A 57,671-nucleotide genomic window follows, 5' to 3' on the forward strand; every position below is an offset into this window, starting at 1 on the left:
TATTTTGGAAGAGTAGCGAAGAGGCTAAACGCGGCGGACTGTAAATCCGCTCCTTCGGGTTCGGTGGTTCGAATCCACTCTCTTCCATTTTTTACAGGGGTATAGTTTAAAGGTAGAACTACGGTCTCCAAAACCGTCAGTGTGGGTTCAATTCCTACTACCCCTGCCATTTTTTGTTTTGGCGATATTGGCGAAGTGGTTAACGCACCGGATTGTGGCTCCGGCACGCGTGGGTTCGATTCCCACATGTCGCCCTTTATTAGGGTTATATCAAGTAATAATTGATTTCATAAGTTATTACAATTATATGGCGGTATAGCCAAGTGGTAAGGCAGAGGTCTGCAAAACCTTCATCACCGGTTCAAATCCGGTTACCGCCTTACACGAATTATGCCGGTGTGGCGGAATTGGCAGACGCGCTGGACTCAAAATCCAGTTCCAGCAATGGAGTATCGGTTCGACCCCGATCACCGGTATTATTAAGCATTATAGAGAATATTATAAAACTTAAAAGCCTATTATGTAGGCTTTTTTTGTGCCCTAAATTATAGAGATTGTTAGAGAATTATAGGTTGTTGAACTTTTGTTGTCCTTTTTAGGTTCGTAAATATCATGATTTACGGATATATGTTATAGGGATAACGGTTAAATATCAGTATGTTGGTTTTATTTACGTCATTTATTCTTTTTAATTTTGTTAAGAATATCTTTGAGTATTATAGAGATTGATAAGCCATTTTTTGGAATATCTATGTAGATCAGATATGATTTTTTTAAGTTTATAATATATCTGTCTGAAAAATGGTATTGAATTGTATGGCTTAACATCAACGGTAGCAGGTATCATGTAATCCGACATATAGACTTATAAATATTGTTGCACACTATATATTGTTGTTTTGTAAAGGATAATCAAGTAATATAGATTTATTCGAAAAAAGAAAAGGAAGTCCATTTATGAAAAATGATAATTTAATATTAAAAATAAAAGGGCCCATTATATTTGTAAAACGCGATGGTCGTAAAGTTAAATTTTTAATGCGAAAGGTTATGGGAAGTACGTTAGAGAGGTTGCATTCTTCTAAAGAACGGGAACAATTCAAAACGTTAATGTTAGCAAAATTGACTGACCGGGATAGTGTAGATGCATCAACGATGTTTAATTTAGTGTTAGATGTATATGGAGAATTAGGATACAGCGACGCATTACATAATTATCAAGAATACAGATTGCAAGATGAGCTACGTTGGAGAGAGCAAACTGATCCTGCCGATCGGTTAGAGAAATTGTTACATAAGGATTCAACAATTATTCATGAAAATGCTAATAAAGATAGCAATGTTTTCAATACGCAACGAGATTTGACGGCTGGGACTGTTGGTAAGACTCTAGGTCTAAAATTAATGCCGGAATCAATTGCTAAAGCACATCTACGTGGTTCAATCCATTATCATGATTTGGATTACACACCATGGAGTCCCATGACTAACTGTTGTTTAATCGATTTTAAAGAAATGTTGACTCATGGATTTAAAATTGGAAATGCAGAAGTTGAAAGTCCACATTCGATCCAGACGGCCACTGCTCAAATGGCACAAATTATTGCTAACGTTGCTTCAAGTCAGTATGGTGGTTGTTCTGCAGATAGAGTTGATGAGTTATTGGCGCCATTTGCACAGTTAAATTATGAAAAACATTTAATTGATGCAAAAGAATGGATTCCTGATTCAAATAAGCAAATGGCATTTGCTAAACTTAAAACTAGTAAAGACATATACGATGCAATGCAGGGATTAGAGTATGAGATTAATACACTATTTTCATCGCAGGGTCAAACGCCGTTTACCACGTTAGGATTTGGATTAGGTGAAAGTTGGATAGAACGCGAAATCCAAATTGCAATTCTAAAAATTAGAATTAAAGGATTAGGTCGAGAACATCGAACAGCAATTTTTCCAAAGTTAGTGTTCACAATAAAAAAAGATTTAAATCTAAAACCTGGTGATCCAAACTATGACATTAAGGCACTTGCTGTCGATTGTGCAACGAAACGAATGTATCCTGATATCTTAATGTACGATAAGATAAAAGAGCTTACAGGTAGTTTTAAGGTACCTATGGGTTGCCGCAGCTTTCTACAAGGATGGGAAGATGAAAACGGTCATGAAGTTAATTCAGGTCGTATGAATTTAGGCGTTGTCACCGTGAATTTACCACGAATTGCTTTGGAATCTCATGGTAATATCGATTTATTCTGGGATATATTCAAGGAGAAAATCCAACTCTGCAAAGAGGCACTTGTGTTTAAGGCGAATCGTGTTAAGGAAGCTGTACCTGAAAATGCACCCATTTTGTATCAACATGGGGCTTTCGGAAAGAGATTGAAGCCGGACGGCAATGTTGATGATTTGTTTCTGCATCGACGCGCAACAATTTCCTTGGGTTATATTGGATTATATGAAGTAGGAACTGTCTTTTTTGGTCCCGATTGGGAAAAAAATGAAGAGGCACATAAATTTACGGTTGATATTTTAAAACGTCTTAAGGATTATTGCTCAGATTGGTCCGAAGAATATGATTATCATTTTAGCGTTTATTCTACACCGAGCGAATCATTAACTGATCGTTTTTGTACCTTGGATACTGAAAAATTTGGTGAAATTAAAGATATTACGGCGAAAGAATATTATACAAATAGTTTTCATTATGATGTTAGAAAAAATCCAACACCATTTGAAAAATTATCATTCGAAATGGCATATCCTAAATATGCATCTGGTGGATTTATTCATTATTGTGAATATCCTAATTTACGTCAAAATCCTAAAGCCTTGGAGGCCGTTTGGGATTGGGCTTACGACAAAATTGGTTATTTAGGAACTAATACGCCTATTGATCACTGTTACCAATGTGGTTTTGATGGAGAATTTAATCCTACTGAACGTGGATTTGAATGTCCTAAATGTCAAAATCACGATCCTAAAACGTGTGATGTTGTTAAGCGAACGTGTGGGTATTTAGGTAACCCACAACAACGTCCAATGGTTCACGGTCGTCACAAAGAGATTGCCTCTCGTGTTAAAAATATGAGTTTAGGAATGGTTGATGATGGAACGACAAAAGAGAATTAGAACGCCCAGAAATCCGCAACCTAAAGAATGGATGGCAAGCGAGTTAAGTCAACAATATGTGGCATCGTACAAACCTTTTAATTTTGTCGACGGTGAGGGTGTTCGTTGTAGTTTATACGTTAGTGGTTGCTTGTTTGCTTGTCCTGGTTGCTATAATAAAGCGGCTCAAAATTTTAGATACGGCACGCCTTATACCAGAGAACTCGAAGATCAGATTATAACGGATTTGAGTGAGGATTATTGTCAGGGATTGACATTACTAGGTGGGGAGCCTTTTGTTAATACACAGGTCTGTTTAAGTCTAGTTGATCGTATTCGTGACACCTACGCTTGGACAAAAGATATTTGGTCTTGGACAGGGTACACCTGGGATGAGTTAATGCTTGAATCTGATGATAAACTTGAATTACTTTCAAAAATTGATATTCTGGTTGATGGTCGATTTGAGTTACCAAAAAAAGATTTAACTTTGCAGTTCAGGGGTAGTTCAAATCAAAGAATTATTGATGTTCAAAAATCGTTATCCACTGGTGAAGTTGTTTTATGGGATAAATTATTGAAATAATCTGCCTGTATGTGTTCTACCTAAATTAAAAAATGCCTTACTCCAGAATTATTGTTGGAGTAAGGCATTTTTTAATAGTCATTTGGATTTGCAGCGAGGGGCGTATAAGCATCCATATCGGAATCTCTGTAATCCCACCATTCTTCGGAATATCCGATGAATCCTGCCATTATCATTGCATTATTTAGCACGTCGTAGTTACGTTGTTGTTGGGTCGTTCGTTCGTAATTCCTTCCTGCCCGTTCCGAAAAATCGTCGAATTTACTTTGCATTTCGAGTTCTTTTCCGTTTAAATCACAGATTGTTAAATCAAATGTAACGCCTTTTTGGTGGCTAAAATTAGGATTTGGTTTCGCAACAAAATTAGGATCAGGATACACGTCAAATAATTTTTCTTGAGCTGAAACAGGTCTATAGGCATCCCAAATTTTTAATCGATATCCTTGTACCCTAAGTAATTTACTAGCGATACCAAGCTTTTTTACGGTTCCTGTTCTTGCAATGGCTGTTGAAAAATCATAGATAATTTGGTTAGTAAAGTTATCTTTTGTAGCATATCTTAAATCCACGATAATATCTGGGTCAATAGTTTTTACATTTGTAAAACCGAGCTCAGTTTCTGACAACATAGTAATGCCTCCTATCGAAGAATATTGCCCATTTCATCATTATAATAGGCGAGTTTTGGGAAAGTAATGGTTACCGTGGTGCCTTTGTTCACTGAAGAATCAATTGATAATTTGTGACCTAATTTTTGACTCAGCTGATTTGCCAAGTAGAGACCTAAGCCAGTAGCATTTTGGTTGAATTGTCGGCCGTTATTCCCGGTAAAGCCTTTTTCAAAAACGCGGGCTAAATCAACTTTTGGAATTCCTATTCCGGTATCTTTAATTGATAGCGTGGTTTCTTTCCTGGTGTCAGTTAAAGAAATAGAAATTTCACCGTTCTCTGGCGTATATTTTAGCGAGTTGGTAATGATCTGATTTAAAATAAAGCGTAACCACTTGGAGTCAGTTAAAACGGAGATATCTTCATTTTTGAAAGTGAAGCGAATATGTTTCGAGAAAAATAAGTTCATATTATCTCGAATAACAAGGTTAACGATTTTTTTAAGCGAGTAGTCTTGAATTAAATAATCATTTGAAAAACTATCCAAGCGAGAATAATAGATAACTTGCTCAACGAAATTCTCAATTTTCTTTAACTCGATTTCAGTTTGCATAACTTGCTTTTCAGACAGTTTACCATCCGATGTTTCAATCAGCAATTGAATTGCAGTTAAAGGGACTTTAATATCATGAATCCATGCATTCAGAAAGTCTTCTTGTTCTTGTTGTTTTGATAAAACGTTATTTAATTGTGTTTGGTGACCATTCAATAATGAATTAATATACACTTGATACATTTGTTGTTCATTGGAATGCGCACCTGTAATTGGTAATGACAAATTTGTTGCTGATGCATCAATTGGCGTACTGAATTTTTGATACCATCGACGACTAGACCAGTAGCGCGTCGTGATAAAAGCGGTCGAGATTAACATAATTAAGACGTCAATATAGGTTAAAGTGGATAAAACAATCTCGTGAAATGGATCTAGCCACAGGATAAGATTGACTAGTAAAATACCAAATATGAAGAAAAGAATTGAAAATATTTTATCAGAAAGGTACTTAAAAAATGTCATGGATGCCTCCTAAGGGATGATATAGCCTTGGCCGACCTTTGTTTCAATAAAATTAGGTAGTCCAGCATGTGCAATTTTTTTACGTACGCGATTAATGTTAACGGTTAACGTATTATCATCTACAAAATGTTCATCTTCCCAAAGTTCACGAAGTAATTTTTCACGACTGACAATCTTACCTGTCTGACGCATTAAATATTGAAGTAATTGATACTCGTTTTTTGATAAATCGATAATTTCATCATTGAATTTAGCAGTTCCATTTTGTAGATTTAAGAAGAGGCCATTATGTTCAAGTGTCTCAGGGCCCATTTCTACATAATTGTACGTACGACGTAATAGAGCAGAAATTTTGGCGACTAAAACCTCCATTGAATAGGGTTTGCTGACAAAGTCATCGCCACCCATATTCATTGCCATCACCATATCCATATTGGTATTACGACTTGATATAAATATGATTGGGACATTAGATGTTTCGCGGATTTTTTTACACCAGTAAAAACCATCAAAATCTGGCAAATTAATGTCCAATAAGACTAAATGTGGTTTCTTTTCAATAAATTCTAAATCAATCTTACTAAAATCATTAGTTAAAATGGGATTGAATCGCCATTTTGCTAAGCTATCTGCGGTAATATTAGCAATTGTTTTATCGTCTTCTACAATCATTATGTTAAACATATTGTCACCTCTTTAAGTTAGAAACGTATTTACCTTACAATACCGGTTTTTAGCGATAAATTCAAATGACCAAGCAGTATAAATAAATATTAGGTTAAGCGTCCCGTTGTTAGGTATAATATTGAGTAACGGAGGGATGAAATTATGGCATTCATTGAAGTAGATCACGTAAAAAAAATTTATGGTATGAAGTTTAATCGTTCAACTGCAATTGACAATATTTCATTTGTCATTGATCCGGGGGAATTTGTCGGTATTATGGGACCTTCTGGTGCTGGTAAAACGACATTACTAAATATTATGTCAACAATCGATAAACCTACTTTTGGACACATTAAGATTGATAATCGGGACGTCACACAATACGATGAAAAAAAATTATCAGAATTTAGACGTCAGAAATTAGGATTCGTTTTTCAAGATTTTAATTTACTGAATTCTTTAACAATTCGAGAAAATATTATTTTACCACTGGCTTTGGATAAATTGAATGTGGAAACAATTGAGGAAAAACTTGCTAATATTGCAAACGTCTTAAATTTAAATACCATTTTGGAACGGTTCCCGAATGAAGTTTCAATAGGGCAACAACAAAGGGCGGCAGTCGGTCGAGCCATCATAACGGAGCCTAAGATGTTATTTGCGGATGAACCAACTGGTAGCTTAGATTCCAAAGCTGCTACAGAGTTATTACAGTATTTAACGGACGTAAATGAAAAACAAAAAATGACACTCATGATGGTCACGCACGATGCGTTTACGGCTAGTTATTGTAAAAGAATCATTTTTATTAAGGACGGACACGTGTTTGCCGAAATTAGGCGAGACGGACAAAGAAAAGATTTTTTCCAAAAAATAATTGATATGCAAGCCGCTATTGGTGGAGGAGAACAATGAAACCATTGGCAAATATCGTTTTAAAAAGTGTTCGACGAAGCTTTTGGGATTATTTAATTTATGTGATAGCAAGCTCAATTGCGGTTACAGTATATTTTTCCTTTTTATCAATGTCTTTTAATAAAGAATTAACGCAAAATTCACGCGTAGAATTACCAATATCTGTGACGCTACAAATTAGTAGTCTCTTAATTTTAATTTTCATTGCTTGTTTTATGATGTACACCAATCTTTTTGTGGCTAAACGACGAGAAAAAGAAATTGCCGTTTATCATCTTCTAGGAGTTAAGAAGAGCCAGATTGCCGCGATGTTATTCGTTGAAAATTTAATTCTGGGTAATATCGCATTGATGATAGGTTTAGCCGTTGGTGCACTTTTCTCTAAATTATTTGCAATGATTTTACTGAGGGCTATGGTGATTACGGCGGATACAAATATTATCGTATCTTGGCGGAGTTTAATTAGTACAGTACTAATCTTTAATGTCATTTTTTTGATGATGTCGGTTATTAATTCGAGTATTATTTACCGCAAACAGTTAATTTCATTATTTACACACAATGATGGCGTTAATAATGAGCATTTTGGATCAGTTAAACGTCTTTTAGCCATTATTAGCCTCTTTCTAATCGGGATTCCTTTATATTTGGCAGTTAATTTTGAAGAGCTCGGACCTATTTTTAATATTTGGCTACGTAGAAATGATTATTTGTTGGTTATTGTTATGATTGCGGCAATGATCATTTTAGGAACCCTTTTGTTTTTCTACTGTTTGATACCTATTCTGTTAAGATTGATGCAAAAGTGGCACCATTTTATGTATCGAGGGGGAAGATTACTCGCTTTTTCTAATTTAAAAGGTAATCTGAGACAAAATGCGGTGATGTTGAGCTTGATGACCTTGTTAATTATGTTTTCATTGTCTGCGTTTATTGGGATGGCTACATTATATTCATATGCGCAAAAGACGATTGATCAGGTTGCACCGGCTCACTTCATAACGGATGATTATCATTTGGCAACCGTTAAAAAAGTGTTAAAAGAAAATCAGTTAGAGATAAAGCAGCAGGTTACCGGACATTTTAAAATTATACCAATGCGGACGAGCGTTCAATTAAATCAAAAAAATAGCAGTAAACCAAAAATTACCCCGATAACAATTATGTCAGAATCTGATTACAATCGTGCTCGTAGGATTCAAGATGGATTAGAACCCATTAAAATTAAGTCAAATGAGTCAATAATGATTTTACATAAGCTAGCGAGATATCAAATTGACGGCGAAAAACAGTTAATTCATTTTGATCAAGAATCATTGAATCAGTTAAAAATACAAAAATATCAGAGTATCTTTCCATATGGTGAAACCCATTATGTTAAAAATTTGATGATTGTTGATGACAAGGTATATAACGGCGTCAAAAGCGATGCGCGATATAATCTAATAGCTATTGATATTAAAAAGTATCAAGCATTTGCACAAAGCGAAAATGATTTTGGACATAAGCTGGATGATCAGGCAAAAGAACAAACCTATTTGCAGTTAACTGGAACTACTCTGGAAAATACACGTTATAATTTTTCGGCTCAATCCAAGTCTCGTTACCATTACCAGAATGTTGGCGTTAGGAAACAAGTTGCGAAAAATGTCACTCAATTAACGGGCTTCTTTATGTATGTAACTTGTTTTATCAGTATTATCTTGGTAGTCGCAACTTGCAGTATTATGATGTTACAACAAATGGTAGACCTTAGACAAAATCAAAAAACTTATTCGTTGATGCAGAGTTTAGGCGTAACTAATAAGGAGATTCGACGTATCGTTTACCAACAGACAGCAGTATTATTTTTAATTCCAGTTATTTTAGGGTCAATTGAAGCGTTGTTCACTTTTAATATTTATGTTGCTTTGTTTGATTTACCAAATATCAATGTCATTATGTTTTTCTGGGGAACCTTCTATGCGATGTACTATGGGTTATTTTTGATTACTGCGCATGTTTTGAACCGAATTATTAATAATAGGAACTAAAAAAGGTTAAGCACTTAAAAAAGTCACTTAACCTTTAATATTTGTGAATTCATTAACTGTGTACAATGCGTCCACAGGGGTAACTTGAAATTCACTTTCGTAATACTTCAGTTGTTCGTAATCTGAACTTTTACGCCAATTGGCAAAGTCAGATTGTTGTTTCCAGATGGTTAAAAAAACGTAATTGTAACCTTTAGACAACGATTGTAAGGTATAATAAGCAACCATTCCGTTAGGATTCTTTTGTTTACCGATGAAGCTTTGGACCTGAGCCAAGTATACCTTGCTCTCTTCGTCGCTTAATGTAATATACTTAAAATGGTAGAATCCTTGCCAGGAATCTGCACCTACATGATACCTAACACGGAAGTCTAATCCAGAATAGAAAATAGAATTATCATCGGATATGTCCAGCAGGTATGAATTATTATACTTAACAATGGGACTTAGCATAATAAAAGATCGTGATGAGTTATTTCTGACAATAGATTTCAAAAAATATTCTGCGCCTAGCGCTGTATTTATACGATTTAACAAAGATACATCTCCAATTTTCTTTAATTCATCATTAAGTATAGTCCAAAAAAATGGCATACGAGACGCAAAAGCAAAGGGAAGGATAATTAAAAATGAAGTTGACAATTTTAGGATTTTATGGCGGGTACCCAGCACATGAGATTGGAACTAGTTCTTATTTGATTCAAAGTAACGGATTTAATTTATTATTGGATTGTGGGAGTGGTGCTATGCTTAGTTTAGAGCAGAAATTAAACCCATTGAACTTAGACGCAGTTGTGTTATCGCATTATCACCAAGATCATATTGCAGATGTTGGTGTTCTACAGTATGATTGGCAGATTAACGGGGATGAAGTCTCAGAGGCCTTGCCTATTTATGGACCTAAGATCGATCAAGAGGCATTTGGTAAGCTAACTTGGGCAGATGCTACGGTGGGAATCGGTTATACAAATGGAGAAGTTGTTGAGGTAGGTCCGTTTATTTTTGAATTTATAGAAACCATTCATCCAGTACCCGCTTATGCTATGAAAATCACGGAGCGTGCAACAGGTAAGATATTCGTTTTTACGGCAGATACCGCCTACGATGAGAAATTAAACACAATTAGCCAGAATGCAGATTTATTGATGACTGATACAAATTTCTTTAATGATAAAGTTGGAAAAAAATGGCATATGACGGCTGGAGAATCCGGGAAATTTGCACGGGTTAATCATGTTAAAAGGTTGCTATTGACCCATTTACCGGCAAAAGGGTCACATGAATTATTAAAGCAGCAAGCGGAGCTAGAGGCCGGCGAGGATGTTACCGTTTTACTCGCAAAAAAATATTTAAATGTAATTTTGTAATCGAATACATATTGTTAAAATAATTTAACAATATGTATTTTTTTTTTTATATTAATAAAAAAAGTGAATTGGCAGGAATGTACGTTTTAAGCCGACTTTACGTACTTTTAGTAAGCTTAAATGAATCATAACACGTGATTAATTATTTAAAAAAATGTATATTATATTTTCTTAAATAATAATAACTATAAAATATTTATGATAACGACATAAAAACATAAAAAACATAAAATTTGTTAATGTAAAATATAAACAAGAAAATGAACATAATTTTAAAATAAGTATTATTATGAATTGAATTAATTAGTAAATTTTTTTAATAAAATGATAGTAATTCACCGGATAATAAGTTACAATATGTTTATGGTAATTGATAATTTTTTTTATTAAAAGGAGAGAGAGCATATGGTAACCTTATACACTTCACCAAGTTGTACATCATGTCGAAAAGCACGTGCATGGCTTAAGGAAAATAATATCCCATTCCAAGAACGTAACATTTTTTCTGAGCCTCTCAACATTGATGAAATTAAAACAATTTTGCAAATGACTGAAAATGGAACAGAAGAAGTTATTTCAAAACGATCAAAAGTCTACCAAGAATTAGATATGGACTTAGACGATCTACCACTTCAACAATTATTTTCATTAATTCAAGAGAATCCCGGCTTATTACGTCGTCCAATTATTTTGGATGAAAAACGTCTACAAGTTGGCTACAATGAAGATGAAATTCGTCGTTTCTTGCCAAGAGATGTGCGAGCTTTAGAATTACAAAAAGCACAATTACTTGCTGGATTTTAATTAAGTTAAAATAAAAAAACGTTAGAATATTAGCCTTTACTAGGGCAGCATGTTAAAATTCAGGGGTAAGTATTCCTGAATTTTTTTATTTAGGCTGAATTCCTTTACAAATAATGAATATTAGCTAAAATTAAGATGGTTGTCAGAAAGATGGGTGATAAGCAATGAAAATGGAAAAAATAAATGAAAATACGATTCGAGTCTTAGTAGAAGATGAAGATTTGTCTAAAAGAGGCATTACCGTTTTAGATTTATTGGGAAATAGAACTCAAATTGAAGATTTCTTTTATAGTATTTTACGCGAAGTAGATACAGAACATGAATTTGAAAATAATGAAGCAGTGACGTTCCAAGTTTTACCTAATCGAGACGGGTTGGAGTTGTTTATTAGTCGTGGTAAGCCAGAAGATGTTCAAAACCCTAAAGAAATAAATATCTCTGACTTGTCAGAGGAAGATGATTTAGGTAGTTTCATAAAGGATAGACTATCTGAGCTAGAAGACGCTGATGGCGAATTGCAGAACTCAATCAAAGGAACGGGCTATCAAAAAGCGGCTCAGACAAGAATGTTTGAATTTGGAGACTTTGAAGATTTCATTCAACTTGCCAAAATTTTTAGACCAACGAGTACGCAAAGTAACTTATTTAAGCTTCAAGATAAATATTTTTTAGAATTAATTTTTGATAAAGATAACACAACAAAAGAGACAATCGAAAACGATATTGCTGTCGCGTTGGAGTATGCACAGGTTGTGCCTTCAACTGGGTCTTTTATGGAAGAACGTGGAAAAAAGATCATGTCAGATGATGCACTTTCTGAAGCAAGAAAATACTTCAAATAAACAAATTAACCTTTTATGGTTAGTTTGTTTATTTTTTTGCGTATTTTAATTGTGATAAGGAGCAGTTAAATGATATATGCAAAAATGGAACACCATGAAGAGCTAGTTTGCGCGACGGACTTCAAGCGAGGGTATAACTATTTTTGTCCTGGATGCAAAGAGCGCGTTACTTTCAAAAATGGGCCTCACAAGCAAGCCCATTTTGCGCACTACAAAAAAACATGTCATTATTTTTCAGAAGGTGAGACTGACGCACACGTAATAGGTAAAAAATTAATAAAATTATGGGCGGAGAAAAGGCATAAGCAGGCTAAAATTGAAGAATACCTACCGGAGATAAAGCAAAGACCGGACGTTTTAATTAATTTAAGGAATAGCCAATTAGTTGTAGAGTATCAATGTAGTCCTTTATCGCTCGACTCTTTTTGTAAAAGAACCAAAGGGTATAAAGAACACGGGTATAGAATTTTTTGGATAATAGGTAAACGACATATGCTGGGTCAAAGATTAACGCAGCAGCAAGCTATGTTTATAAACTTTCATAAAAATATTGGTTATTTCTTGGTTTATCTTGATGCGGAAACTCAATGTCTAATATTAAAGTACGAGATTTGTTTTGAAAATTTGTATGGATTAAGATATCGAACGAGGATATTTGCTGATGCAACGGCCGTAATGTTATTTGTTAAGATGAATTCTAGGAATGAAGTTTTAGCTTTAACACGGGTTGAACTTGCGGGGCAGCTAACAAAATTAGAGAAAAATTGTCATTATTTCAATCGGTATTTAAAAAATCAAATAGATTATTGTTATGAACGACGCCAGCTTTTTATGGGATTTCCGTTATGCTGTTTGAGCGAGGTGCGGTTACCACCTATTTATCAACATGAAGATATTTTTTGGAGAATTCGGGTCATTCTGGAATTACAAAAAATGACAGCGAATAGCATAACTAGAAGTGAGATTGAAGTAATGTTTATGAAACACCAAAAAATAACTAAAAATTTTTTTGAATTACCATTTGTTAATCGATTGGGTCGGAAACAAGTTAATGATGCTTGCATAAAAAGTTTGATTAAATATCGAGTTTTAATACCAATTGATACGACAGAAAATTATCAGATATGTCATAAAATTGAATGGGCCAACGACGCAGCGTTAAAAAAAGAAAAGTTACGTTAATCTTGTGCATTTACTGAATAGTTTGATTAAAAATATGTTATCTTATAGGAGTAAATAAATGATATTTGGAGGGATTTTATGACAACGGCTAAACAATTACCAAAACGTGAAGAAGTACCAGAAAAATTAACGTGGGATGTCAAAAAAGTATATCAGTCAGACGCATTATTCGAAGAAGATTTTAAAAAAATCGAAAAATCTGTGTTGACGATCTCGAACCTCCAAGGAACATTAAGTCAAGATGATTCAGCGCTCTTGACTGGACTGAAATCTATTTTTGACCTTGAACGAATGCTCGAAAAGGTTTATGTATATGCTAATTTAAAAAATGATCAAGATACCGAGAATCCAACATATCAGGCTTTGAATGCCAGGGCTGGATCATTGGCGGCCAAAGTTTCGGCGGCTATTTCTTGGTTGGAACCTGAAATTATTGCGATGCCAAAGGCGACTTTGGATCAATTTATTGCTAATAATCAAGAGTTAAAAAGTTATCAACATTTTTTTGATAGTTTGTTAATGGAAAAGGCACATGTTCTTTCTCATGCAGAAGAGACATTGTTGGCCGGAGCAAGCGATATCTTTGGCGCGTCATCTAAAACATTTGAAATTTTAAATAATGCGGATTTAAAATTTCCGGTAGTCCAAGATGAACACGGGGATGATGTCCAATTATCGCAAGGTATCTACGGTATTCTTTTGGAGTCAACAGACAGAAGCGTGAGGGAGCAAGCCTTTAAAAAACTTTATGAGGTCTACGGACAATTCCAGAATACATTAGCTTCTACGCTGTCAAGTCATGTAAAAGTGCATAATTATAGTGCGCAAATTAGACATTACGAGAATGCTCGGGATGCTTCATTATCAAATAATCAAATTCCGGAAATTGTTTATAATACGTTGGTGGAGCAAGTAAATAAACATTTACCTTTGTTACATCGTTATGTTACCTTACGAAAGAAAATATTAAATGTTGAAAAACTACATTCATATGATCTGTATACACCAATGACCGGCGAACCGGCATTAAGTTACACTTATGATGAAGCAAAAGACGAAGCTCTAAAAGCGTTGCACGAGATGGGTCCTGATTACTTGGGTCATGTTCAAGAAGCGTTTGATGAACGTTGGATTGACGTTGTTGAAAACCAAGGGAAACGAAGTGGCGCTTATTCATCTGGCATGTATGACACGGCCCCTTATATGTTATTAAATTGGCAGAATAACGTGAATAATTTGTACACACTTGTGCATGAAATGGGTCACAGTGTTCACAGCTACTATACACATCATAATCAACCTTATTTATATGGTGATTACCCAATCTTTTTGGCAGAGATTGCTTCAACAACTAATGAAAACACGTTAACTCATTATTTATTAAAAACGCAAACGGATCCTAAAGTAAGAGCGTTCTTACTTAATTATTATTTAGATGGTTTTAAGGGAACGGTTTTCCGTCAAACGCAATTTGCTGAATTTGAACATTGGATTCACGAGGAAGATGCTGCTGGAAATCCGTTAACGGCTGATAAATTATCTAGTTACTACGCCGATTTAAATCAGAAATATTATGGTGATAGTTTAGAACGTGATCCAGAGATTGCTATGGAATGGTCAAGGATTCCGCATTTCTACTATAATTATTACGTTTATCAATACGCAACAGGGTTTGCTGCGGCAACAACGTTATCTGAAGGGATAACGAGTGGTAAAAAAGATGCGCTAGATCATTATTTAACTTATCTAAAAGCGGGGAGCTCAGATTTTCCAATTGATGTCATGAAAAAAGCAGGCGTTGATATGACAAAATCGGAATATTTAGATAATGCTTTTTCTGTTTTTGAAATAAGATTGAATGAATTAGAAGCATTATTACCTGAAATACTGGCAAAATAAAAAATACGCTCGTAATCTTAATAATAAGGTTACGAGCGTATCTTTTATTTTATAAAACGTATAATTGATTTTGTGGGTTGTTGGCAGTAGTAAAATCAGTTTGTTGTAAGACTTCTTGACAATTAAAATCGCCGGCGCAAATCTTTGATAGATTAAGAAGATCAACATCTGGAAATGATATACCACAGTCAAGACCATCAATGTTATTGATCACAATCGTGGGATGTTCCGTAACATTCATGTCGTTAGCAATTTTTTGATCATTTTTAAATGATTTTTTTGCTAAATCAGAACGTCTGTCTTCAGTAAACATTTCAAAGTTAAGGCCGACATCCTTAACAACACGTTGAATGAGCGCTTCTGAATAACAGGCATCGTCTTTAACTAGAGACTCCTGAATGGCCATTAAAAATGCACGACCGAGCTTCTTACCTTGAAAAAGGGCTGCTTTGTAATCTAAGGTAGCCTGATAAAGAGATGTAACTAATTCATTTCGAAGCGTTAGATTATGCGTATCAAGATTTTTTTCAACCATAATATCGCTAATCATTTGCATATTTAGGATGGGGACAAATTGACAAGAGACCTTTTCCGATGAATTATCAATATAATTTAAAACTTTTTGTTCAGATTTGAAACACTTAGTGCCTAATGGGTTGACAAATAAATAGATTTCTAGCAAGAGTATTCCTCCAATTAATTGATTAGATTTAAAATCATATATTGAGCGTGTGGGGTTTGATTTCATTTCTGTTTTAATAACTATTCTTACTTTACCAAATTTTATTTTTTTTTCAATCATTAACGCTTATTAATTGTCAGGATTTCTAAAAATGAGCTCATTATTCTCTAATTTTATGGATATTGAGAGACTAAATCGGATGTAATCGCTTGAGTTATGCTAAAATGAAATGAGTAAATTGATTAAAAGAATAGAGTGATGACATGGTAGAAGACTGGAAATATTTCTTTAGACCTTATGAACAGGCAGTTTCAGAAATGAAAATTAAAATGCGTGGATTACGAAAGCAGTTTACGGGTATTGGTCAACATTCACCAATTGAATTTGTAACGAGTCGTGTGAAGACAGTTGATAGTATTTTAGAGAAAATTGAACGACGTCAAATTTCAGAGGAACGACTGGAAACTGATATGCAAGATATTGCTGGCATTCGCATTATGTGCCAGTTTGTCGATGATATTTATCAAGTCGTTGATTTATTGCGCTCTCGAAATGACATGACCGTGGTAGAAGAACGTGATTATATTACGAATAAAAAAGCTAGCGGATATCGATCATATCATATTGTACTTAAATATCCGGTACAAATGATAAACGGTGAAAAAAATGTACTTGTCGAAATTCAAATTCGAACATTAGCCATGAATTTTTGGGCAACTATCGAACATTCTTTGAACTACAAGTACCAAGGCGAATTTCCTAGTCAGTTGAATGCACGATTAGAGCGGGCAGCAGAGGCCGCTTTTAAATTAGATACCGAAATGTCTGAAATTAGAGAAGAAATTCAAGAAGCTCAACACTTATTTTATGGTAAAGGCTTGAATAAAAATCAGCCTAAAGATGATAAGTAAGTAGCAAGAGATATTTGGAAAAGAGGGTACATATGAGAGTTGCTATTTTTGAAAACGATGGAAAAAAATCACAAAAAGTTAGTAAGGAACTATATCAAAAATTAGTGGACGCGCATATCCCAATTGATAATGATGATCCCGAAATTGTCATTACAGTTGGTGGTGATGGAACATTACTTGCCGCATTTAGAAACTATCAAGATAATCTTCAAAATATCAGGTTTGTTGGGGTCCATACGGGGCACTTAGGATTTTATACGGATTGGCGAGATGATGAAATTGATGATTTAGTCATTAGTTTACAATCAGACAATAAACAATCAATTAACTACCCATTATTGGATGTTAAAGTTGAATATTATGACGCGGAACCCGAAAAATTTCTTGCACTAAATGAATCAACATTGAAACGAATTAATAATACAATGGTAACTGATGTCTATATTGGTGATCAATTATTTGAAAAGTTTCGTGGGGATGGGTTATGTATTTCAACGCCAACAGGGTCAACGGCATACAATAAATCCGTTGGTGGTGCAGTTATCCACCCTGGCCTTGAGTCATTGCAAATGGCAGAAATTGCGTCTATTAATAATCGAGTGTTTCGAACGTTGAGTTCACCCGTGATTGTGGCTTCAAATGATTGGATAACACTTAAACCAACGCAAAGTGGTGATTTTATTTTTAGCGTTGACCAGGAGATTTATCATAATAAGCAAATTAAGATGATTAAATACCGGGTAGCAAAGGAACGAATCTGTTTTGCAAAATACCGACATAATGATTTTTGGAAACGCGTGAATGAAGCATTTATTGGCAGTGATTATGAAGATTGATTGGCAATATACGGGGACATCACCTCAAAAAGTGAAAACTTTTTTGAAGAGCGAGGGGGTATCTAGGCGACTTTTAGCAACCCTTAAATATCGCGGTGGACGGCTCCTAGTTAATGACAATGAGCAATGGGCAATAGATTTTATTCAACAAAATGATAAGGTAAGTATCGTACTGCCAGCTGAAAAAAATAAAAATGAGTTAAAAAAATCATTTGTTCCGATTGATATTGCGTTCGAGGATCGTGATTTTTTAATTCTTAATAAACCCGCACATGTTGCATCAATCCCTTCGTTCCTGCATCCAGAAGATACCCTGATTAATCGTGTCGCAGGTTATTATAATAATCGACATTTGAACGAATTTGTTCCGCATATTGCGACGCGCCTTGATCGTGATACAAGCGGACTCGTTTTGTTTGCTAAGCATCGGTTTGCCCATGCGCTACTGGATCAGCAATTACAAAATCATCAAATTAATAAGTTCTACACAGCCTTTGTTGAAGGTCAGCTTACAGACAGTCATGGACTCATTGACGCGCCTATTCAACGTGATCCTGAATCGTTTATTAAGCGACAAGTAGGGCATGGAGAAGGTAGTCAAGCAGCCTCAACGGAATACTGGTTGGAGCGGTCCGTACAGAATATTAGCCAGTATAGAATTCAATTACATACGGGTAGAACACACCAAATTCGGGTTCATTTCGCATCTACGGGACATCCCTTGGTTGGGGATACATTGTATGGCGGCCACGTCGATATGCCAATGGAACGGCAGGCACTACATTGCAGCGAGATTGAATTTTACCAACCGTTTACCCACAGAATGGTAAATGTCCAAAGTCCCATCGCAACAGATATGCAGAAATTCATAAATAAAAATAAATGAGGCACTTCGCATGGCAGATACAGAAAAATATAACCAAATAAAAACTGAAGAAATTATCGACTCGTTGGATAAAAAGCAACGATATAATTTCCATAATGAATTTACAGATTTACATGTTTATGAACAAGCTGAAATATTTACAACGCTTGATAAAGAGCAAAGACAAAGAGTCTATCAATACTTAACACCTAAGGAATTGAGTGATACATTCGATGCCATTGAAGATGATCCTGAAGAGGTCGTTAAATATTTTGATGAAATGTCGCTAAAATATGTTGCCGAATTATTGGACAATATGTATACCGATAATGAAGTTGATTTGTTAGGACAACTTGATAAGCATAAATTAGCTAAGTACCTAGGGCTGATAGATAAAGATAAAGCCAATGAAATAAAATCATTGCTTCATTACGAAGATAAAACGGCTGGTGCTATTATGTCGACTGATTTTGCTTCAATTGTTTCTAGCCAAACAGTTAGGTCTGCCATGCAGGTTTTAAGAGAAGAAGCAGAAAATGCAGAAACAATCTATTATGATTATGTTGTTAATAATGATAAACGGTTACTCGGAATTGTGACGTTACGAAACTTATTGATGAGTGATGAAGATGCATTAATTGGCGATATCATGACTACGCCGGTTATGTCTGTAAAAGCGGATGATGACCAAGAAGATGTTGCTAAAATGATTCGTGATTATAATTTTTTGGCGATGCCAGTTACAAATTACGATGAACAATTAATTGGCGTAATCACAGTTGATGATATTATTGATGTTATTGATGAAGAATCGGCTGAAGATTACTCTGGTTTGGCCGGTGTTGATACCGAAGAACAAACCGAGAATCCATTTAAAGCGGCGTCAAAACGGTTACCTTGGTTGATCACGCTACTATTTTTGGGGATGTCGACGGCAAGTTTGGTTAGTCATTTTGAAGGACTACTAAGTGAAGCAAGTATTTTGGCCGTCTTTATTTCTTTGATTACCGGGACAGCTGGTAATGCCGGAACACAAAGTTTGGCCGTTGCCGTTCGACGGTTAGCTGTTAAAGATGATACAGAACAAAGCGTCGTTAGACTAATTATTAGTGAAGTGTTTACGGGGTTAGTTATTGGTGTTGTAACGGGAATTGCAGTTACTCTTATTGTTGGTATTTGGAAAGATAACTTTGTATTAGGAATGGTTATCGGACTCGCAATGATGAGTGCAATAACTGTAGCCAATTTGGCGGGGAGTTTTATTCCTATTTTGATGGATAAAATAGGTGTTGATCCGGCAGTTGCATCAGGTCCTTTCATTTCAACGTTAAGTGATTTAACATCTGTACTCATTTATTTCAGTATTGCACAAGTATTTTTAAAGTTTTTTATTACAAGTTAATACAATACAAAAGGCTCTAATCACTCAGTGGTTAGAGCCTTTTGTATTGTATTTAAGAGTGAAAAATAGTTTGGCGTGAGATTTTTTAGAAATAGCCATTAAAAAAAAGACACCCTGCTCCAATACCAAAGAAAATAACGGCAAACAATAGACTATTTGATAAGGCTAACATGATAAAGGATGATGTATCTTTGGTACCTCCCTTTTTAAGTTTCGTGAAAGTTTGCCAGGTCATAAATAGTTGCCAGATAGCGATTAATATGAAAATAAAGCCAATTATATAAAGCATATCAAGACCTCCTTTGCAATCAATATAACACATTAAGAAAGCGCTATCAATGATAAATTTATAAAAATAAATTATATTACTATAACTTATTTTGAATAAAAACTGTGTTATTTATGACTTTTTAAATTTTTTAGAAGTTAATAAATAGGTCGTTAAATAAAAAAATAAATATACTAAAAAGGCCTGAACACTTCTGTCTTGGAAGTGTTCAGGCCTTTTTAGCAAGTTACTTTAAAACGATTTTTGTACCATGAAGTTCTTTAACATTTAATTTAGCCGCAATTGTATCAACATTGTCAGCGGTGATACCACCGCCGGGAACAATTTTAATGAGTCCATTTGACCAATCAATAATTTCTTGAAGATGCGGTAGTGTTTCCTCAATTGGTTTATCAAGTGATCCACCGTGTGTTAGAACACGATCGATATCGTGTTCTGCCAACCAAGCCAATGCATCAAGTTGTGCATCGCTTGGAATTTCGTCAAAGGCCATATGGAAAGTGATTTGCATGCCACCACTTGCGGCAATTAAAAATTCCATAGCATCTGTATCTAATAGATTGTCGGTGTCTAAAGCGCCGAAGACAACACCATCAACCCCAAGTTGTTGAGCCTGAAATAAATCAGCTTCCATAATTTTTAATTCGGTATCATTATAAACAAAATTTCCACCGCGAGGTCGAATCATTGCCATAACAGGAACCTGATTGTCTTGAGCGTAACGCATCGTTTCCGACATAACACCTTTGCTGACGGTTGTTCCGCCAACGGCAAGATTATCGCAAAGCTCGAAGCGATTAGCCCCGGCCGCAAATTGTTTCGGAATATCGGTAAAATTTTCGACTGCAACTTCTTTAATTAACAAATTTAATTTCTCCTAGTTTTCAAAATAAACGCAAACAGACTCTGGAACAGAAATATCTTTTTGAAGCAAGGTTAGCTTACCAGACGTTGAATCACGTTCAAATAAGCTGGCGTTATCAGTGTTTTGATTAGCAACAACCAAGAATTCTTCCGATTTATTCAAGCTGAAGTCACGTGGAAAATCACCTTCGGTTGGAATCAATTGGATAAGCGCCATTTTACCATCATCGGCTAAAGCGTAACAAGCGATTGAGTTGTGACCACGATTGGACACATACAAGAAACGACTATCTTTTGAAATGCGAATAGCAGCAATGCCATTGTGTGCATCCCAATCTGATGGAATTGATGACAATGTTTGGATTTCTTTAAACGAGCCATCTGTCTGATTATAACTTAGTAGGGTTACTTCACTAGAAAGTTCTCCGGCCAAGTAAGCTAGCTTTCCATTTTTATGGAAAACGATGTGTCGAGAGCCAAATCCGGGTGCTGAACGATATTCGGCAACCTGTTTAATGGCACCGTCATCTGAAACGTCAAAAGTTAATAGTTGATCGGTACCAAGATCACAGACGACTAAACGATTATCTGGTGTTAAATCAGTGAAGTGAATATGAGAGCTAGTTTGTTCAGGTTTTGGACCATGGCCTTCATTTGCAGTTTCACTGATGAGAGATAATGAACCGTCGGCTTGGATTTTTGAAATTGAGATAAGGCCCTTATGATAATTTGAGCTGTAGACTAATTGTCGCGCGTTATCAACTGCCACATAGGCAGGTGGTGCACCTTCGGCAGAAACGTCATTTAAAAATAAAGGGTTATCCGTTGTGACATCAAATGCGGAAAGACCGCCAAGTTCTGATCTTTTTGAAACCGTGTATAAGATATTTTTATCAGATTTAGTCAAATATGTTGGGTTTTCAACTTTAATGTAAGGTATAGCGTCCGAAACCTTTTTTTCGATAGTGTCTAGTTGAGCACGGTGAATACCGGTACTTGTTTTTTTTGTATATGTACCAAATAAAATTGATTCTTTCATAGTTGTAATTGCCTCCTTTTGATATTGCCAATATTATATCATATTTCATTGTAAACGTTATTATTTATACCGTACGTTATGCTATAATTATAGGTAACTAAAAAGAGATAAGGGGACGAAAAATTATGACAACAGCAAAAATTGAAGAAATTGGTAAAGATGCTATTTCTAAGAAAGAACCAATTGTGATTCTTTTTAATGAAAGTGCAACGGATGATTTAAGACAAGTTTCTGTTATCCAGTCGTTTGAAGAGGGTAAAGAAATTGTTTCACCAAAGACTGGTGATGAACTGGTCATCGATGACCAGACTTTTAAAATTGATTTTGCCGGAGAGTTGGTTTCAAGTAATTTTGAGTCAGTTGGACATGCCACATTATTCTTTATGGAAGTTCCAGAACATCCGCAACCTAACGGCATCTATTTAACACCGCACGTATTACCTACTTTTAAAGTCGGTAGTACAATTATCTATAAATAAAGGGGTCCATTAAAATGCGCCCAGATGAAAATGAAAAAGTTATTTCACAAAGATCTTGGTTTTGGAAGTGGGTTATCAACAATAAAACAGTCAGTGTTTTATCGATTATTTTATTAAGTTTATTGATTATCTTTATGTCAGAAAAGGTAAACTGGTTTTTTGCACCAATTGGAGAACTTCTGAGTATCGTTGGATTTCCAATTGTTTTGGCGGGGGTATTATATTATTTAATTGCGCCGCTAATCGATTTTTTTGAATCTCGTTTCAGAATTAATCGGAGTTTACTTATTACAATTGTGTTTATCGTTATCGCCGGACTTTTAGTGTGGGGGATTGTTGTTTTAATTCCCGCAGTTCAGGCGCAAACAATCAGTATTATTAAAAATTGGCCAACGTATTGGTCAAATATTACGCGTCAAACGGATGACTTCATGTCATCATCATTATTCGACACAATTAAAAATTCTGTTGAAAACATAAATACAGATATTATTGGAACAATTTCTAAAAAAGCGAGTTCAATAGTTACTTCAACTGTTGGTTCTTTAGGTAGTGTTGTTGGGACCGTGACAACCTTTATTATTGGATTAATAACGGCGCCATTTATCTTATTCTATCTATTGAAGGATGGACATAGTCTACCTGGTTATCTTTCTAAGTTTTTCCCAGTTAGATATCGGAAATCAACCATTGGACTATTAGATGAAATTAATTTACAAGTGAGCCAATATATCCGTGGGCAATTAACGGTAGCCTTCTTTGTAGCCGTATTATTTGTTATTGGTTTTTCCGTTGTTGGACTTAAATTTGCTTTAACATTGGGTATTTTAGCCGGATTTTTAAATTTAATTCCATATTTAGGATCATTTTTAGCAATGGTTCCGGCACTTGTAATTGCTGCTTTTATTTCACCAATTATGTTGGTGAAGGTCATTATTGTCTTTTTCGTTGAACAGACAATTGAATCAAGATTAATTTCACCATTAATCTTGGGTAGTAGTTTAGCCATTCATCCAGTTACGATTTTAATCGTTTTATTAGGATCAGGACGTATCTTTGGCTTAATGGGGGTTATCTTTGGAATTCCCGGATATGCTATCCTAAAGGTTATTGTGACACGGATTTTTGCATGGTATAAAGAAAGTTCTGGATTATATGTTGAAGCAGAACCGGAAAAAATAAATAAAGATAAATAAAAAAAGTTAGACAAAATAAAATTTGTCTAACTTTTTTGTTTAAAGAGCATCACCGTTAAAAATCGAATTTTTAACAATAACGTAATCAACCTTTTCAAGTGCCGACAGAGTATTACCGCCAGCGTAAGAAATTGAAGATTGTAAATCTTGTTGCATTTCGATTAAGGTATCATGAATGTTGCCTTTAAAAGGGACTAACATTTTTTTACCTTCAACGTTCGTATGACTTCCTTTTTGATACTCGGAAGCTGAACCGAAATAGCTTTTAAATAATTGACCGTCTTTTTCAATTAAATCGCCAGGACTTTGTTTATGTCCAGCAAAGAGTGAGCCAATCATACACATTGACGCGCCAAATCTAACTGACTTGGCGATGTCACCATGAGTTCTGATACCACCATCAGTGATAATCGGTTTACTTGCGGCTTTAGCACACAGGCGAAGGGCAGCTAATTGCCAACCCCCAGTTCCAAAACCAGTTTTAATTTTAGTAATACAAACTTTTCCGGGACCAATCCCTACTTTAGTTGCATCTGCACCAGCATTTTCAAGTTCTCTAACGCCTTCTGGAGTTCCAACGTTGCCGGCAATCAAGAAGGATTCTGGTAACCATTTTTTAATATGATGAATTAAATCAATAACACTTTGTGCGTGGCCGTGTGCCACATCGATTGTAATATATTCTGGAATTAAATCAGCATCAGCTAGTTCTTCAATTAATGCCCATTCTCTAGGTTTAACGCCAACACTAATTGAAGCAAATAAGCCTTTTTCATGCATTTTTTTAACAAATGGTAATCGACTTTCTTCATCAAAACGATGCATGACGTAAAAATAATCATTTGCAGCGAACCATTCTGCTAATGGTTCATCAATAATAGTCTGCATATTCGCAGGGACCACGGGTAATTTAAAACGGCGAGGACCAAATTGAACGGATGTATCAACTTCAGAACGACTGTTCACAATGCACTTATTAGGGACAAGTTGAATATCTTCATAATCAAAAACTGGCATAACGTCTCCTCATTTCCTTTAAATACGAACATTATTTAATATTTTTAAATTAATATCAGTAACCAATGGATAATTTACGCTATTTTACGATTGAAGTCAACTTATTTACATTATTAATCGAAAATTAAACAATAATGCGAGAGGGAAGGTCATCGTGCTATAATCATTTTGGGAGTGATTAACATCGTAAAAAAAGAAAAAGTTAAAAAAACAAATGACGAACGCATTTTAGATCAACACCACATTGAATTTGAGAGCTATAGTTTTGATTTCTTGGGTGGCCGACAAATGGATTCAAGTAAAGAAGCTAAAGAACTTGGAACCGATGAACGAAGTATTTTAAAAACAATTGTTTTACAGGGAAGTAATGGTGACAGAGACTATGTGGTCGTTTGTCTACCTATTACCTTTGAAATTGATTTAAAATTAGTCGCGCGCGAATTGAATGAAAAACAATTACATTTGGCAGATAATAAAAATTTGATTAATATTACCGGATACGTTCATGGTGCTAATACACCAATTGGTATCAATATACGAAAAGGATTTCCAATTTATTTCGACGAACGCATCCAAGAATTCGACAAAATTTGGGTTTCAGCTGGAAAAGTTGGACGATCTGTTGGCGTAAAACGTGAAGAACTAGTGGCATTAGTTAAAGGCCATTACATTAACATTGAAAAGTAGATACCCATTAAATTAAATGATAAAAAAGGAATAAAGATAAATTGAAAAAAATTGAGAAGAGTACCATATTTTTAAAAAATAAAATAGATCTATTTAGATGTCCTGTCTGCTTGCAACCTTATATCGAGATTAAAGGCCAGACAATGATTTGCCCAGATGATCATCAGGTTGATTTATCTAAAAAGGGAACTCTTTATTTCTTAAACCATGGTGTGAAAAGTGATTATGAATTGGATATGTGGCTGGCTCGTAGACAATTATTGCAAGCTGGTTTGTTTAAACCAATCACCGATAAAATCTTGGAACAACTTTCAGAAGAAAACGAAACAATTATGGATGTTGGTTGCGGAGAAGGGACACCATTACACAATATTGAAATTGCTCGCCAGAACAATCAGGATACTTATGTGGGGTTTGATATATCGAAGGATGCCATTAATTATGCGACCCAACAGGAAACGGACGCTTTTTACTGTATTGCCGATTTAGCTAAGTTACCTTTCAATAACCAATCGTTCTCAACTATTATTGATATTTTTTCTCCCTCCGCTTACGCAGAATTTGATCGTGTTTTGGAGGAGAACGGACAGTTATTGAAAATCATTCCAAATTCAAATTATTTGGTTGAGTTACGTGAACTTTTATACAATGAGGAAAGTCATAATAGAAGTTACAGTAATGAAAAAGTTTTAAACCTTTTCAAAGAGAAATATCCTGATTCTGAACAAATCGTTATTAGTTATCAGTTTGATATTCCGGAAGGTTTATTTCCGGCACTACTCGAGATGACACCGTTACATTGGGGTGCCACATCAGATAATCAGGCTAAGGCTAAAGCGCATCCCCTCAAACAAATCACGGTGGATGTAACCTTATTAAAGCATCGTAAAAATAAGTCAGAATCGGTGTTGTAACAAATAAAATGCTGTGTTATTATGAATATACGAATTCGGTTGTTTAGAAACTGTCGACAATGTTGTCAGTTTCTGGAAATTGGTCTTCATTAACGTATCTTTTCGCCGTGCCCACACCGAAATGATGCGTTTTTTTGTTGCCTAAAAATACTTGGACCATTTGGAAGGATGTTACTTTTGACAAATCATATAGCGCTTTTTGAACCACTTATGCCCGCAAACACAGGTAATATTGCTAGAACTTGTGCCGGAACGGATACTGAATTACATTTAATTGAACCACTCGGATTTTCAACAGACGATAAATATTTAAAGCGTGCTGGACTTGATTATTGGGATAAAGTAAAAATTACTTATCATAAAAATTTGCAAGATTTTTTGGAAACTATTCCGGATCAAAAACAACTCTTTTTGGTTTCTAAGTTCGCACCGCAAACTTATTCACAGGTTGATTACACGGATGTGGATAAAGATTATTACTTCTTGTTTGGTAAGGAGACAACAGGACTTCCTGAAAATTTTATGCGCCAAAATGAAGAAAAGGCTATTCGAATCCCGCAGGATGATACGCATATTCGTGCCTTGAACCTGTCTAATTCAGCCGCAATCGTCATTTATGAAGCCTTGAGACAGCAAGATTTCCCCAACTTGGATAAAACACATACGTATGAAAACGATAAATTAAAATAAAGGGCCTGAGCATTTTTTAAACTAGATTTTCATAAATAAGTTATACTTACTTTTGAGTTATGAAAAGGGCCATCATTTATGGTAAATAAGTATTTTATAAAATGAAAGGATGATCTAGTTTGTTTCAAGTAATAACAATATTTGGATTTGACGAACCCTGGTGGTTCTTCGATGATTGGAAAACGCATATTCAGGAGACCGTAGAGTTTGATTCAATGGACGATGCAGTTTTATTTTTTGAAAAACAAGCCGATATATTTACGGCTAAGTTTAGTCATCAAAAAAGTAAACGTCAGTTTTTAACGGCATTCTGGGATGATAAGCAACTTGATTATTGTGCGGATTGTGGCGATGATTTACAGTTGTATCAAGGATTGATGATAGTTAAAGATGGTAAAGAAATAGCACCAGTAAAAGAGAGTTAATAACGATTATGTTATTAGCTCTCTTTTTTTTAAAATGCGTGAATTGGCCACGTGCGGTATTCGAGATATGGTATAATTTGAATATTCATTTTAGTAGAAGGAGGAACTGTTTTGGCTCAAAAAGCAAAGAAAAGAAAAAAACGTCCCACAAAAAAAACAGTTCAATACAAATTTTCTAAAAATATAATTGGCGCTATATTTTTATTATTTGGCATTCTTGGCGTTTTAGCGCTAGGGTACTTGGGAACTTTATTCGCTAACGTTTTCCGTTTATTCGTTGGAAACACTTATCAATTTGCGCTATTGATTCTTGGTGTCTATGGTAGTTATTTAATGGTTATGGGCAAAGAGCCCAGCTTGAAAAAGCGTATTGGCTGGGGCTCATTGATACTATACATTGGTGTATTAGTATTTTTAGAGGCGTGGTTTGTTGGACATTCGGACGTACATAATCAGTTTATTCAGTACACATGGGGGACATTAGTCTCAGATTTTCGTCAGTCAGCGGTTGGATCGACTGTTGGCGGTGGGATGATTGGAGCAAGTCTATACCAGCTGTCTCACTTTTTGGTTTCACAAGCTGGAACGTATATCGTTAGTACGCTTTTCATTTTAGCGGGATTATTTATTATTTTTAATTTATCATTTTCAGAAGTGATGTATACCGTTCACCGCTATCTTAATGTCATTATTGCTTGGTCAAGAGAAGGTATCCGCCGTAGTAAAGTGGCATTTAATAGTTTTAAAGAGGAAAGACAAGAAAATGAGATGGATTTGGAAGAAGAAAAACCTAAACCATTGGCTGATCGGAAACCTACAGTTCAGGAAATAGAACCTGAATCCAATCTAGATATTGGTAAGCTACCAATTATTACGCAACAAGAACCGGATCCAGAACCAGAAGTAAGCGATGAACCTAGTTTATTAGCAAGCGTGGTTGCAGAAGATAATGAAGATTATCAGTTACCACCAGTTACACTGTTAACTAAAATCCCCAAAGAAGACCAAAGTGGCGAATATAAAACAATTGAAAAAAACACGAAAATATTGCAACAAACGTTTGAAAGTTTTGGCGTTGACGTTGAAATTAAAAGTGTGAGTTTAGGACCATCAGTTACTGAATACGAACTACATCCGGCAATTGGTGTTAAAGTTAGTAAAATTGTTAATCTTGCGGATGACTTGGCATTAGCGCTCGCCGCCAAAGATATTCGGATTGAGGCGCCAATTCCTGGTAAATCACTGATTGGAATTGAAGTGCCAAACTCTAAAATTTCAATGGTATCGTTCAGGGATGTTATTGAATCACAACAAAAAAATCCAACGCCGGACAAGGTTCTTGAAGTACCATTGGGTCGAGATGTTTCGGGTCAATTAGTAACGGCAGATCTAACGACAATGCCACATTTGTTAATTGCCGGGTCGACAGGAAGTGGTAAGTCTGTTGCAATTAACGGTATCATTACAAGTTTATTAATGAATACGAAGCCGAACCAAGTTAAGTTTATGTTAATTGATCCTAAAAAAGTTGAACTAGGTGTCTATAATGGGATACCGCATCTATTGACACCCGTTGTCACGAATCCTAAAAAGGCATCACGTGCTTTGCACAAAGTGGTTTCTGAAATGGAAAGACGGTATGAATTATTTGCGGATGCCAGTCAGCGTAATATTTCAGGATATAATGAAATGATCACGCAAGAGAATAAGAACGACGGTCAAAAAAGGGCAACATTGCCTTATATCGTGGTTATTGTTGACGAATTAGCAGATTTAATGATGGTCGCTTCGAATGAAGTTGAAGATGCCATTATTAGGTTAGCACAGATGGCCAGAGCGGCCGGAATCCATATGATTTTGGCGACTCAACGACCATCAGTTGATGTTATTACGGGCTTAATTAAGGCGAATGTACCATCACGAATGGCTTTTGCCGTTTCAAGTGGTATCGATTCAAGAACAATTATTGATAGTAACGGGGCTGAAAAGCTCTTAGGACGTGGAGATATGTTGTTCTTGCCAATGGGATTGAATAAACCAATTCGGGTGCAGGATGCGTATATCTCGGATAAGGACGTTGAGAGTGTCATTCAATTTATTAAGAATCAACAGGAACCCCAGTATGATGAAACTATGATTGTGACAGATGATGAAACGGCTAATTCTGGGTCTTCAGCTGATTCGGAAGATGAGTTATACGGGGATGCCGTTAAACTAGTTGCGCATGAACAATCTTGTAGCGTATCCATGTTGCAAAGACGATTTAGAATTGGGTATAATCGAGCCGCGAGAATTGTTGATGAGATGGAAGCTAAGGGAATTGTTGGACCACCCGAGGGAAGTAAACCACGTAAAGTTTTAATAAATGAAGAAACTGATAGCCCAGATTAGGGTTGTCAGTTTTTTTATTGTTATTATGGACCGGTTATTACGAAACAATTAAATTTGTGTTTCACTAGTCTTTCAATTATTATGGTAAGAGAACGTCCGATTAAAAGGAGGCACATTTTTGTGCGTAAACAATTAAAAAATGGTATTAACTTAACCGTTATTGAAAATAGTCAATTTAAAACAAATAGAATCGTTATTAACTTTGTTGCACCTTTAGCTGGAGAAGAATCAGCAGAACGTATGCTGCTAGCTAATTTATTAGAAATTAGCAGTGCAAAATACCCATCTCAACAAAGATTAGCCGAGAAATTATCAGAACTTTATGGAGCTAGTTTTGGGATTACTGTTAGTAAAAAAGGAAATTACCATTTAATAAGCTTAATTTTAAATGGCGTAAATGATAAATTTTTGGAACACAAAACAGATAGTTTGAAAGAAATTTTTAATTTTATTAAAGAAATTATTTTTAATCCAAATGTGACTGATGGCCATTTTGATGAGGAAACATTTAAACGTCAAAAAGAAAATTTGATGATGTCAATTAGAAGTATTAGCGATGATAAACAATCATACGCGGGATTAGAATTACAAAAACTTTATTTTCAAAATGATCAAGCAATCCCAAGTTATGGCACAATTGAAGCCATCGATAAAATCACCGCAACTAGTCTATTTGAGTATTACAAGCAGATGCTTGCAACTAACCGAGTGGACATTTTTGTTATTGGTGAATTAGATGAAATAGAAACGGAAAGTATCGTTAAAATATTACCATTTACACCGAGAGATTTTGAGATGGTACCTATCTTCTATCATCAGGATGTCAAAGAAGTTGTGACTAAAGTCGAAACGCAAGCCGTTGCTCAAGGTAAATTGAATATGGCTTACCAGTTACCCGTTTACTACAGAGAAAGTGGCTACTATGCTGGGCTTATTTTTAATGGTGTTTTTGGTGGGTCACCGCTTGCTAAACTTTTTGTAAATGTTCGTGAAAAAGCTAGTTTGGCTTATTACGCTAGTAGTTCACTAGACACATTTAGAGGTATTTTAACTGTCCAAACTGGTATTGAATCACAAAATAAAGATAAAGTTATCGAAATTGTTCAACAACAATTGGATGACATCATCGCAGGTGATATTAGTGATGAATTATTAAATAAAACAAAAATGACCATGATTAATCAATATCAGAGTAGTCTTGATTCACAAATGGCATTAATTAATCAATCAATGGTTGATCAGTTGACACAGACGGAAGTTGGAACAACAGAATGGATTGATGGTATTAACGCCGTTGATAAATCTGCGGTTCAAGCTATCGCTCGTGAAGTTAAATTACAAGCAATCTTCTTTTTGAATGGGGAAATCAAATAATGAAAACATTAGAATACCCGCAGTTCGATGAAATATTATATACAGAAACTTTAGAAAATGGTCTGAAAGTCAACATTTTACCTCGTAAGGGATTTCATAAAACTTACGGTATTTTTACAACCAATTATGGTTCAGTAGATAGTGTCTTCGTGCCAATTGGTGAAGAGGAAATGATACACGTACCAGATGGTATCGCGCATTTCTTGGAACATAAAATGTTTGAAAAAGCAGATCATGATGCATTCGATTTGTTTGGCGAATATGGGGCTAGTGCGAATGCTTTCACTAGTTTCACGCGTACCAGTTACTTGTTTTCAAGTTCTAATCATATTCCTGAAAACATTGAAACATTGTTAGATTTTGTGCAGGATCCTTATTTCACGCCAGAAACGGTCGAAAAAGAAAAAGGTATTATTGGTCAAGAAATTCAAATGTACGACGATGATCCTAATTGGCGACTATATTTTGGAATCCTAGGTAACCTTTACCCAAATCATCCTGTCAGCAGTGATATCGCAGGGACAATTGAATCAATTGATAAGATTACTGCGGATGATTTATATAAATGTTATGAAACCTTTTACCATCCAAGTAATATGAATCTATTTATTGTTGGCAATGTTGATCCTGAGGAAACGTTAGCTTTAATTAAAGCTAACCAAGGTCGTAAGAATTTCCCAGAAGCAGCAGAATCAATTAAGCGATCAATTCCTGAAATTCAAGTTGATGGGTCAGACATTATGCCATATCGGGCAACTGAAATGGAAATCCAACGGGCTAAAACAATTGTTGGAATTAAAGGATTAGATGATGTTCCTGAAGGCCGTGATGGCTTGAAATATAAAGAAACAATTCATATGTTGCTTTACCTCTTGTTTGGGGATACTGCTCCTCAATATATGAAGTTGTATGACGAAGGAACACTAGACGATTCATTTGGATACGAATTTGAAATTGAACGTGGCTTTCATTTTGCAAGTATCAGCGGTGATACAGATAATCCACAAAAATTATCAGATGCTATTATTAACATTTTGGAGAACGCGGCGGATTATTTAGCTGACGCGGATGCTCAATTTGAACTAGCTAAGCGTGAGATGTTAGGACAATCAATTCAATCAATGAATTCTCTTGAAAGCATTGCAAATCAATACGATGGCGATCTATTTAATGACGCTACTGTCTTTGATCGAGCACCAATTATCGAAAACATGACCTTAGATCAAGTTCGTCAAGGTGCCAAAGACTTTATTCGCTCTGAAGCAATTAGTGTTTACCAAATTATGGCTAAAGAGGACAAATAAGGTGAGCTGGGCAGTTATTTTTGGTGCATCCGGTGATATCGGTCAAATGATTGCGAGGCAATTAGCGGACGCGGGTTGGTCGTTGACGATGCATTATTATCAAAATGAACAAGTAATTACAACATTGACAGATGAGTTGAGAAAAAATTATCCAAAACAGGATTTTTTACCGCTACAATTTGATATGACAACGTCTGATGTTGAAGCCGTGACATCACAATTATTTGCGGTTGACGCATTAATATTTGCGGAGGGAACAACTTCTTATCATTTATTTAATGAGGCCCCAATGGCTGATTTGGATAAAATGATGAAAATGCAGGTTCAAACACCGTTAGCGTTAATCCAGAAATTGGAGCCTAAATTAGCACTAAATCATTTCGGACGTATTATCTTTATTGGTTCGATTTATGGAGGTGTTGGAAGTCCAATGGAGGTTCTGTACAGTACGGTTAAGGGTGCGCTGTCTGCCTTTTCCAATGCATATAGCAAGGAAGTTGCGTCATTAGGCATCACAGTTAATGTTGTAGCGCCGGGAGCGGTAGATACAAAAATGAATCAACAATTTTCTGAAGAAACAAAAAAAATGATTTCAAATGAAATTCCAATTGGTCGATTTGCTCATCCTGAAGAGATTGGTTTCTGGGTGAAGCAATTATTGGCCAAAGAGGCAGGGTACCTCACCGGACAAACAATTTACGTGTCCGGCGGATGGTTGAAATAAAATAATAAAATTTTAATAAATTGGGCATAGAGACTATGTTATACTGGGCTTTAGAAGATTAACTATTAAACTAAGTGGAGAATTTGATATGAGTGAAATTGGAAAGAAATTACAAGAAGCGAGAATAAATAAAGGTTACACGTTGGATGATTTACAACAAATGACGAAGATTCAAAAACGTTATTTAATCGCGATTGAGGACGAGAATTTTTCTGATTTACCAGGAGATTTTTATGTCCGCGCATTTGTTAAACAATATGCAGAAACGGTCGATTTGGATGCGAATGAATTATTGGGAGAATTCAATGAAACTGTTCCAGATGAACCAGAGGCAGTAGTTACAAAAGAACGAGTATCACGTTCTGAAAAATCTGCGGGACTTCCTAAAGATGGTAAATTTGATAAATTCATGTCGTATTTACCAACAATTATTATTGTTGTCATTGTTTTAGGGATTTTGGGAACCATTTATGGTGTAACATTAAACAATAAAAATACGGATACTCAAATTGAAAGTTCAAGCTCTAAAGTATCGGTTTCAACTGATTCAAAGGCAAAATCTGAAAGTGCTAGCTCTGCATCATCAGAAACAAGCTCAAGTTCTTCGTCCGATAAGAAGACACAAAAATTAACATACGTTTCAGATACGGGTACAAACACCATCTATACGATGGAAAATGCACCAAAAACTTCTGAAATCAAGTTAACGGCTGCTGGTAGTGCAGCTTGGAGCTCAATTACAGCTGATGGCACACAATTATGGCAAGCAACGCTTGTATCAGATGCGAGTGATACTGTTTCAATTCCAGCTGGGACAAAGTCATTTGTCTTTAGTTTTGGAAATGCAACGGCTATGAGTATCACAATAAATGGCAAAAAATTTGATTTTACGAAAACAAATCCGGCCTTACAAGTTAGAACGGTTACCGTAAATATTCAATAAACAAAAATTGCCGGCAACGAGGTCTACGTTGTTGGCTTTTTTTGAAAAAAAGGGGAACAATTATGAATTTACCAAACAAATTAACGGTTGTCAGAATCATATTAATTCCAATCTTCATGTTGGTGTTATTATTACCACTTGATTGGGGAATGGTTACTTGGGCTGGCACTCAAATCGAAGTTACACATTTAGTTGGTGCGATTATTTTTGCGGCCGCTTCATTAACAGATTTTTTAGACGGTCAAATTGCGCGTCGACAACATTTAGTTTCTAATTTTGGAAAGTTTGCTGATCCATTGGCTGATAAAATGCTTGTAATGACTGCGTTTATTATTCTGGTCGCATTTAATCAAGTGCCATCTTGGGTAGCAGCAATCATTGTTTGTCGTGAACTTGCTGTCACTGGGTTGAGATTGATCATTGTTGAAAATGATGGTCAGGTTATGGCTGCGGCCATGCCAGGTAAAATTAAAACAACAACGCAAATGATCGCAATCATTTTGTTGTTCTTAAATAATGTATTGTTTGCAGCAATTAATGTACCAATGGCTGCTATCTTCCTTTACATTTGTTTATTCTTTACTATCTACTCGGGAATCGATTATTTTGTCCAAAATAGAGCGATTTTCTCAGATTCATTTGAAAAATAAAATGATTAGACTAAAACGGTTAACTGTTTTAGTCTTTTTTAATTAGAAATTAGGAGGCAACATTATGCACGCAGAGATAATTGCAGTTGGAACAGAAATTTTATTAGGACAAATTGTAAATACGAATAGCGCTTTTCTAGCAGATAAACTAGCGGATTTGGGCGTTAATGTGTTTTATCAAACAGTTGTTGGGGATAACGAAGCACGTATGTTAGAGACAATTGAAATTGCTTCTAAACGAAATGATTTAGTAATTTTATCCGGAGGACTTGGACCAACGGAAGATGATTTAACGAAACAAATGGTGGCTAAATTCTTAAATGAAAAGTTAGTTGAAAATAAAGATGCAATGCTGAAAATTGAAAATCATTTTGCGCAAACAGGTCGTAAAATGACTGAAAACAATAGATTACAAGCCTTATATATAGAGGGCTCAGTACCCATTAAAAACCATGCCGGAATGGCCGTTGGAGATTTTTATAAGGGTGCGGCATGCGATTTTCTACTATTACCCGGCCCACCCAATGAATTGAAAACAATGTTTAACAAAGAAGTTGAGGAACTATTGAAGCAAACATATAACTTAAATAGTCATCTTGAATCAAAGGTTCTACGTTTCTTTGGAATTGGGGAATCTAAACTGGTTACTGAACTAGAAGATATAATAGAAGCACAAACAAATCCTACGATTGCTCCTTATGCGAAGACTAACGAAGTTACTTTACGAATTACCGCGAGTGCTACAGAAGGAAAATCGGCCGAAAAATTAATTGGCGAGATGGAAACTAGTGTGTTAAATAGGGTAGGCAATTATTTTTATGGTTATGGGGATGATAATTCATTACAAAATGTGGTTGTGACCGAACTGATTAAAAATGATTTATCAATTTCTGCCGCAGAAAGTTTAACAGCTGGATTGTTTCAAAGTACTTTGGCTGAAGTCGCTGGCGTCTCAAAAGTTTATCCTGGCGGATTTGTGACGTATGCAAATGCAGTGAAATCTGACGTTTTAGGTATTCCGACTGAAACGATAAAAAAATATGGTGTTGTTAGTGAAAGTATTGCCAAACAGATGGCCGTACAAACACAAGATAAAATGAAAACGGACGTTGCCATCTCATTCACGGGTGTTGCTGGTCCAGATGAACTTGAAGGACAAAAAGCGGGAACCGTTTGGATTGGACTTGCCTTCAAAGATAATCCCGTCGTTGCAAAACAATTTCATTTTGCAGGGAACAGGGAAACGATTCGTCAAAGAAGTGTCTTAAGCGGACTTAAATGGATATTTGATGAAATTAATGAATAAATAATTAAAGCTAACAATGGATTGTTGTTGACAGCGGGGGGCAATTAACCGTAAAATACTAAAGTGTATATGAACAAAATAAAAAACATCTAAAAATTTATGATTAATTTAATTAATCATTGTTTGATGGTGCGGAGGTGGACTTTTATGGGAACTATAACAACCGTATTAATCCTCGCTATCATCGCTATTATTGCTTTAGTTGCTGGAATTTTTATTGGAATTGCATATAGAAAGTCAAATTTTGAAAAAACACTTGATGGTGCAACGCATACGGCCGAAGGTATTTTACAAAGTGCAATGAAAGATGCTGAGACTCAGAAAAAAGAAGCCGTTTTAGAGGCCAAAGAAGAAAGTCAAAGTTATCGTGATAAAATAGACAACGAGTTAAAGGAACGACGTTCAGAAATTCAAAAGCAAGAAAATCGAGTAATTCAACGTGAAGAAACTTTAGATCGTAAAGATGGCGCACTAGATAAACGCGAACAAACGCTTGAGAACAAAGAGAAAAAAGTAACGTCTGACCAAAAGCTTATTGACGTCAAACAACAAGAAGCAACTTCACTTATCCAGGCACAACAAGAAGAACTTGAAAGAGTTGCTTCTCTAACACAAACACAAGCACAATCCATTATTATGGACGATACAAAAGAATCATTGAGTCATGAACGAGCTGTAATGATTAAAGAAAGTGATAAGCAAGCTAAAGCAGAGGCTGATCGTAATGCTAAAGACTTAGTTGCTCAAGCTATCCAAAGAAGTGCAGCAGACATGGTTTCTGAAACAACTGTTTCATTAGTAACCTTGCCAAATGACGAAATGAAAGGCCGTATTATTGGTCGTGAAGGTCGTAATATTCGAACATTAGAAACCTTAACAGGAATCGATTTGATTATTGATGATACGCCTGAAGCAGTTGTTTTAAGTGGGTTTGATCCAGTTCGTCGTGAAATTGCTAAGATGACACTTGAAAAATTAATTCAAGATGGTCGTATTCATCCAGCACGAATCGAAGAAATGGTTGAAAAATCACGTAAAGAAATGGATGAGAAGATTCGTGAATTAGGTGAACAAACAACCTTTGATCTCGGACTTCATACAATTCATCCAGACTTAATTAAAACAATTGGTCGCTTGAATTATCGAACAAGTTATGGTCAAAATGTGTTAAGCCATTCTATTGAAGTTGCCAAGATAGCAGGTGTGTTAGCCGCTGAATTGGGTGAAGATGTTACATTAGCAAAACGCGCAGGATTGTTACATGATATTGGGAAAGCAGTTGATCATGAAGTTGATGGTTCGCATGTGGAAATTGGGCTTGAATTAGCTAAGAAGTATAAAGAAAATGATGTTGTTATTAACACCATTGCCTCACATCATGGTGATGTTGAAGCTAAGTATACGATTGCTATTCTGGTTGCGGCAGCTGATGCTGTCTCAGCAGCAAGACCTGGTGCACGAAGTGAATCATTAGAAAATTATATTCATAGACTTGAAAAACTTGAAGATATTACTCATGAATTTAAGGGTGTTCAGAAAAGTTATGCAATTCAAGCTGGTCGTGAAGTACGTGTTATTGTCACACCAAATGAAGTTAATGACATTCAAGCAACTGTTTTAGCTCGAGATATTAAAAATAGAATTGAAGATGAACTCGAATATCCAGGTCACATTAAAGTGACCGTAGTTCGAGAAACAAGAGCAATTGAGTACGCAAAATAAATAAAAAGACGGTGATGATTTAAGATTAACTTCTTAAATCATCATTTTTTGTCTAATGACTTTTTTAATTGGATTTCTATATAAAAAGAAAGAATGTTAAACTGGTTAATATATATTAAGAAAAGAGGACGACCATGCGTTTATTATTTATCGGAGATGTTGTTGGTGATTCAGGCCAACAAATGATTAAGGAGTACTTGCCAAAATTAAAAAGAAAATTTCATCCACAGGCAACCATTGTGAATGGTGAGAATGCAACAAAAGGCCGAGGAATTAATGAATCAGTTTATAAGTCATTCCTTCAAACGGGTGCCGATGTTGTTACAATGGGTAATCATACTTGGGATAACCGTGAGATTCAGGATTTTATTGGCGGTGCAAAGAAATTAATTCGACCAGCTAATTTTTCAGCAAATCAAGTACCTGGAATTGGTCATACGATCATTAATATTAATCAACAGAAATTAGCTGTAATTGACTTACAAGGACGTGTCTTTATGACGCCTTCAGATGATCCTTTTGCAGTTGTTCAAGATATTTTAGAAGAAGTAAAAAAAGAAACAGATTTCATTTTTATTGATTTCCATGCTGAGACAACGAGCGAGAAAGAAGCTATCGCATGGTTTTTAGATGGACAAGTATCAGCCGTTGTAGGAACTCATACGCATGTACCGACAAATGATGCGCGTATCTTACCCAAAGGAACTGCATTTATGTCAGATGTTGGTATGACGGGCCCTTATGATGGTATTTTGGGCATGAAACGTGAAAATGTGATTGGACGATTCTTATCACAAATGCCTACACGATTTGAAGTTGATGAAACAGGACGTCAAACATTATCGGCTTGTGTCATTGATATAGATGACAAAACGGGACATGCTAAGAAAATCTTCCCCGTTTTAATCAACGATGATCATCCTTTCATGGACTAAATTAAAAATAGGAGGGCATCTCGACTATGCCGCAAAAAACGAAACAGACACCAATGATGATTCAATATTTCGACATTAAAGCACAGTATCCTGATGCTTTTTTGTTTTACCGTTTGGGAGATTTTTATGAATTATTTTACGACGATGCCATTAAAGGCTCTCAACTATTAGAATTAACGTTAACGACACGCAATAAAAAAGCGGATGATCCAATTCCAATGTGTGGTGTTCCTCATCATGCCGCTCAAAACTATATTGATATTTTAGTTGAAAAAGGATATAAAGTCGCCATTTGTGAACAAGTCGAAGATCCTAAATTGGCTCAGGGTATGGTTAAGCGAGAAGTCGTTCAATTGGTTACACCAGGAACAACAATGGATAACGGTATAAATGAATCTAAAGAGAATAATTATTTAACAGCCGTCATTGAAGATGATGGGGTATTTGGTTTTGCTTATGTTGATTTATCAACAGGTGAACTTAAAACGAGTCGTCTGGATAACTTGGATAATTTAATTAACGAATTAATGAGTTTAAGAACGAAAGAAATTGTGATTAATAGTAGCTTATCCGATACAACAATTGAAACGTTGAAAAAGTTAAATATTATGCTCTCAATACAAGAACTTGGTGAAAGTCATGCTGAATCAAGCTACGCTATTCAAGACTTAACGGATTCATTAGAAGTGACTGTTGTCAAGGATTTATTGACGTACCTTTCAGTCACACAAAAGCGCAGTTTAGACCATTTACAAAAAGCAGTTCATTATGAACCTGATTTTTTCTTGAAAATGGATCATTATTCAAAATACAATCTCGAATTAATGCAAAATATTCGAACGGGTAAAAAACAGGGGACCTTACTCTGGTTACTTGATGATACAAAAACGGCAATGGGTGGTCGGTTACTTAAACAATGGATTGACAGACCGCTTATTAACTATGCCGAGATTTTAGACCGCCAAAACAAGGTTGATTTACTGATTAATCATTATTTTGAACGCAGCACGTTACAAGAAGAATTAGTTAAGGTTTATGATTTAGAGAGGCTGGCCGGACGTGTTGCTTTTGGGAGCGTGAACGGACGAGATTTAGTTCAACTTAAGCTATCACTTAAGCAAGTACCCAAAATTAAATACGTATTGGAAGAAATTAACGATGGGACTTTTTCCGATGTTATTAATAAGTTAGACCCAGTTGATGACGTCGCTAATTTGATTGAACGCGCAATTGTTGAAGAGCCACCATTATCGGTGACCGATGGACATTTAATTAAACAGGGATACAATGATCAGCTTGACGTCTACCAAGATGCCATGAAAAATGGTAAACAATGGTTGGCAGAGATGGAAGCAAAAGAACGAGAATTAACGGGAATAAAAAACCTTAAAATCGGATTTAACCGTGTTTTCGGCTACTTTATTGAGGTAACCAAATCTAATATTGTAAATGTGCCAAAAGATCGATATGAACGCAAACAGACGCTAACTAATGCTGAGCGTTATATTACGCCTGAGTTAAAAGAACGAGAAAGTATCATTTTAGGAGCCGAAAGTAAGGCGATTGATTTAGAATATAAATTATTCGTTGAAATTAGAGAAACTGTTAAAAAATCGATTGAACGCCTACAATTGTTGGCGCAAGGGATTGCGACACTAGATGTTTTACAAAGTTTTGCAGTTGTCAGTGAAGATTCACATTTTGTGAAACCACTCTTATTAAAAGAAGGTCATCAATTGGCAATTACAGCTGGTTGGCACCCGGTAGTCGAAAAAGTTATGGGGAAACAAAGTTATATTCCAAATGATGTTAATATGCCAGAAACACTAGATATATTGTTAATTACGGGACCAAATATGTCCGGTAAAAGTACGTACATGCGCCAATTGGCATTGACCGTTGTGATGGCTCAAATTGGATGTTTTGTACCAGCAGAAGCAGCTAAAATGCCTATTTTTGATCAAATATTTACCCGGATTGGTGCAGCCGATGATCTTATTTCGGGACAGAGCACATTCATGGTTGAGATGAAAGAAGCTAATCAGGCACTTAAAAATGCGACAGAGAACAGTTTAATCTTATTCGATGAACTTGGTCGGGGAACGGCAACGTACGATGGTATGGCACTTGCACAAGCTATTATTGAGTACGTGGATAAACATGTTCATGCCAAGACACTTTTTTCAACTCATTACCATGAATTAACGGTACTTGAAGAAACAGTTAAATCTTTAAAAAATGTCCATGTAGGAGCTATTGAGGAAAATGGTGAATTAGTCTTCTTACACAAAATTCAAGATGGCGCCGCAGATAAGTCATATGGGATTCATGTTGCTAAATTAGCAGGGATGCCCACGGAATTATTAAGTCGAGCAACGTTAATTTTGGATGATTTAGAGCAAAAAAATGAACATTCAAATACATCATCGAATTCTCAATTAACCATTAATGAAGAAGAAACACAGTTATCTTTATTTACGACTGAAGAGTTATCGAAAGACCAGTCAGCAGTTATGGATGAACTTAAAGCACTTAACTTGATGAATATGACGCCAAGAGATATTATGAACGTCTTATACGATTGGCAAGAGAAATTGAACAAATAAGACTGAAGGTGATTAAATGACGAAAATAATCGAGTTACCCACAATTTTAGCGGATCAAATTGCTGCTGGTGAAGTGGTTGAAAGACCCGCATCCGTTGTGAAAGAACTAGTTGAAAATGCAATTGACGCACATGCTACACAAATTGACGTTGTCGTTGAAGAAGCCGGACTTAAATCAATTAAAATTATTGATAATGGGGACGGTATTGAATCATCGCAAGTTGAAAATGCGTTTAAACGGCACGCCACAAGTAAAATAACGACAAGAGAAGATTTATTTAAAATTAGTACCTTAGGTTTCCGTGGTGAGGCATTACCCAGTATTGCGTCAGTTGCTAAAGTAACTATGAATACAGCAGTTGCTGGACAATCCGGGGCTTTTATTGCAGTTAATGGTGGCAAGATAGTTGATGAAAAATCATCTGCTAGTCGTAAAGGAACGGAAATAACCGTTTCTGACTTATTTTTTAATACGCCTGCTAGATTAAAGTACGTCAAGTCATTACAAACTGAAATGTCAGTTATTAGTGACATGATGAACCGACTGGCAATGAGTCACACAACTATTTCTTTCTCATTGACACATGGAGACAAGGAAGTGCTGAGAACAACTGGTAATGGTCAATTACAACAGACTATCTCTGCCATTTATGGCGTAAAGAGTGCGCGTCAAATGCTGGAATTTAGTGGTCACGATTTAGATTTTAAAATCAGCGGTTATACATCTTTACCAGAATTGACACGCGCCGGACGACAATTTATCTCTATCTTAATTAATGGCCGTTATGTTAAAAATACTAGTTTGAATAAGGCTATTATTAAGGGGTATGGATCAAAATTAATGGTTGGACGGTATCCAGTTACGGTTTTAAATATCCAATTGGACCCTTTGTTAGTTGATGTTAATGTTCATCCAACGAAGCAAGAAGTGCGGTTAAGCAAGGAACCCGAGTTAATTGAATTAATTAAAAAAGTAATCTACGAACGAATTGCTAAGGAAAATTTAATTCCGGAAGCATTAGAAAATTTGAGTTCAAAAAAACGCGAAAAGATAGATACCGATCAACTACAGTTTGATTTAAATGAAGCCTCAAGTAAATATCAATCTAAACCTAGTTTTGTGTTGGGAAAAAAGAAAATGGTAGCTAGCACACCGGTTGATATCAGCAGTAGCGAGAAACTAAATGAGTTGTCAGAAGCAATTGAGCCAATCTCAATTCAAGTTACCGAACAATTAGAATCAAAGCGTGTTAGTGATTTTGAAAGTCGGTATGCTAACGAGGATAATTTAGAACCATTTTCAATTGATCAGCGAGTTAATCTAGTTGATGAAAAAGAAATCGGCAATGAAGAAGAGCTGACGACCAAGAAAAGTGAACAAAGATTTCCGGATTTAAAATATATTGGACAAATGCATGGTACGTATTTATTTACGGAGTCTGAGGATGGACTGTATATTTTAGATCAGCATGCTGCGCAAGAACGGATTAATTATGAGTTTTATCGAAAGCAAATTGGTGAAGTTTCTAGTGATTCACAAAATTTATTGGTTCCTATCGTTCTGGAGTACACGGCAAGTGAAGCTATGATTATTACCGAGCATACAGAGATATTGTCAGAAGTTGGACTCGTTCTTGAACCGTTTGGTCAGAATAGTTTTATTATTCGACAACACCCAACGTGGTTTAAAGAAGGCCAAGAGGAGAGTACAATCAGAGAAATGATTGACTACTTGTTAGCGGATGGTAAAATATCGATTGCAGAGTTTAGAGAAAAATCAGCGATTATGATGAGTTGTAAGCGAGCAATTAAAGCAAACCATCATCTTGATGATCGACAATCTAAAGCGCTGATAGCTGATCTAAAGAGTGTGGAAAACCCATTTAATTGTCCGCACGGACGTCCAGTACTGGTTCATTTTTCAAATCAAGATATGGAACATTTTTTTAAACGAATTCAAGAGTCGCATCAAACGGGTCATGAAGGTTAAATTTAGAGTCAATTATTGCCGAATACTTGGCGATGATTGATTTTTTTGTAAGGTAAGGAGCACCTGTATAAATAAGTGGTCTATGGTACACTATTAAAAGTAGAATGATGTAGATTAAGAAAAGTGGGAAAATGATATGTATGAGTATTTTATTGGACAGATAACTGCTGTAACGCCTTTTTATCTTGTTTTGGAAGTAAATGGAATAGGGTATCAAATTTTTGTTGCTAACCCATTTAGGTATCAAGAAGATACCGAAAAACCCGTTAAAGTTTTTGTTTATCAGGCGATTCGTGAAAATGATATGACGTTATTTGGGTTTTATGATTTGGATGAAAAAAAATTATTTGAAAAGTTATTAAATGTATCTGGAATTGGTCCTAAGAGTGCACTTGCAATCTTAGCAAATGATGACCACCGTGGCTTAGTAAATGCGATTAATACAGAAGATGTTAGTTACCTGATTAAGTTTCCAGGTGTTGGTAAGAAAACAGCCCAACAAATTGTGCTTGATTTGAAAGGTAAGTTGGATGACATTGAAGGTCAGGCGGCAACAATGCCAGGCCAACAATCGCTTGATTTTATTCCGTCACAAGCATCACCATTTATGAAAGAAAGTCTTGAAGCTTTATCTGCATTAGGTTATTCTCAACGTGAGATTAAAGCCATCAGTAAGAATTTAACTTCGTTTGAGGCTGATTCAACGGATGCTTACTTACGAGAAGGTCTAAAATTATTAATGAAAAAATAAAAGGAGGTCGATAAGATGACAGAACAACGGATTATTTCAAATGAACCTGAAGATAATCAGGAAGAATCCATTGAAAAGTCGCTGCGTCCCCAATTTTTATCACAATATATTGGTCAAGATAAAGTAAAAAACGAATTAAGTGTTTATATCCAAGCCGCAAGGCAACGCGAAGAAGCACTTGATCATGTCTTATTGTATGGACCACCTGGGTTAGGTAAAACAACACTTGCAATGGTCATTGCTAATGAAATGCAAGTTCAAATAAGAACAACAAGTGGACCCGCAATTGAAAAATCCGGAGATCTTGTGGCGCTTTTAAATGAATTACAACCTGGAGATATTTTATTTATTGATGAAATTCATCGTTTACCAAAAATGGTAGAAGAAATGTTGTACTCGGCTATGGAAGATTTTTTTGTCGACATTGTTGTCGGACAAGGACCTACCGCTCACCCCGTGCATTTTCCGTTACCACCATTTACCTTAATTGGTGCGACAACTCGAGCTGGATTATTATCGGCACCTTTGCGGGATCGGTTTGGAATCGTTGAACATATGGCGTATTACAATCAGTCTGATTTACAAGAAATTGTGATCCGTTCTGCCGATATCTTCAATACAAAGATTGAAGAAAGTGGTGCGCATGAATTGGCTCGTCGATCACGAGGAACGCCAAGAATTGCCAATCGTTTATTAAAAAGAGTTCGTGATTTTGCGGAAGTCTCCGACCAAAGCGAAATTAATCAAATGACGGCTGATCATGCGTTAAACTTGTTAGCTGTGGATAATCGCGGGTTGGATGAAACGGATCGGAAATTATTAGAAACCATGATTGATTTTTATCAAGGTGGACCGGTGGGCTTAAGTACCCTGGCAGCAAATATTGGTGAAGAGACAGAAACCATCGCTGAGATGGTTGAACCTTATTTGATGCAAATTGGGTTTATCAAACGAACGCCAAGAGGACGGGTTGCTACAATGGAAGCTTACGAGCACCTGAATCGACCTTATGATTTTGACGAGAACAAATAGAGAAGGATGACGATATTTTGACTAAACAACTAAGTACTGAAGACTTTGATTATGAATTACCTCAAGCCTTAATTGCGCAAACGCCATTAGAAGAACGTGACGCGTCACGGATGTTGGTTTTGGATCATGAGACTGGCGATATCCAAGATGACTATTTCTACAATGTAATTGATCAATTAAACGCGGGGGATGCATTGGTTATGAATGATTCCCGGGTAATGCCTGCTAGAATTCATGGAATCAGGCCCGATACTGGTGGTCACATTGAAGTGTTATTGTTAAATAATACCGATGGTGACAACTGGGAAACCTTGGTGAAGCCTGCTAAAAAAATGAAGATTGGTTCTGTGATTAGCTTTGGTGATGGTCGACTGACGGCAACTATTACAAAGGAATTAGAACATGGTGGTCGAATGATTCGATTTGATTATGATGGGATTTTTATGGAGATTTTGAATGAACTTGGTGAAATGCCATTGCCTCCTTATATTAAAGAAACGCTTGAAGATCAAGAAATGTATCAAACCGTTTATTCAAAAGAGGTTGGATCGGCCGCAGCACCTACGGCAGGGTTACATTTTACAACACAGTTATTAGAAAAAATAGAAGCAAAAGGTGTTCATTTGGTTTACCTGACGTTACACGTTGGGCTAGGAACATTTAGACCTGTTAGTGAGACAAATATTGAAGATCATAAAATGCATAGCGAGTTTTATCGATTAACAGCTGACTCGGCTAAAATGTTAAATGAGGTACGACAATTGGGCGGCAAGATTATTGCAACCGGAACAACCTCAATTAGAACGCTTGAAACAATTGGATCAAAATTTAACGGTGATATTCAGGCTGACAGTGGTTGGACTGAAATTTTCATTAAACCCGGTTATGAATTCAAGGTCGTTGAAGGGTTTATCACTAATTTTCATTTACCAAAATCAACATTGGTGATGTTGGTTGCGGCATTTACAGGAAGAGAAAATATATTAAACGCGTATAAGCATGCGGTTGATGCTAAGTATCGGTTCTTTAGTTTCGGCGATGCAATGTACATTAAATAGAATGGAGAATTAATAAATGGTAGAACCAGCAATTAAGTATCGCTTAATCAAAAAAGATAAACGAACTGGTGCTAGACTTGGTGAGATTATTACGCCGCATGGGACATTTCCAACGCCGATGTTCATGCCCGTGGGTACATTAGCTTCAGTAAAATCTATGGCACCTGAAGAGTTAGATGAACTGGGTGCTAATATTATTTTATCGAATACGTACCATTTATGGTTACGACCCGGTGAAGATATCGTTCAAGAAGCCGGCGGACTGCATAAATTTATGAACTGGGATAAAGGTATTTTAACTGATTCAGGTGGTTTCCAAGTTTTCTCATTAGCTAAGATGCGTGATATTAGTGAAGAGGGCGTTAAATTCAAGAGTCATTTGAATGGCGCCAACTTATTTTTATCGCCAGAAAAAGCCATTCATGTTGAGAACGCATTAGGTGCTGATATCATGATGAGTTTTGATGAATGTCCACCATTTTCAGAAAGCTATGATTATATTAGTAAATCAGTTGATCGGACGAGTCGTTGGGCTGAACGTGGTCTTAAGGCACATTTGAACCCTAAAGAACAAGCATTGTTTGGGATTGTTCAAGGTGGCGGTCATCGTAACTTGAGAGAACGTAGCGCACGCGATTTGGTCTCGATGGATTTCCCCGGTTACTCAATCGGTGGATTATCTGTTGGTGAATCGAAAGCTGAAATGAATCGCGTTTTAGATTTTACAACACCGTTATTACCTGAAGACAAACCTCGTTATTTGATGGGCGTCGGTTCAGCGGATGCCTTGATTGATGGGGTATTACGTGGAATTGATATGTTTGACTGCGTACTGCCAACACGAATTGCCAGAAATGGAACGACAATGACTTCAATGGGTCGCGTGGTCGTAAAAAATGCTAAATACGAACGCGATTTTAGACCATTGGATGAAAATTGCGATTGTTATACATGTAAAAATTATACACGTGCTTACTTACGTCACTTAATTAAGGCGGACGAAACATTTGGTATTCGTTTAACGAGTTACCATAATTTATATTTCTTAACGCATTTAATGGCTGACGTTCGTCAAGCAATCATGGATGATAACTTATTGGAATTTCGTGAAGCATTTTTTGAACAATACGGCTTCTATGATAAAAATCCTAAGAATTTTTAAATTTATTTGAATAGGTATGGTGTTCAGTCAAGAAGTTTGATACCCTTGTATAGTAAGAAAATAGAAAATAGAGGTGGCTAATTAATGCAATATAGTAGTATTTTAATGATTGTGGCGTTATTCGTTTTGATGTATTTCATGATGATTCGCCCACAAAAAAAACAACAACAAAAACAACAAGATATGATGAACCAATTAAAACCTGGGGATGCAGTTGTTACTATCGGTCGTTTACATGGTGTTATTGATAGCTTTGATGAAGAAGCAAAAACAGTTACGCTTGATTGTGACGGTATTTTCTTAACATTCGAACGTTCAGCAATTGCACGCGTACTTCCAGCCGCTGTTGAAGTAACACCCGCAGCTAAAGAAGAACCAGCTGTTAAAGAAGAAGTTATTGAAACAAAAACTGAAGAAGATAAAGCTTCATCAGACGAAAAATAGATATTTTTAAGTATTAACTTTGATCTAATTAAGGTTAATACTTTTTTTATTGCCTGTTTTAAGACCAAGTTTCTTGTTTATTTTAATAATAAAATGTAAACTTATATTATTGATTTTGATACTAATAAAGAGGACTGAGACCTCAAAAAACGAGAGTGGTGTGAAGTAATGGAAACTCAACAAAAAGCATTATTTATTATCTTTGGTGGAACCGGTGATTTGGCAAAACGTAAATTATATCCTTCTCTTTTCAAGTTATTTGAAAAAGGGTTTTTAAATGAAAATTTTGCCGTTATTGGGACTGCAAGACGTCCTTGGACAGACGATTTTTATCGAAATGTCGTTACTGAATCCTTAGCTGGTGTTAGTGAAGATAAAACTAAAATCGCTGATTTCGCCTCACATTTTTATTATCAATCGCATGATGTAACTGATGTTGCGCACTACATAACGTTAAAGAAATTGGCTGACGACCTTGATGCTAAATATCAAATTGAGGGTAATCGTATGTTTTACTTGGCAATGTCACCTCAATTCTTTGGGACGATTGCAACTCATTTAGGCTCTCAAAACTTAGTTACTAAAAATGGATTTAATCGTTTAATCATTGAAAAACCATTCGGCCGAGATTTTGAAAGTGCCAAGAAATTAAACGATGAGATTACAAATACTTTTGATGAAAGCCAAATATTTAGAATTGATCATTACTTGGGTAAAGAAATGATTCAAAATATTCCGGCTATCCGCTTTGGTAATATAATTACGCAAACATTGTGGAACAATAAATATATCGATAATATTCAATTAACATTAAGTGAATCATTAGGCGTTGAAGAACGCGGTGGTTACTATGAAACAAGTGGTGCTATGCGTGATATGTTCCAAAATCACATTATGCAGGTAGTGTCATTGTTAACGATGGATATGCCAAAAGAATTTGTTGCTTCAGAAATTCGTAAAGAGAAATTGAAAGCTTTAGAGGCTATTCGTGTTTTAAAACCTGAAGAGGTTGATGCAAACTTTGTTCGTGGACAATATGGAGCTAACGAGGCAGGAACTGAAAAGGCCTACCGCGATGAAGAACAAATTGCACCAGATTCGATGATGGAAACATTTATTGCTGGACGCTTAATGATTGATAACGAGCGTTGGTCAGGTGTACCAGTGTACGTTCGAAGTGGTAAACGTCTCGTTGAAAAAAATACCGAAATCAATATTGTTTTTAAAAATGTTGAAAAAAATATTTTTGGAACGAGTGATGAACATGAACATTTAGGTAAAGATGTGTTAACAATCACGATTGAACCTGATGAACGTTTCAGACTAACAATTAATACTAAAGAAATTGGTCAAGGTTTTAATACAAATAAAACTAATTTGGATTACGTTAATTCTCCCGAGACGAAAGCTAATACGCCAGAAGCATACGAAAAATTACTTTTGGATGCTTTGAACGGGATTGCGATTAACTTTGCGCATTGGAATGAAGTTGCTAAAGCTTGGAATGTGGCAGACGTCATTTTGAATTCATGGCATAATAACGATGATGACAAGACGGTATTCCCTAACTACCTGAGCGGTTCTATGGGCCCCGAAGCATCAGCCAAGTTATTAACAGATGATGGTAATTACTGGATCTATAATCCTGAAAAATAATTAAAAGTAACGTTTCGATGGTAATCGAGGCGTTATTTTTTTTTGCAAACGATTCTTTATTGAAGATAGGACGGGTAAGAAGTCAAAGTGATAGATAACAAGGACGAACGATTAGTTTTAAATAGAACGTACGTTTGTTATAATGAAGTAAGAAAAGGGGGGTGATCTAATGGCTGAGCTGAATGGTATCACAATAGATGAAAATTTATTAAAAAGAAAAATAATTCATGTTGATATGGATGCTTTTTACGCATCAATTGAAGAACGTGAACATCCCGAATTTATCGGAAAGCCGTTAGTAATCGCCCATGATCCGAGAAAAAATGGTGGTCGTGGCGTTGTTGCCACGGCTAACTATGAGGCCAGAAAATTAGGTATTCATTCTGCCATGGCGGCACAAGAAGCTTATGAAATTTGTCCTAAAGCTATCTTTAAAGCACCGGATTTCACATTGTATAAAGAGGTTTCAAGTCAACTTCATGAAATATTTCATGAATATACCGAAATGATTGAACCAATTGCATTTGATGAAGCCTATTTGGATGTTACGCAGAACAAAAAAGAAATTAAGAGTGCTATCCAGGTGGCACATATGATTCAAAGAGAGATTTATCAGAAACTACATTTAACCTGTTCAACAGGTGTTTCTTACAATAAATTTTTGGCAAAATTAGCATCTGATTATAATAAACCAGCAGGTATGACGCTGATACTTCCGGGCGATGTTATTCCTTTTTTATCCGGGTTACCAATTGGAAAATTTAGAGGTGTTGGTAAAAAAACGGCTCCTAAGATGATTGATCAAGGTATCTTTACGGGAAAAGAACTGTTGAAAAAATCTGAAGTTGAATTAATACAACAATTTGGCAAATTAGGTTATTTTCTATACAAACGCGTGCGTGGTGTGGATGACAGACCAGTTGAATGGCAAAGAGAACGAAAGTCCATTGGAAGTGAACGAACGTATGGAAAACTATTGATGACGATTGACGAGGTAGAAACTCAGCTTAGATATATTGCGAGCTTAGTTTCGGAAACATTGAATAAGCAACAGAAACATGGGAAAACATTGGTTATTAAAGTTCGATATCAAGATTTTACAACGCTCACAAAAAGATTAACATTGGATGAATTTATTCGTAACGATGCGGCAACGATTTACTTTTATGGTCGGCAGATATTTGATGAAATTTTAGGTGCTGAGAAGGGGATTCGATTACTTGGATTAACGATGACAAATTTAGCACCAATTGGTTTTGAAAACATGAAGTTGCCTTTATTTGAGAAAAAAGTGTTGAATCAGCCTTTGTAATTGGCCTCAATAACCGTTATACTTAAGAGCAACTTTGGAAATGAAAGAAGATTAATCATGAAAATTACATGGCTTGGACAATCCAGTGTTCAAATTATTACTGATAATCAGTTAACGATTTTAATTGATCCATTCATTAAAGACAATCCATTAGTTAAGACAACTGTTGCGGAATTAAATCCGGATTACATTTTGGTAACCCATGCACATTATGATCATGTGGGTGATACGATTGAGTTGGCTAAGCAATCTAATGCTACGGTCATTTCCATTACTGATTTAGCTAATTATTTTAAATCTGAAGGATTAACGGTTGAAGAATTGAATTTTGGCGGTCAACTTACGTTACCATTTGGCTCGGTGAAACTTGTGCCCGCGTGGCATACTGCCGCACTCGCCATTGATGGTAAGCCTAGAACGTTAGGTGTTGCAGCAGGTTTTGAGTTACATATTGCTGGTAAAGTTCTGTACCATGCCGGCGACACAGCTTTATTTTCAGATATGAAGTTAGTTAACCACATGGAACCCGTAGATTTAGCATTCTTACCCATTGGTGACACTTACACAATGGGACTAGAAGACGCGGCAATTGCGGCCGAGTTTGTTCAAGCCAAGAAGGTTGTGCCAATTCACTATAATACATTTACAAAAATTGAGCAGGATCCTGTTGAGTTTGTTCAACTATTGAACGATGGTGTTGGTATCATTCCCGAAATTGATGTTCCGTTTGAGTTTTAAGAAGGAGTCGTTTAAGTGAAAATTGAATTAGAGATACTAAAAAAAATTAAACAATTTGATACAATTATTATTCATCGTCATCAAAGCCCAGATCCTGACGCAATTGGGTCTCAATCTGGATTAGCAGCGATAATTCGTGCAAGCTTTCCCGAAAAAAAGGTTTACCAAGTTGGTGCACCATCGGCTGGGTTAGCCTGGATTAGCGACCAAGATGAAATTGCTGATGATTTGTACACTGATGCACTTGTAATCGTAATTGATACGGCTAATCGACCAAGAATCGAAGATGATCGCTATACGACGGGAGCATACCTAATTAAGTTTGACCATCACCCAAATGAAGATGTTTATGGTGATTTGGTTTGGGTAAAAACGGGGGCATCAAGTAGTTCTGAGCTAGTCATGGATTTAGTTGATCAGGTTGAAGGTGGGTTAACTGTAACTGATGACGCGGCTAGAATGCTTTATGCCGGTATCGTTGGTGATACTGGTCGCTTTATGTATTCGGCAACGACAGCGCACACGATGCAGGTGGTTGCTGAATTAATGGCTTATCATTTTTCAACAACTAAAATAAACCAAAAGATGGATAATATTACGGCGGGTGTGGCTAAATTATCAGGCTACGTATATGATAATTTAGTGATTACGGAACATAAAGCCGCATACGTCGTATTAACACATGATTATCTTGATTCAATAGAGTTGGGCGATGCTGGCTCATCTCAAATTGTACCGTTACCAGGTAAAATTATTGAAGTTCAATGTTGGGCAATTTTTGTTCAACAAAAGGATGGTAGCTATCGCGTTCGATTACGTTCAAAGGGACCAGTAATCAACCAACTAGCAAAAGAGCATGATGGTGGTGGACATCCCATGGCCAGTGGTGCAAGAGCCAAAGACCAAGCAGAGTACGAAGAAATAGTTAAATCACTTGATGACTTAGCTAGGACATACACAGGAGAATAAGATGCCAGAAAACTTTAAAAATTTTGGCCTGAAATCGTATCTTTTAAAAGCGATTGAGGCAATTCATTTCAATGTACCAACGGAAGTTCAACAACGACTAATTCCCGTTATTATGAAGGGCAAAAGCGTCGTAGGCCAATCCCAAACAGGAAGTGGTAAAACACATACTTTCTTATTACCAATCTTTAACCAAATTGATTCAGCTAACAATACGGTTCAAGCAGTTATCACAACGCCAAGTCGTGAACTTGCTTACCAAATTTATGAAGCTGCAAAACAATTGGCAGAATTTAGTCCTGAACCAATTCATATCCAAAATTATGTTGGTGGGACAGATAAACAACGTCAAATTGATAAATTAAGTAGAAGACAACCACAAATTGTTATCGGGACGCCTGGACGAATTGCTGATTTAATGGGTAGTAACGATTTAGACATCCATAATGCTTCAATCTTAGTTGTCGATGAAGCTGATATGACGCTTGATTTAGGATTTTTGAAGGAGACGGACCAGATTGCTTCGGCCTTACCTTCTGATCTTCAAATGATGGTCTTTTCAGCAACGATTCCTCAGAAGTTACAACCATTTTTAAAGAAGTACATGAAAAATCCGGTTGTTGAAGAAATTGCTGCTAAGTCAGTGATTAGTGATACGATCGAAAATTGGATTATTCCGACAAAAGGACATGATCGAAATGAAGTTATTTATCAATTAATTACAATGGGTCAACCCTATATTGCACTTATTTTTGCCAATACAAAAACGCGTGTTGATGAAATTGTTGAATACTTACGTGGTAAAGATTTAAAAGTTGCCAAAATTCATGGAGATGTTCCAGCTCGTGAACGAAAACGCGTAATGAAAGAAGTACAAAAATTAGATTTTCAATATGTGGTTGCAACTGATTTAGCTGCCCGTGGAATTGATATTGAAGGTGTTTCGCATGTTATTAATGATGATATTCCAAACGATTTAGAATTCTTTATTCATCGAGTTGGACGTACTGGTCGTAATGGCCTTAGCGGAATTGCGATGACATTATATGAACCAAATGAAGAAAATAAAATTGCTGAATTAGAAGCAATGGGTATTAAATTTGCACCCAAAGATATTAAAAAAGGCGAAATCGTTGATTCATATGATCGTAATCGTCGTGAAAATCGTAAACAAACAAAAGATCCTCTAGCTCCCGTAATTAAGGGAATGGTTAAAAAAGAGAAGAAAAAACGTAAACCTGGATATAAGAAAAAGATTCAAAAAGCAATTAAACGTAAAGATCAAATGGATCGTCGCGTTAATAGAAAGCAAAATCGTAAAGAATCGTAAGCTATATTTGACAATTTAAGTGGTTTTCAATATAATTTTTATTAGAAACAAGGATAATTTTAAATAGATGAACAGAAACATTTCGTTTGCTGAGAGAAATGATTATTTAAAAGAGCTACCTTGTGATATGAATGTAGAGAAAGACGTCCACTCAACGTTATCGAGCTTAAGAGGTAAACGACTAAAACATCGTTGCAAGTAAGGTGGTACCGCGCTATAAGCGTCCTTACTCGCAGCGGTGTTTTTTGCTTAAAAATAGAAGGGAAGTTACACCTATGAAAAAAATGACAAGTACTGAAATTAGACAAATGTATCTAGATTTCTTTAAAGAAAAAGGGCATACTATCGAGCCGAGTGCTTCATTACTCCCCGTGGATGATCCAACATTATTGTGGATTAATTCGGGTGTGGCTACTTTAAAAAAATATTTTGATGGGTCAGTTGTACCAGAAAATCCCAGGATTACGAACGCGCAAAAAAGTATCAGAACAAATGATATCGAAAATGTAGGGAAAACAGCACGTCACCATACGTTATTTGAGATGCTAGGTAACTTTTCAATTGGCGATTACTTTAAACCCGAAGCAATTAATTGGGCTTGGGAATTACTGACAAGTGAAAAATGGTTTGCCTTTGATCCTGAAAAATTATACGTTACCGTTTATCCAAAGGATTTGGAAGCGAAACGGATTTGGTTGGAAGAGGTTAAATTACCCAAGGATCACCTTGTAGAAGTAGAAGATAACTTTTGGGATATTGGTCAAGGACCTAGTGGCCCCGATACGGAAATTTTCTACGATCGTGGACAAAGTTTTAATAATTTGGCTGAAGATGATCCTGAGAATTATCCTGGTGGTGAAAATGAACGTTATCTAGAAGTTTGGAATATTGTCTTCTCTGAATTTAATCACACACCTGAAAATACGTATGAACCATTACCTCATCAAAATATTGATACGGGAATGGGATTAGAACGTGTTGTTTCTATTTTCCAAAATGCTAAGACTAACTTTGAGACGGATTTATTTTTACCATTAATCGATGCAACCGAAAAGATGAGTGATAATAAAAAGTATGACGATAATGAACAAGATGACATTTCATTTAAGGTTATTGCAGATCATGCGCGCGCTATTTCGTTTGCAATTGGTGATGGTGCATTACCTTCTAATGAAGGACGTGGTTATGTTATCCGTCGTTTAATCCGTCGTGCCGTTATGCATGGACAAAAATTAGGTATTGAAGGATCATTTTTAACGAGCCTTGTACCTGTCGTTGGAAATATCATGAAGGATTACTATCCGGAAGTTTTAGAACAAGCTGAGTATATTTCTAAAATTGTGCGTTCTGAAGAAGAACGTTTTAATGAAACGTTAAAAGATGGATTACAATTATTGAATAATCTGATTGAGACAACTAAAGCAGAAAATAAATCAGAATTGTCTGGTGCCGGCGTCTTTAAATTATATGATACTTATGGATTTCCATTTGAATTAACAAAAGAATATGCAGAAGATGAAGGCTTGTCAGTCGATCAAGAAGGCTTTAATGCAGAAATGCAACAACAAAAGGAACGTGCCCGCGCCGCTCGTGGTAATGCGAAGTCAATGGGTGTTCAAAATGGGTTATTAACCGATATTAAAACGGTTAGTGAGTACGTCGGATATACACATCCCGATGTTAATGAAACTGAAATAGTTGATTTAATTGTTGATAATGAATTAGTGGATACGATTAAACCAGGTGATAATGCACAGGTTATATTCTCTAAGACACCTTTTTATGCTGAAATGGGTGGACAAGTTGCCGATAAAGGGACTGTTAAAGATACGAATGGTAATGTCATTGCCGAGGTAGAAGATGTTCAACATGCGCCAAATGGACAAAATTTGCATGCGATTAAAGTTCTTGCGCCCATGAAGAAAAATCAATTAGTATCGTTAGAAATTAATCAAGATTTCCATAAGAAAGTTGAAAAGAATCATACGGCCACTCATTTACTTGATCAAGCATTAAGGGATATCTTGGGTGAGCATACTCACCAAGCTGGCTCACTTGTTGAACCAACTTACTTACGTTTTGATTTTACAAATATTGGTTCTGTTTCAGAAAAACAATTGGAAAAAGTTGAAAAGATTGTTAACGATAAAATTTGGGCTGAATTGGCCGTCGAAACGGTTGAAACGGATATTGAATCTGCTAAGAATATGGGTGCTATTGCTTTATTCTCAGAAAAATATGGCAAAATCGTCCGTGTCGTTAAAATTGGTGATTATTCAATTGAGTTCTGTGGTGGGACACATGTTGCTAATACCAGCGAAATTGGTTTATTTAAAATCATTTCTGAATCAGGTGTTGGTGCTGGTGTTCGCCGAATTGAAGCAGTGACTTCTAAAGAAGCATTTGACTTTTTAAATGGTCGAAGTACCCTTTTAGAATCAGTGGCACAACAGGTGAAAGCTAATAAAGTTGTGGAAGTACCTAAGAAAATAGAACAACTTCAAGTGTCATTAAAAACTAGTGAACAACAGATTCAGGCATTTGAAGATAAAATTGCCAGCCAACAAGCTGGGGATGTCTTTAAGAATAAGCAAGAAATTAACGGCAAAACGCTTATTGCAGCACAAGTTTCGGTTTCTGGGATGTCTCAATTACGTCAACTTGCGGATCAGTGGAAAACACAAGGATTATCAGATGTCTTGGCTATTGGAACGACAAGTGATGACGGTAAGGTTAATTTAATTACCGCTGTTAGTGCCGATGGGATTAAATCGGGATTAAAAGCTGGTGATTTAATTAAGATAATCGCACCATTCGTTGGCGGCGGCGGTGGTGGCCGACCAGATTTAGCACAGGCCGGTGGTAAGAACCCAGCTGGGTTGAGTGACGCAATTAAAGAGGCGACAAATTGGTTAGAAAATCAAACTAAATAAAAATTAAAGGGGTATTTATCTATTAAATTAGATAAATACTTTTTTGTTATATTACGGCTTGATTACATCAGCCTATTTTGATTGTCGGATGCCTTCTTTTTTAGTAGAATAGGGGTAAGTTAATAAATAGATGGGGGTGCCGCTTTATGAGTTCATTAGATAAAACAATGTTCTTTGAGTTTGACGAAAATAATAAAAAAGATGTCCACGATACTTTGGTGACTGTTTACCAGTCGCTAGAAGAAAAAGGGTACAATCCTATTAACCAAATTGTTGGCTATTTGTTATCGGGCGACCCCGCGTATATCCCTAGATATAATGATGCGCGGAATTTAATTAGAAAATATGAACGTGATGAAATTGTGGAAGAGTTAGTTAAAAATTACTTAAATAAAGAAGAAAAGTAGGCAGTTAAATGAGATTAATGGGCTTGGATGTTGGTTCAAGAACGGTTGGCGTTTCAATGAGCGATTTGTTAGGATGGACTGCCCAAGGCGTTGAGATTATTCGTATCAATGAAGACAGAAGTGAATTTGGGATTGATCGCGTTAAGGAACTGGTAGCGGAGTATGAAGTGACTGGATTTGTGATTGGATTACCTAAAAACATGAATAATTCATTAGGCCCAAGAGCCGAAGCTGCACAGAAATATGGCGATTTATTGGTAGAAACTTTTGGACTACCTATTGATTTTCAAGATGAACGGTTGACAACGGTTGAGGCAGAACGTATGCTTGTTGAACAGGCTGACACATCAAGAAAAAAAAGAAAAAAAGTAATTGATAAACTTGCCGCAAGCCTTATTTTACAGAATTATCTGGATGGTAAAGGCAAATTAACTAAAGAATAAAGTGAGGGCACAACATGAATAACGAAGAAGAAAACCAACAAATTACATTGGTAGATGATAATGGTAATGAAACGCTTTTTGAAGTTTTATTCACATTTGAATCTGA

At 35.9% G+C, this 57,671-nt stretch carries 53 protein-coding genes and 5 tRNA genes (1 of these 58 running past the window's edge); 49 read left to right on the forward strand and 9 right to left on the reverse strand.

Features of this window, described 5'->3' with window-relative positions:
- Positions 1-6: 6 nt before the first annotated feature.
- From N0K80_RS06520 to nrdG, 7 genes are all read left to right on the forward strand, one after another.
- Positions 7-87 (forward strand) — tRNA-Tyr (locus tag N0K80_RS06520).
- 8 nt (positions 88-95) lie between these two features.
- Positions 96-169, forward strand: a tRNA-Trp gene (locus N0K80_RS06525).
- Between the two features lie 12 nt (positions 170-181).
- Positions 182-254, forward strand: a tRNA-His gene (locus N0K80_RS06530).
- Between the two features lie 55 nt (positions 255-309).
- Positions 310-380: transfer RNA gene (locus N0K80_RS06535), tRNA-Cys, on the forward strand.
- A gap of 12 nt (positions 381-392) precedes the next feature.
- Positions 393-476 (forward strand) — tRNA-Leu (locus N0K80_RS06540).
- A gap of 481 nt (positions 477-957) precedes the next feature.
- On the forward strand, positions 958-3,132 hold the full coding sequence (nrdD, locus tag N0K80_RS06545) for an anaerobic ribonucleoside-triphosphate reductase (RefSeq protein WP_269024222.1): 2,175 nt from the start codon (positions 958-960) through the stop codon (positions 3,130-3,132).
- The gene (gene nrdG, locus N0K80_RS06550; protein WP_269008108.1) at positions 3,107-3,697 is read left to right on the forward strand and encodes an anaerobic ribonucleoside-triphosphate reductase activating protein; all 591 of its coding nucleotides are present in this window, start codon (positions 3,107-3,109) and stop codon (positions 3,695-3,697) included. The genes nrdD and nrdG overlap by 26 nt, the downstream gene beginning before the upstream one ends.
- Before the next feature lie 71 nt (positions 3,698-3,768).
- Here nrdG and N0K80_RS06555 read toward each other — a convergent pair whose 3' ends face one another.
- Genes N0K80_RS06555 through N0K80_RS06565 form a run of 3 tightly spaced genes read right to left on the reverse strand, consistent with a single transcriptional unit; the run spans position 3,769 to position 6,068 of the window.
- Positions 3,769-4,323: a M15 family metallopeptidase gene (locus N0K80_RS06555; protein WP_407932695.1), complete on the reverse strand. Its 555-nt coding sequence runs from the start codon at positions 4,321-4,323 to the stop codon at positions 3,769-3,771.
- 14 nt (positions 4,324-4,337) lie between these two features.
- Positions 4,338-5,384 (reverse strand): sensor histidine kinase, encoded by a 1,047-nt coding sequence (locus tag N0K80_RS06560; RefSeq protein WP_269024220.1) that lies wholly within the window; start codon positions 5,382-5,384, stop codon positions 4,338-4,340.
- Between the two features lie 9 nt (positions 5,385-5,393).
- The gene (locus tag N0K80_RS06565; protein WP_112251472.1) at positions 5,394-6,068 is read right to left on the reverse strand and encodes a response regulator transcription factor; all 675 of its coding nucleotides are present in this window, start codon (positions 6,066-6,068) and stop codon (positions 5,394-5,396) included.
- A gap of 141 nt (positions 6,069-6,209) precedes the next feature.
- Here N0K80_RS06565 and N0K80_RS06570 point away from each other — a divergent pair, with 141 nt between their 5' ends.
- Positions 6,210-6,965 (forward strand): ABC transporter ATP-binding protein, encoded by a 756-nt coding sequence (locus tag N0K80_RS06570; protein WP_284144004.1) that lies wholly within the window; start codon positions 6,210-6,212, stop codon positions 6,963-6,965.
- Positions 6,962-8,998, forward strand: coding sequence for an ABC transporter permease (locus N0K80_RS06575; protein WP_269024218.1), 2,037 nt, complete (start codon positions 6,962-6,964; stop codon positions 8,996-8,998). Before N0K80_RS06570 ends, N0K80_RS06575 begins: the two co-directional genes overlap by 4 nt.
- A 27-nt stretch (positions 8,999-9,025) precedes the next feature.
- Here N0K80_RS06575 and N0K80_RS06580 read toward each other — a convergent pair whose 3' ends face one another.
- Positions 9,026-9,535, reverse strand: a complete 510-nt coding sequence (locus N0K80_RS06580) for an antibiotic biosynthesis monooxygenase (protein ID WP_269024217.1) — start codon at positions 9,533-9,535, stop codon at positions 9,026-9,028.
- A 92-nt stretch (positions 9,536-9,627) separates the two neighbouring features.
- On the opposite strand from N0K80_RS06580, the gene N0K80_RS06585 reads away from it, so the two are divergent.
- The 5 genes from N0K80_RS06585 to pepF all read left to right on the forward strand — a co-directional run bounded on the left by N0K80_RS06585 (position 9,628) and on the right by pepF (position 15,092).
- Positions 9,628-10,365, forward strand: a complete 738-nt coding sequence (locus N0K80_RS06585; RefSeq protein ID WP_269024216.1) for an MBL fold metallo-hydrolase — start codon at positions 9,628-9,630, stop codon at positions 10,363-10,365.
- Positions 10,366-10,770: 405 nt separating this feature from the next.
- On the forward strand, positions 10,771-11,169 hold the full coding sequence (spxA, locus tag N0K80_RS06590; protein ID WP_112251480.1) for a transcriptional regulator SpxA: 399 nt from the start codon (positions 10,771-10,773) through the stop codon (positions 11,167-11,169).
- A 164-nt stretch (positions 11,170-11,333) separates the two neighbouring features.
- Positions 11,334-12,011, forward strand: a complete 678-nt coding sequence (locus tag N0K80_RS06595; protein ID WP_146342947.1) for an adaptor protein MecA — start codon at positions 11,334-11,336, stop codon at positions 12,009-12,011.
- Positions 12,012-12,080: 69 nt separating this feature from the next.
- A complete protein-coding gene (locus N0K80_RS06600; RefSeq protein ID WP_269024215.1) occupies positions 12,081-13,193 on the forward strand; it encodes a competence protein CoiA in 1,113 nt (370 codons plus the stop codon).
- A 78-nt stretch (positions 13,194-13,271) separates the two neighbouring features.
- Positions 13,272-15,092 (forward strand): oligoendopeptidase F, encoded by a 1,821-nt coding sequence (gene pepF / locus N0K80_RS06605; protein ID WP_269024214.1) that lies wholly within the window; start codon positions 13,272-13,274, stop codon positions 15,090-15,092.
- Between the two features lie 49 nt (positions 15,093-15,141).
- On the opposite strand, the gene N0K80_RS06610 is transcribed toward pepF, so the two are convergent.
- Positions 15,142-15,894, reverse strand: a complete 753-nt coding sequence (locus tag N0K80_RS06610) for a DsbA family protein (RefSeq protein WP_330166378.1) — start codon at positions 15,892-15,894, stop codon at positions 15,142-15,144.
- Positions 15,895-16,037: 143 nt separating this feature from the next.
- Here N0K80_RS06610 and N0K80_RS06615 point away from each other — a divergent pair, with 143 nt between their 5' ends.
- Genes N0K80_RS06615 through mgtE form a run of 4 tightly spaced genes read left to right on the forward strand, consistent with a single transcriptional unit; the run spans position 16,038 to position 19,788 of the window.
- The gene (locus tag N0K80_RS06615) at positions 16,038-16,685 is read left to right on the forward strand and encodes a GTP pyrophosphokinase (protein WP_146342951.1); all 648 of its coding nucleotides are present in this window, start codon (positions 16,038-16,040) and stop codon (positions 16,683-16,685) included.
- Positions 16,686-16,717: 32 nt separating this feature from the next.
- Positions 16,718-17,521: an NAD kinase gene (locus N0K80_RS06620; RefSeq protein WP_057974538.1), complete on the forward strand. Its 804-nt coding sequence runs from the start codon at positions 16,718-16,720 to the stop codon at positions 17,519-17,521.
- On the forward strand, positions 17,487-18,407 hold the full coding sequence (locus N0K80_RS06625; RefSeq protein ID WP_330166150.1) for an RluA family pseudouridine synthase: 921 nt from the start codon (positions 17,487-17,489) through the stop codon (positions 18,405-18,407). Before N0K80_RS06620 ends, N0K80_RS06625 begins: the two co-directional genes overlap by 35 nt.
- Positions 18,408-18,417: 10 nt before the next feature.
- Complete coding sequence (gene mgtE, locus N0K80_RS06630; RefSeq protein ID WP_146342952.1) at positions 18,418-19,788, forward strand: magnesium transporter; 1,371 nt, start codon at positions 18,418-18,420, stop codon at positions 19,786-19,788.
- A gap of 85 nt (positions 19,789-19,873) precedes the next feature.
- On the opposite strand, the gene N0K80_RS06635 is transcribed toward mgtE, so the two are convergent.
- From N0K80_RS06635 to N0K80_RS06645, 3 genes are all read right to left on the reverse strand, one after another.
- The gene (locus tag N0K80_RS06635) at positions 19,874-20,077 is read right to left on the reverse strand and encodes a hypothetical protein (protein WP_269024213.1); all 204 of its coding nucleotides are present in this window, start codon (positions 20,075-20,077) and stop codon (positions 19,874-19,876) included.
- A 226-nt stretch (positions 20,078-20,303) separates the two neighbouring features.
- Complete coding sequence (locus tag N0K80_RS06640; protein WP_269024212.1) at positions 20,304-20,942, reverse strand: copper homeostasis protein CutC; 639 nt, start codon at positions 20,940-20,942, stop codon at positions 20,304-20,306.
- A 12-nt stretch (positions 20,943-20,954) separates the two neighbouring features.
- A complete protein-coding gene (locus N0K80_RS06645; protein ID WP_146342954.1) occupies positions 20,955-21,980 on the reverse strand; it encodes a lactonase family protein in 1,026 nt (341 codons plus the stop codon).
- A gap of 125 nt (positions 21,981-22,105) precedes the next feature.
- On the opposite strand from N0K80_RS06645, the gene N0K80_RS06650 reads away from it, so the two are divergent.
- A complete protein-coding gene (locus N0K80_RS06650) occupies positions 22,106-22,459 on the forward strand; it encodes a PTS glucitol/sorbitol transporter subunit IIA (protein WP_057974543.1) in 354 nt (117 codons plus the stop codon).
- A 14-nt stretch (positions 22,460-22,473) separates the two neighbouring features.
- On the forward strand, positions 22,474-23,655 hold the full coding sequence (locus N0K80_RS06655; protein ID WP_269024211.1) for an AI-2E family transporter: 1,182 nt from the start codon (positions 22,474-22,476) through the stop codon (positions 23,653-23,655).
- A gap of 39 nt (positions 23,656-23,694) precedes the next feature.
- Here the strand turns inward: N0K80_RS06655 and guaC are convergent, their stop codons facing one another.
- Positions 23,695-24,672, reverse strand: coding sequence for a GMP reductase (guaC, locus tag N0K80_RS06660; protein ID WP_269024210.1), 978 nt, complete (start codon positions 24,670-24,672; stop codon positions 23,695-23,697).
- Positions 24,673-24,846: 174 nt separating this feature from the next.
- On the opposite strand from guaC, the gene N0K80_RS06665 reads away from it, so the two are divergent.
- The 29 genes from N0K80_RS06665 to N0K80_RS06805 all read left to right on the forward strand — a co-directional run.
- Positions 24,847-25,359, forward strand: a complete 513-nt coding sequence (locus N0K80_RS06665; RefSeq protein ID WP_407932692.1) for a YbaK/EbsC family protein — start codon at positions 24,847-24,849, stop codon at positions 25,357-25,359.
- A 41-nt stretch (positions 25,360-25,400) separates the two neighbouring features.
- Positions 25,401-26,273, forward strand: coding sequence for a methyltransferase domain-containing protein (locus N0K80_RS06670; protein WP_269024209.1), 873 nt, complete (start codon positions 25,401-25,403; stop codon positions 26,271-26,273).
- Between the two features lie 177 nt (positions 26,274-26,450).
- A complete protein-coding gene (gene trmL / locus N0K80_RS06675) occupies positions 26,451-26,963 on the forward strand; it encodes a tRNA (uridine(34)/cytosine(34)/5-carboxymethylaminomethyluridine(34)-2'-O)-methyltransferase TrmL (RefSeq protein WP_057974547.1) in 513 nt (170 codons plus the stop codon).
- 119 nt (positions 26,964-27,082) lie between these two features.
- The gene (locus N0K80_RS06680; RefSeq protein WP_146342958.1) at positions 27,083-27,388 is read left to right on the forward strand and encodes a DUF1033 family protein; all 306 of its coding nucleotides are present in this window, start codon (positions 27,083-27,085) and stop codon (positions 27,386-27,388) included.
- Between the two features lie 111 nt (positions 27,389-27,499).
- On the forward strand, positions 27,500-29,779 hold the full coding sequence (locus N0K80_RS06685) for an FtsK/SpoIIIE family DNA translocase (protein ID WP_269024208.1): 2,280 nt from the start codon (positions 27,500-27,502) through the stop codon (positions 29,777-29,779).
- 120 nt (positions 29,780-29,899) lie between these two features.
- Positions 29,900-31,153 carry an EF-P 5-aminopentanol modification-associated protein YfmF gene (gene yfmF / locus N0K80_RS06690; protein ID WP_269024207.1) on the forward strand — a complete coding sequence of 418 codons (1,254 nt, stop codon included), beginning with the start codon at positions 29,900-29,902 and terminating at the stop codon, positions 31,151-31,153.
- Positions 31,153-32,457, forward strand: coding sequence for an EF-P 5-aminopentanol modification-associated protein YfmH (gene yfmH, locus N0K80_RS06695; RefSeq protein WP_269024206.1), 1,305 nt, complete (start codon positions 31,153-31,155; stop codon positions 32,455-32,457). The genes yfmF and yfmH overlap by 1 nt, the downstream gene beginning before the upstream one ends.
- A gap of 1 nt (position 32,458) precedes the next feature.
- A complete protein-coding gene (gene ymfI / locus N0K80_RS06700; protein ID WP_269008088.1) occupies positions 32,459-33,181 on the forward strand; it encodes an elongation factor P 5-aminopentanone reductase in 723 nt (240 codons plus the stop codon).
- 88 nt (positions 33,182-33,269) lie between these two features.
- A complete protein-coding gene (locus N0K80_RS06705; protein ID WP_269024205.1) occupies positions 33,270-34,124 on the forward strand; it encodes a helix-turn-helix domain-containing protein in 855 nt (284 codons plus the stop codon).
- 62 nt (positions 34,125-34,186) lie between these two features.
- Complete coding sequence (gene pgsA / locus N0K80_RS06710) at positions 34,187-34,774, forward strand: CDP-diacylglycerol--glycerol-3-phosphate 3-phosphatidyltransferase (RefSeq protein WP_146342964.1); 588 nt, start codon at positions 34,187-34,189, stop codon at positions 34,772-34,774.
- A 64-nt stretch (positions 34,775-34,838) separates the two neighbouring features.
- Entirely contained in the window at positions 34,839-36,080 is a 1,242-nt protein-coding gene (locus tag N0K80_RS06715) for a competence/damage-inducible protein A (protein ID WP_269024204.1), read from the forward strand.
- 147 nt (positions 36,081-36,227) lie between these two features.
- A complete protein-coding gene (gene rny / locus N0K80_RS06720; RefSeq protein WP_146342966.1) occupies positions 36,228-37,802 on the forward strand; it encodes a ribonuclease Y in 1,575 nt (524 codons plus the stop codon).
- Between the two features lie 134 nt (positions 37,803-37,936).
- Positions 37,937-38,737 carry a TIGR00282 family metallophosphoesterase gene (locus tag N0K80_RS06725; RefSeq protein ID WP_269024203.1) on the forward strand — a complete coding sequence of 267 codons (801 nt, stop codon included), beginning with the start codon at positions 37,937-37,939 and terminating at the stop codon, positions 38,735-38,737.
- A gap of 26 nt (positions 38,738-38,763) precedes the next feature.
- A complete protein-coding gene (mutS, locus tag N0K80_RS06730) occupies positions 38,764-41,343 on the forward strand; it encodes a DNA mismatch repair protein MutS (protein ID WP_269024202.1) in 2,580 nt (859 codons plus the stop codon).
- Positions 41,344-41,359: 16 nt separating this feature from the next.
- Positions 41,360-43,333, forward strand: a complete 1,974-nt coding sequence (mutL, locus tag N0K80_RS06735) for a DNA mismatch repair endonuclease MutL (RefSeq protein WP_269024201.1) — start codon at positions 41,360-41,362, stop codon at positions 43,331-43,333.
- A 136-nt stretch (positions 43,334-43,469) separates the two neighbouring features.
- On the forward strand, positions 43,470-44,084 hold the full coding sequence (gene ruvA / locus N0K80_RS06740; RefSeq protein WP_112251517.1) for a Holliday junction branch migration protein RuvA: 615 nt from the start codon (positions 43,470-43,472) through the stop codon (positions 44,082-44,084).
- Positions 44,085-44,099: 15 nt separating this feature from the next.
- On the forward strand, positions 44,100-45,116 hold the full coding sequence (gene ruvB / locus N0K80_RS06745; RefSeq protein WP_146342969.1) for a Holliday junction branch migration DNA helicase RuvB: 1,017 nt from the start codon (positions 44,100-44,102) through the stop codon (positions 45,114-45,116).
- A gap of 17 nt (positions 45,117-45,133) precedes the next feature.
- Positions 45,134-46,174: a tRNA preQ1(34) S-adenosylmethionine ribosyltransferase-isomerase QueA gene (gene queA / locus N0K80_RS06750; protein WP_407932693.1), complete on the forward strand. Its 1,041-nt coding sequence runs from the start codon at positions 45,134-45,136 to the stop codon at positions 46,172-46,174.
- Positions 46,175-46,190: 16 nt separating this feature from the next.
- Positions 46,191-47,336: a tRNA guanosine(34) transglycosylase Tgt gene (gene tgt / locus N0K80_RS06755; RefSeq protein WP_057974563.1), complete on the forward strand. Its 1,146-nt coding sequence runs from the start codon at positions 46,191-46,193 to the stop codon at positions 47,334-47,336.
- Positions 47,337-47,420: 84 nt separating this feature from the next.
- Complete coding sequence (yajC, locus tag N0K80_RS06760) at positions 47,421-47,780, forward strand: preprotein translocase subunit YajC (protein ID WP_057974564.1); 360 nt, start codon at positions 47,421-47,423, stop codon at positions 47,778-47,780.
- Positions 47,781-47,948: 168 nt separating this feature from the next.
- Positions 47,949-49,436, forward strand: a complete 1,488-nt coding sequence (zwf, locus tag N0K80_RS06765; RefSeq protein WP_269024200.1) for a glucose-6-phosphate dehydrogenase — start codon at positions 47,949-47,951, stop codon at positions 49,434-49,436.
- Between the two features lie 169 nt (positions 49,437-49,605).
- Positions 49,606-50,748 carry a DNA polymerase IV gene (gene dinB, locus N0K80_RS06770; RefSeq protein WP_269024199.1) on the forward strand — a complete coding sequence of 381 codons (1,143 nt, stop codon included), beginning with the start codon at positions 49,606-49,608 and terminating at the stop codon, positions 50,746-50,748.
- Between the two features lie 57 nt (positions 50,749-50,805).
- Entirely contained in the window at positions 50,806-51,486 is a 681-nt protein-coding gene (locus N0K80_RS06775) for a metal-dependent hydrolase (RefSeq protein ID WP_269024198.1), read from the forward strand.
- 15 nt (positions 51,487-51,501) lie between these two features.
- The gene (locus N0K80_RS06780; RefSeq protein ID WP_269024197.1) at positions 51,502-52,455 is read left to right on the forward strand and encodes a DHH family phosphoesterase; all 954 of its coding nucleotides are present in this window, start codon (positions 51,502-51,504) and stop codon (positions 52,453-52,455) included.
- A gap of 1 nt (position 52,456) precedes the next feature.
- Complete coding sequence (locus N0K80_RS06785) at positions 52,457-53,782, forward strand: DEAD/DEAH box helicase (protein ID WP_269024196.1); 1,326 nt, start codon at positions 52,457-52,459, stop codon at positions 53,780-53,782.
- 275 nt (positions 53,783-54,057) lie between these two features.
- Positions 54,058-56,715 (forward strand): alanine--tRNA ligase, encoded by a 2,658-nt coding sequence (alaS, locus tag N0K80_RS06790; RefSeq protein WP_269024195.1) that lies wholly within the window; start codon positions 54,058-54,060, stop codon positions 56,713-56,715.
- 146 nt (positions 56,716-56,861) lie between these two features.
- Entirely contained in the window at positions 56,862-57,122 is a 261-nt protein-coding gene (locus tag N0K80_RS06795; RefSeq protein WP_057974571.1) for an IreB family regulatory phosphoprotein, read from the forward strand.
- Between the two features lie 8 nt (positions 57,123-57,130).
- On the forward strand, positions 57,131-57,565 hold the full coding sequence (gene ruvX / locus N0K80_RS06800) for a Holliday junction resolvase RuvX (RefSeq protein WP_057974572.1): 435 nt from the start codon (positions 57,131-57,133) through the stop codon (positions 57,563-57,565).
- Between the two features lie 14 nt (positions 57,566-57,579).
- Positions 57,580-57,671: the 5' portion of a DUF1292 domain-containing protein gene (locus N0K80_RS06805; RefSeq protein ID WP_057974573.1), read on the forward strand. 202 nt of this gene lie beyond the right edge of the window; the window shows 92 of its 294 coding nt (coding positions 1-92); it begins with the start codon at positions 57,580-57,582; the stop codon falls past the right edge of the window.

The organism is Dellaglioa carnosa (assembly GCF_026948345.1).
Lineage (GTDB): Bacteria > Bacillota > Bacilli > Lactobacillales > Lactobacillaceae > Dellaglioa > Dellaglioa algida.

Bases quoted from the DNA above. Each gene is read 5' to 3' on its own strand.
- N0K80_RS06625 (WP_330166150.1), top strand. From the start codon at position 17,487: ATGAAGCATTTATTGGCAGTGATTATGAAGATTGATTGGCAATATACG.
- tgt (WP_057974563.1), top strand. From the start codon at position 46,191: ATGGTAGAACCAGCAATTAAGTATCGCTTAATCAAAAAAGATAAACGA.
- N0K80_RS06565 (WP_112251472.1), bottom strand. From the start codon at position 6,068: ATGTTTAACATAATGATTGTAGAAGACGATAAAACAATTGCTAATATT.
- N0K80_RS06575 (WP_269024218.1), top strand. From the start codon at position 6,962: ATGAAACCATTGGCAAATATCGTTTTAAAAAGTGTTCGACGAAGCTTT.
- N0K80_RS06620 (WP_057974538.1), top strand. From the start codon at position 16,718: ATGAGAGTTGCTATTTTTGAAAACGATGGAAAAAAATCACAAAAAGTT.
- N0K80_RS06635 (WP_269024213.1), bottom strand. From the start codon at position 20,077: ATGCTTTATATAATTGGCTTTATTTTCATATTAATCGCTATCTGGCAA.
- N0K80_RS06775 (WP_269024198.1), top strand. From the start codon at position 50,806: ATGAAAATTACATGGCTTGGACAATCCAGTGTTCAAATTATTACTGAT.
- N0K80_RS06560 (WP_269024220.1), bottom strand. From the start codon at position 5,384: ATGACATTTTTTAAGTACCTTTCTGATAAAATATTTTCAATTCTTTTC.
- N0K80_RS06715 (WP_269024204.1), top strand. From the start codon at position 34,839: ATGCACGCAGAGATAATTGCAGTTGGAACAGAAATTTTATTAGGACAA.
- N0K80_RS06650 (WP_057974543.1), top strand. From the start codon at position 22,106: ATGACAACAGCAAAAATTGAAGAAATTGGTAAAGATGCTATTTCTAAG.
- spxA (WP_112251480.1), top strand. From the start codon at position 10,771: ATGGTAACCTTATACACTTCACCAAGTTGTACATCATGTCGAAAAGCA.
- dinB (WP_269024199.1), top strand. From the start codon at position 49,606: ATGGCTGAGCTGAATGGTATCACAATAGATGAAAATTTATTAAAAAGA.
- ruvB (WP_146342969.1), top strand. From the start codon at position 44,100: ATGACAGAACAACGGATTATTTCAAATGAACCTGAAGATAATCAGGAA.
- ruvA (WP_112251517.1), top strand. From the start codon at position 43,470: ATGTATGAGTATTTTATTGGACAGATAACTGCTGTAACGCCTTTTTAT.
- nrdD (WP_269024222.1), top strand. From the start codon at position 958: ATGAAAAATGATAATTTAATATTAAAAATAAAAGGGCCCATTATATTT.
- alaS (WP_269024195.1), top strand. From the start codon at position 54,058: ATGAAAAAAATGACAAGTACTGAAATTAGACAAATGTATCTAGATTTC.
- N0K80_RS06600 (WP_269024215.1), top strand. From the start codon at position 12,081: ATGATATATGCAAAAATGGAACACCATGAAGAGCTAGTTTGCGCGACG.
- N0K80_RS06795 (WP_057974571.1), top strand. From the start codon at position 56,862: ATGAGTTCATTAGATAAAACAATGTTCTTTGAGTTTGACGAAAATAAT.
- pepF (WP_269024214.1), top strand. From the start codon at position 13,272: ATGACAACGGCTAAACAATTACCAAAACGTGAAGAAGTACCAGAAAAA.
- N0K80_RS06705 (WP_269024205.1), top strand. From the start codon at position 33,270: ATGAGTGAAATTGGAAAGAAATTACAAGAAGCGAGAATAAATAAAGGT.
- ruvX (WP_057974572.1), top strand. From the start codon at position 57,131: ATGAGATTAATGGGCTTGGATGTTGGTTCAAGAACGGTTGGCGTTTCA.
- guaC (WP_269024210.1), bottom strand. From the start codon at position 24,672: ATGCCAGTTTTTGATTATGAAGATATTCAACTTGTCCCTAATAAGTGC.
- N0K80_RS06585 (WP_269024216.1), top strand. From the start codon at position 9,628: ATGAAGTTGACAATTTTAGGATTTTATGGCGGGTACCCAGCACATGAG.
- zwf (WP_269024200.1), top strand. From the start codon at position 47,949: ATGGAAACTCAACAAAAAGCATTATTTATTATCTTTGGTGGAACCGGT.
- N0K80_RS06595 (WP_146342947.1), top strand. From the start codon at position 11,334: ATGAAAATGGAAAAAATAAATGAAAATACGATTCGAGTCTTAGTAGAA.
- N0K80_RS06725 (WP_269024203.1), top strand. From the start codon at position 37,937: ATGCGTTTATTATTTATCGGAGATGTTGTTGGTGATTCAGGCCAACAA.
- yajC (WP_057974564.1), top strand. From the start codon at position 47,421: ATGCAATATAGTAGTATTTTAATGATTGTGGCGTTATTCGTTTTGATG.
- N0K80_RS06610 (WP_330166378.1), bottom strand. From the start codon at position 15,894: ATGATTGAAAAAAAAATAAAATTTGGTAAAGTAAGAATAGTTATTAAA.
- mgtE (WP_146342952.1), top strand. From the start codon at position 18,418: ATGGCAGATACAGAAAAATATAACCAAATAAAAACTGAAGAAATTATC.
- nrdG (WP_269008108.1), top strand. From the start codon at position 3,107: ATGATGGAACGACAAAAGAGAATTAGAACGCCCAGAAATCCGCAACCT.
- N0K80_RS06615 (WP_146342951.1), top strand. From the start codon at position 16,038: ATGGTAGAAGACTGGAAATATTTCTTTAGACCTTATGAACAGGCAGTT.
- rny (WP_146342966.1), top strand. From the start codon at position 36,228: ATGGGAACTATAACAACCGTATTAATCCTCGCTATCATCGCTATTATT.
- N0K80_RS06785 (WP_269024196.1), top strand. From the start codon at position 52,457: ATGCCAGAAAACTTTAAAAATTTTGGCCTGAAATCGTATCTTTTAAAA.
- N0K80_RS06655 (WP_269024211.1), top strand. From the start codon at position 22,474: ATGCGCCCAGATGAAAATGAAAAAGTTATTTCACAAAGATCTTGGTTT.
- mutL (WP_269024201.1), top strand. From the start codon at position 41,360: ATGACGAAAATAATCGAGTTACCCACAATTTTAGCGGATCAAATTGCT.
- mutS (WP_269024202.1), top strand. From the start codon at position 38,764: ATGCCGCAAAAAACGAAACAGACACCAATGATGATTCAATATTTCGAC.
- N0K80_RS06645 (WP_146342954.1), bottom strand. From the start codon at position 21,980: ATGAAAGAATCAATTTTATTTGGTACATATACAAAAAAAACAAGTACC.
- yfmH (WP_269024206.1), top strand. From the start codon at position 31,153: ATGAAAACATTAGAATACCCGCAGTTCGATGAAATATTATATACAGAA.
- pgsA (WP_146342964.1), top strand. From the start codon at position 34,187: ATGAATTTACCAAACAAATTAACGGTTGTCAGAATCATATTAATTCCA.